This window comes from Nonlabens marinus S1-08 (genome assembly GCF_000831385.1).
Taxonomy (GTDB): Bacteria; Bacteroidota; Bacteroidia; order Flavobacteriales; family Flavobacteriaceae; genus Nonlabens; species Nonlabens marinus.
Map to the genome: position 1 here is coordinate 1,324,242 of NZ_AP014548.1, position 57,671 is coordinate 1,381,912.

The window sequence follows — 57,671 nt, forward strand, 5'->3', positions numbered from 1 at the left end:
TATTACCTATCCTATTAGAGTGATGCATGGTTTAGGAATCAAAAACTTATTGGTTTCTAATGCTGCAGGCGCTATTAATCTCGAAATGAAAAAAGGCGAGCTGATGCTGCTGGAAGATCATATCAATTTGCAAGGGGGCAGTCCATTAGCTCTTAAAAACATCTCTGAATTTGGCGACCGATTCGTGGATATGAGTGCTCCTTATGACAAGACGATGAATGATAGTCTCAAACAAATTGCAGCAGATCAAGGAATTACATTACATGAAGGTGTTTATGCCAGTGTGGTAGGTCCACAGCTGGAAACTAGAGCAGAATACCGCATGCTTAGGATGATGGGCGCTGATGCTGTAGGAATGAGTACTGTGCCTGAGATCATTGTTGCAAATCACTTGAATTTACCTGTAAGCGCCGTTTCAGTGCTAACTGATGAATGCGATCCTGATAATTTACAACCGGTCAACGTGCCTGATATTATTGAAACAGCGGGCAAAGCAGAGCCTAAGATGGTAGCCTTGTTCACCGGTTTGATTCAAAATCTTTAATGTTATTCTGTTGTTAAGTGGGGTAGGTGTTTTCTTGCTTTCCAGTACTTTTAATTGAATAATGAAAGTGAAAATTATTTCGCTTTCGCGAAAGCGAACACCCATGAAAAAGATTGCATACTTATTATTAATTCTCTGTCTTGGAATTTCCTGCGTCGGATCTGGAGGACTGCATTACGACCAATTAACTAATGGAGAGAAAATTGAAGCCACTCGATCGCAGCTGGATCATTCCAACTATGAAGCGTTGCTTAAGAAGTACGTCAATGAAAAAGGATTCGTCAATTATGAAGGACTTGCCGAAGAACAGGCAAAACTCAAATCGTATTTGACCTACCTAAGTGTAAATCCACCTAGAAAAGATTGGGAAACTGGTGAGCAGTTTGCTTATTACATCAACTTGTATAACGCTTCCACACTTGATTTGATCATAGATAACAACATGCCAGCCAGTATCAAGGATATCGACGGTCCATTAGGTCAAGTATGGTTGAAGGATTTTATCGTGGTGGATGGGAATAAATATTCACTAGCAGATATAGAGAAAGGTGTTCTTCAAAAAATGGGGGATCCTAGAATACACTTTGCGATCAATTGTGCTAGTTATTCTTGTCCTAAATTATTGAAAACGGCTTATACAGGCAAGAACGTGGATGAACTTATGGACCGGGCTGCTAACGAATTTGTCAATTCTGATAAAAACGATTTGAGCGATCCCAACAATCCTAAACTGAGCAGTATTTTTAAGTTCTACACCTCAGACTTTACAGCTGTTGAGCCTACACTGATAGATTATGTCAACAGGTATGCAAATAAGAAAATTAATGTATCTGCTACAGTGGAATACAAGGATTACGATTGGTCCTTGAACAAACAATAGTGATTTTGAAAACTATACTACATTGCTCATCGTATATTTAACCCTATGATGAGCATTGTTATTCCTGTTCTTAATGAAGAAGCAGGAATTTATAATTTATTAGAACTCCTGGTGGATCGTGCTAACGACCCTAAACAGCTAGAATTAATTGTGGTCGATGGCGGTAGCATTGATGATACGATCAATGAGATCAATAAATTTGCTAGAGATCATTCCCATATACATGTCAAAGCTGTAGACTCTGAAAAAGGCCGTGGCGTTCAATTACACAACGGTGCGCTTGTTGCTTCACAGGATTTGCTTTATTTCTTGCACGCAGATTCCCATCCACCTTCAAATTACGATGAGCATATTTATAAGGCAATAGCTACTGGAAACCCTGCTGGATGTTTCCGTATGAGGTTCAGGAGTTGGCACTGGTGGTTGATCATCATAGGGTGGTTTTCAAGATTCAGCTGGAAGGCAAGTCGTGGCGGTGATCAAAGTCAATATATTACTAGGCAATTGTACGACCAGATAGGTGGTTATAATACCACTGTGCCTATTTATGAAGATTATTTATTGATCAATAAACTGTACGAGATGGACACCTATCATGTGATCCAAAAATGGCTAACTACAAGCGCAAGGCGCTATGAAGAAGTAGGAGTGCTTAAGCTTCAATGGTTTTACCTCACGATTTATTGGAAAAAACGTCAAGGCGAAAGTATTGAAGAGATTTACACCTATTATTTAAAATGGTGCGGCGTTACTAAAGATGCAGTAGAGCAAGTATCTGAGTAGGCTTATTGTTCACCATTCCATTCTGCATAGAATTGTTTTAAGTAAGTTTCCATAAAATCATGACGTTGTCGTGCTATCTTTTTACCAGTTGCTGTATTCATACGATCCTTAAGTAGAAGTAGCTTTTCATAAAAATGATTGAGCGTTGGCGATGCACTTTTTTTGTAAGTTTCTTTATCCATGTTGAGGTTTGGAGCAACTGCGGGATCATAGATCGCTCGATTTTTAAAACCACCATAATTGAATGTTCTTGCAATACCAATAGCGCCTATCGCATCCAGACGGTCAGCATCTTGTACAATATCTAACTCAAGACTCTCAAAACGCTGAGTCACATGACCACCCTTAAAAGAAATGTTTTCAATGATTTTGATCACATGGTCAATGACTGCTTGACTTACTTTTTCTTTTTCTAAAAACTCACGAGCGACTCGAGGTCCTATGGTTTCATCGCCGTTGTGAAATTTTGAATCGGCTATATCGTGCAGTAGTGCGCCTAGCTCTACAATCAATAAATCAGCCTCAGATTCACTACGAGCAATCAGTTTTGCATTTTTCCACACACGTTCCATATGAAACCAATCATGACCACCTTCGGCATTTTGAAGCTGTTCTTTAACAAAATTGATCGTTTTAGGAATGATAGGAAGTTGCATAAATGAGTTTTTGTTCGCTTTCGCGAAAGCGAAAATAAAATATATGCACAGTGATTTTTGAATGCTAGGTTGGATTTAAAACCTATGAAGGATAGCCTAACCGATTTAATTTAAGTAATCACTAAACTTGCTCTCGATATAATAGTTTTCGTCGACTACAACAGTAGATGTTGCTGTTGGAAGTTTTAGGCGTTGAGTGCTAGTAGATGGTTCGATCCTGCGGGAATCTCCATCTATGGTGATTTCCACTGGCATGTCAAATCCATCTACTACATTGACCCATCGATAGGACAAAGTCTCTTTGTCTAGGCTATACTCTAAAACTGGAATGCGCACATCTCTTAAATATTGGTCAAACACCTTGCTTAAATCGATACCACTTTGCTCAGATATATAATTTTCAACCTGTCCAGTCGTCACCGTTTGATGATAAAATTCTTTATTCAGTCCTCGTAGAATCTGACGCCACTTTTCATCATCTGTTACCAGTTGTCTTATGGTATGCAGCATATTAGCACCTTTATAATACATGTCTCCAGAGCCGCCGCTATTTACATCGTAGGTTCCAATGATTGGACGATTATTTGATATGCTACCGCGTGTTCCTATTACATATTCTGCACTGGCATCTGTGCCATAATAGTAATCGAGAAACAGGTTTTCTGAATAAGCGGTGAAGCTCTCGTGTATCCACATATCTGCAATGTCCTTGTTGGTAATGTTGTTTGCAAACCATTCATGTCCAGCCTCGTGAATAATAATAAAATCAAATTTCAAACCCCAACCTGTTCCAGAAAGGTCCCTTCCTAAATACCCGTTTGCAAACTTGTTTCCATAGGTTACGGAGCTTTGGTGCTCCATTCCTAAGTAAGGAACTTCTACTAGTTTAAAGCTGTCCTCATAAAATGGATACGGCCCGAACCAGTGCTCGAAGGCCTCCATCATTTTAGGAGCGTCCCTAAATTGCTTTTTGGCTTTATCTAGATTGTAGGATAATACATAATAATCCATATCTAACTTTCCCTTTTCGCCCTCATACACTTCAGAGAAATTGACGTAGTCACCTATGTTGATATTGACGCCATAATTGTTAATGGGATTGCTGACAAACCAGTGGTAGGTGGTAGTTTCATCTTCTTTAGGTTCGATCTTTCTTAATCGACCATTAGAAACATTCATCAATCCATCTGGGACATTGACACTGATAGCCATGCTGTCCACTTCTTGATACATATGATCTTTGTTAGGCCACCAGACGCTGGCGCCTAGACCTTGATTAGAAGTTGCGATAAAATGATTGCCGTTTTCATCCTTTTTCCATGAGAATCCACCATCCCAAGGGGCGTTCTTTGCTTCTCTAGGTTTTCCTTCATAGAAGACCTCCACGCTATTGAATTCGCCTGTTTTTTGTTCCTCTAGCAGCGTTACAAAATGGGCATTACCATCATTTCTTACTTTCAACTCCCTATCGTTTTGTACCACTTTAAGAATGGTTAAAGGTTCTTGTAGATCGACTTGCAACACCTGGTAAGGCTCTAAGACCTGGTAATGAATCACGTTAGAACCTGAGATAAACTTCTCGTCTGGTTGCACTTTTACATTGAGGTCGTAATAGGTTATGTCCCACCAGGCACGCTCTGGCGTGATGGAACCACGTAGTGTATCCTGATGTGTGAATTGATCTCTGTCGGCTAGAATCTGGGCATTGATACCGCTGATAGTGGCAATTGTAAAGATTAGGGATGCAAATAATTTTCTCATTTCAATAGGTATAACACAATCAACTAAATAATAACTTTTATGAATCTTTTCTTCTTTATAGTTGCTGACTAAGCTCGAAGCTTTATTTCTACTAACTACTCAAAACCTGGAATACGCCTCTGAAACAGTAGTTGCTCCTATTTTACCTTGTGGAGTAAAGAGTTTATCAAATCCTCGTCGGCCTTGTTCTGCATGATGTTTCCATAAAAAGCCGCCAGCAAACCACTCCTGATTCCAGATCGTGTCATATTGTGCTTGTAACAACTGCTGTTGGGCCTGCTCGTTACTTTCCTGTGTCTCGTCAGCGCTCTTCCAGGGCTCTTTTCCGGCATAATCGGCACTGGTGTAGCCATATTCTGCAAAGAGAATTTTTTTATTATGCTTTCGCGAAAGCGAACTCAATTCATCCATCCAGGAACTCCAACCTGCTTTTGCGGTGGCCACATCTGGTGTTTTTTGATCGCTTACGGGAAAGTAGGCGTCGATGCCTATGTAATCCATTTGATCCCAAAAAGGCACGTGTTTATAGCTGTCCCAATTCCCGGCATACGTGAGTTTTCCTTTATAAACCGAACGAATCTTTTTGACAAGATCGTTCCAGTACTCAGGCCTAGCAGTGACGAAAGATTCCAGTTCAGTTCCTATGCAGAATATCTCTGTATTGGTTTGCTCAGCTACTTGAGCGTGATCCATTATGAATCGCTCGTAGGTGGCAGCAAGTGTGTCCCAGCGGCTTTCATCTGGCATTTCTATCGTTCCTGTGTATACTCCACGTCCTATCCAGATTTGTGGTTTGAGCATCACCCTTAAACCTTTAGAATGGAATATGTCAATAGTAGATTTAGTACCGGCTAATCGCTCGCCCCACCATTGCCGACTGCTATTGTAGTTCACTGCTGGGTTTTCCATGTCGCGCATAAAGCCGTAAGGATGAACGGACACATAGTTAGCATTGTAATTTTTAATGGGCTGGACTACAGCGTCATTGATGGTATCGCGGGTTGCGACAAAGGAGATTCCTTTAATTAACTCTGGTGGTGTAGGCTTTTGAGCGTCGCAAGAGGAAAGAATAACCGCTGCAAAACATATAGAAATAAATAGCTTCATAAATTTCAACAGCATATGGAAAGGTTTAGTGCAGCAAACAATTGTATGATTTCATTCATAAAAATTGCTTTTCAAATATAGCTTTCACAGATGAATCTGGCTTGACTTATTTTCCATTAAGACTCCAATCATAATCCATGTATTCAACCTTAAAACCATCAGGAATGGCATTTTCACGGTAGGTGTTTATATAAGCGGTCAGCGTTTGTTTTTTAGTAAAATCTGCATTGTACCAGTCAAAGATCTTTGAAACGATTGCCTTCTTTTCATGCATGTCTAGCTTAACAATCGCTGGATTGTTGATCGCCGCTTTAGTTTGTTTTTTTAATAGAAACTCCACATTTTCTGCGGTAAATGGTTTTTCTTGTAATGGCGGGCAACTTACAGCACCACAAACCAAAACAAAATGTAAGCGAGCATCTGAGAATTCTTTGAAAAGCATCTCTTTCTCTAGTTCATTCAGGGACACTTTCTTCTTTCCTAGCTCGTAATTTTTAGCGTCAAAAAAGTTATTGATGTCCATTACTGATGCCGTAGGATAGGCATCCACAATTCCCTTGATGGTGAAAACATTGTAGGCATTGATGAATAATGCCTTGCGTTCATTGGCGTTAAGGCTAGCTAGATCTATATTCATTAAGGCGTTCAGAGCCGTGTTCAAGGTTTTAGAGTCTTTCTTGATGGCCGCGTAATCTACCTTACCGTTCATAACCCGTGCTTGAAACAATTCCTTAGTAGCTGTATTAAATGTTGATAATTGCGCTTTCGCGAAAGCGAAACTCCCCAACATCACTACCATAAGCATTATATTCTTTAATTTCATAAATTGATTTTCTAGATTATTCACCATTCTCTAAATTACAATTATCAAGCCACTTCTTTGAATACTAGTTGGATGAAACGCTAGAATTAAAGCGTAGACCTTCCAAAAATCAATATGAGGTCATGCTACCCCATTCTTTTGATTTGTTGTTGTAGCTTTAAGGTCGCTAGGTCAATCATCAAAAAACCCGATAATTAATATGGAACACATCGTTATCCTGGGTAACGGCATCGCAGGAATTACGGCCGCCCGACACATACGTAAATTGTCGGACAAGCGTATTACCGTGATCAGTGCAGAGACCGATTATTTCTTCTCCCGCACCGCACTGATGTATGTTTACATGGGACATATGAAGTTTGAAAACACCCAGCCTTATGAGAACTGGTTTTGGGAAAAGAATCGGATTGATCTAAAACGTGGCTATGTCAAGCATGTTTATACAGATTCCAAAACCCTGTCTTTGGAAACCGGTGAGCAGTTCAAGTACGATAAACTGGTGCTGGCTACAGGTAGCATACCCAGCAAATATGGCTGGCCGGGAGAAAATATTCAAGGTGTCCAGGGTCTGGTTTCTAAACAGGATCTGGAAATGCTGGAAATCAATGCGCCCAATAATGAAGTTTGTAAACGAGCGGTACTGATAGGTGGGGGTTTGATAGGAGTGGAGCTGTCAGAAATGTTACACACCCGAAAGATACCGGTCACTTTTCTGGTAAGGGAAGAAGGATTCTGGAGAGGAGTTTTACCTAAAGCTGACGCGAGTATGATCTCTGACCATATCATCTCTCATGGAATTGACCTGCGGCATGGAGAAGAACTGGAAGAAATTATAGGCGATGAAAATGGCCGGGTAAAAGCAATAAAAACAAAAAATGGTGAAACCATTGAGTGCAACCTCGTTGGGATTTGCACAGGTGTGCGACCACAAATAGGCTTTCTTGCCGGTAGCGGTATAGAAACAGATAAGGGAATTCTTGTAGATCGATATTTACAAACTAACATTGAAGGTGTATACGCTATAGGTGATTGTGCCCAGCAACGCGAGCCGGTAGGGGAGCGCAAGGCAGTGGAAGCAGTCTGGTACACCAGTCGCATGATGGGAGAAACCCTGGCCCAGACTTTATGTGGTAATCCCATGAAGTGGATTCCGGGACCCTGGTTTAACAGCGCCAAGTTTATGGACATTGAATACCAGACTTATGGATGGGTGTGGAATGAACCTAAAGAAGGTCACGAACATTACCACTGGCAGGACGACAAGAATGAGCGTGCCATTACCATTGAATATGATGTAGCTTCCAGGACCTTTATAGGAATCAACACCTTTGGCATTCGTATGAAGCATGATGTGTTTGATAAATGGTTGCGGGATGGAGCGACTGTTGATGTCGTGATATCGCGTTTAAATGAATCTGCCTTTGATCCTGAATTTTATAAAAGCTGTTTTAAGACCATCAAAAAAGATTTCCAAGAACAAAAAACCACGTCCTAACTTATAGGATTTTAATCATTACATAAAGACCCAATTTTATGTCCGACTTCCAGCGTAATATGTCACTCACCGGTGAACCACCCAAATCTCTGACTCCTGGTCAAAAGATCTCTACCGCAGTAGGTTTTTTCGGTTTGGCGGTTCTGATACTGGCTAACTTCAATGTGAATTTTCCTAATAAAACCTTATGGTTAACCATCGCGTTAAGCAGCATCCTTTTAGGGGTGATAGGTTTCTCTTGGGCTTCTTATGCAGGAAAAAATGCCGGTATCAAAAATGACGGCGTGATGTTCAAATCCTTTACCAGTCGTGGATTATTGGCATGGATTGGAATATTGACACTCAGCGGTTTTTATGTGATCCTTTATTTTTACCCTGAATATTTGGGTCTTGTACAAGATGGCGAGAATACTGGTGTTATCGCACTGTTTGATCCCTTATCCCAACTATTGAGTGGCCAACCTGCGAGCCAGTGGTTTGTTTACGGTGTTTTTTATACACTCGCCATAGTTTCTTTCGGGATAAAATTCATCTGGAAATACCGTCATAATAGGTATGAGATCATTCGTACCATAAGCGTGATGTTCTTTCAGACATCATTTGCTTTTATGATACCGCAAATAATGATAAGCCTTAACCAACCTTATTATGATTTTAAGAACGTATGGCCTCTTAATTATGACCTGTTTGCCGGTTACCGACTGGATCAGTTTTTAAGTGCAGGAAACTTTGGGGTGGCCATGTTGATTTTTGGGGTGGCTTCTATATTAATTATCACACCTATTTTGACATTCAAATATGGAAAGCGCTGGTATTGCAGTTGGGTTTGTGGATGCGGTGGACTGGCCGAAACTGCCGGTGACCCATTCCGTCATTTGTCCAATAAAAAACTTTATGCCTGGAATATAGAGCGCTGGGTCGTTCACAGTGTGGTGGTATTTGTGGTGGTCATGACAACCGCAGTGGTTTATTCCTATTTAAAAGGAAACGAATCAGCTTCAAGTATAGGCTCCTGGAATGACTTTAGTGACAAAGTGGTTTTTATAGGTGCTCAGGATCAAAAACCCATACACGAGGTAGTCCTTGCCGCACAGGAAGCAGGTGCCTCCAGAGTGGTTTACGTAGATCGTTCAGAATCTGAAAGTCCCATAGAATTAGCATCTAAAGAAGATATCAACATTCCTTTTCATGTCGTTAATGAAGAGAATAATGCTGGGAGTATTCAAAAAATTAAAGAACAGAAACAAGCGACCCTAGTTCCCGTGGATGAAAGCAAGTCTGCTTTTACTATTGTAGAAGGCACCCAAAGCGCCTTTTTTGACAATGTCTGGCTCAGTAAAGAAGCCTTTGTTTGGGGAGTTATTGGTTTATTGACCCTCATATTTGGCCTGGTTTTTATCTTTCGCAGGGACCGGTTGGCTAAAGACGCTAAAATTGGCGCTATAGGCTATTTCGTCATCGTCATTGGGCTGCTGTTATTCACTTATTTTGACCCTTCGACTAACTTGTTTTTGTTTGAGTCCTGGAAACTCAATCAATTTTATGGCTTCCTCATTGGTGCCATTTTCTCTGGAGTGATTGGCACCGGCTTTTATCCCATTTTTGGAAATCGGGTATGGTGCAGGTTTGGTTGTCCCATGGCAGCGATACTTGGCTTTCAGCAGCGTATGTTTTCGAGATTCCGCATTACTACTAATGGCGGGCAGTGCATTTCCTGCGGGAATTGCTCAGTGTACTGTGAGATGGGAATTGATGTGCGGGCCTATGCTCAAAAGGGTGAAAATATCATACGTTCCAGCTGCGTGGGCTGTGGTATTTGTAGTGCGGTTTGCCCGCGTGGAGTTTTAAAGTTGGAAAACGGCCCTTTAGAAGGTCGCATCAACAGCGATGCGGTATTGCAGGGTCAGGATCCAGATTTGATGGCCTTGTTGAGCAATAATAAAAATTCCTAATTTCTGATTATTGATTTGCTGTCACAAATCGTGATTGCCGATTTCACAAAAATCATATAATTCTAATTGCTCGTCACGCAGTTGGAGTTTTGATAACTTTACTATACCTGGTCTTCGAGTGCCTCAGATCTCTCGTTTTAAACTAAATCGAGCATTGAGGCTTTCTAAACGCGGCTTTAGTTACTACATAATTGTCAACTGCGACTGTAAGCTGAATACTTATTACGCTTTCGCGCCCGCCTGCCGGCGGGCAGGAAAGCGAACTAATCCACCAACATTAAAAAAGTAGGAAAACAGCTCATTTTTTCTAACTTCCTTAACTGCAAGGCTTTGATTTAGTTCCTAAATTAGAAATAAAAATCATGAAAAAGACAGTCATAGTTACAGGAGCCGCGAGCGGATTGGGAAAAGCGATCGCGATGAGATTCGGCAAAGAAGGTTACAATGTCGTGGTTTCCGATATCGATAAAGACGATTCTGAAGAAGTGGTAAAAGCCATTAAAGAGGCTGGTGGATCATCCCATTTTATTAAAGCAGACGTTTCTAAAAAGTCGGAATGTGAAACTTTGGTCGCTAAAACCGTAGAGAAATTTGGCGCGCTGCACGCAGCGGTCAACAATGCTGGAGTTAGTGGAGAAATGGCGCTGACGGCAGACTATCCTCAAGAAAATTACGAAAAGGTCATTGCCATCAATCAAAACGGAGTCTTATATGGTTGCCAAGCGCAAATTCCAGCCATGTTAGAAGCTGGTGGTGGGGCGATCGTCAATATGTCTAGCATGCTAGGATCTGTTGGTTCTGCACAATCAGTAGCTTATGTTATGGCTAAACATGCGGTAGTTGGATTGACTAAAACTGCTGGGATCGAATATGCCAAAAAAGGAATACGTATCAATGCCGTAGGTCCAGGATATATCGAGACGCCATTATTAGAAGTGTTGGATGAAGAGCAAAGAGAACAACTCGTTGAAGCGCATCCTATAGGCCGATTTGGAAAACCTGATGAGGTGGCAAACTTAGTCTACTGGCTCGCCAGCGATGAGGCAAGTTTCGTGAGCGGATCCTATCATGTTATTGATGGAGGTTATACGGCGAAATAGTAGCTGACGCTACAAATTTCAAATTCCAAATTTTCAACCGAGGAATTGGATTTTTTTAATTTTGATAATTGTCTATGCTTTCGCGAAAGCGAACTGTATAATAGTTTATATTGATTGCAATGAAATTCGTGATACTACTGTTTTTATTTTTTGGGATGGTTTGTTCTGCTCAAAAGGCAGATTATAGATCTACTCTAAAAAAGATGGATAGTTTGAATCAGGTTAAACTGGATACAGGTATTGACATGATGAGCACGGAACGGAGCTACTTTTTAGAACTTCACCAATTAATGAATGAAGTTTACCATGATCTTTTAAAACATAAAACCTCCCAAGATTTTGAAAAGGAGCAAATGGAATGGTTGCAATTCTTTGAAGAAAAATCTATAAAAATATGGAAACCTATAAATGAGTCTGTGGAGAAAAATGAATGGTTAGGACTTGACGCACAATTGATAGTTTATGGACAACAGGCAGACCTTGTACATGAAAGAATCATAGTGTTGATCAATCAATTTTAAGATTTTAATTTAAATAGTAGTTTTTCGTTTTCCTATCATATCATCGATAATCATAGTAGCATGCACACGGCTGTTTTCAATAAACCATTTGTGGGTTTCCATACCTCCACAAATAACGCCAGCTAGATAAACACCTTCTACATTGGTTTCCATGGTCTCAGGATCATAATCCGGGATTTGTTTACTTCCTTGTAAATCTATTCCCATCATGTAGAGGAAATCAAAATTGGGTTGATACCCGGTTAAAGCCACTACAAAATCGTTTTCCAGTTCGATGGTCTTGCCGTCATGGTCGATGGTGATTTGATTCTGTTGGATTTCTGTGATTTTTGAATTGAAATAGGCTTTGATCGCGCCTTCTTTGATGCGGTTTTCGATGTCTGGCTTTACCCAATATTTAACGCGATCACCAATCGCCTGCCCGCGCACGATCATGGTAACATCACCACCTTTACGGTAAATCTCGAGAGCTGCATCCACAGCGCTATTGCTAGCACCAACTATCGCGACCTTTTGAAAGGCATACAAATGCGGGTCATTGTAGTAATGAGTGACCTTTTCAAGATCTTCACCTGGCACTTTTAGTTTGTTAGGAGTATCGTAAAACCCGGAGGCAATAATGATATGTTCAGCGGAATAAGAACTTTTGTTTGTGATGACTTCATAATGCCCTTTTTTCTGGACTTTCTCCACTTTCTCAAAAAGGCGGATGTTCAGTTTATTGGAAGTGGCGATACGGCGGTAATATTCCAGTGCTTCTTGCTTGCTGGGTTTAGCTTCTTTAGAAATAAATGGAATCCCATCGATCTCCAGTTTCTCACTGGTGGAGAAAAAGCGCATGTTTGCAGGGTAATTATAAAGCGAATTTACAAGAGGACCCTTTTCAATGACCACATAATCTAACCCTGCTTTTTGAGCCTCCAATGCACAGGCAATTCCAATAGGTCCTGCACCTATGATCAATACATCAAAAACGTTCTCCATAAAAACAAAGGTAGGTGCTGCTCAAAACTTAAGTCAAAATTTAAACATAAACTGAAAATCTATATAGTAGAGAACAGGACTTAAGATTCATTTTTTCTCTTCATCTCTGCCTGCCTTATAGACATACCATCAATGATAGAAAATAACTCTTCGGTTTCCATTATGGTTGATTGCTCTTTTTTGATACTGCCATCCAGGCCTATGAGTACAAATTTGAAGGAATCTTTTGATCTCATGAATTCCTTATAGAGATCAGAAGAGTTGGGTGATGGTTTTTTGTCTGCAGCTTCAAAATGGTGCAACGTGACCTGATTAGGTAGAACTTGATACAGCACCAGTTTAAGTTCTGCACAGCCAGCGCTCGCAGCTTTCAGACTTTCAATCTGTGTCTTGAAATTCTTGTTTGTTTCATCATCACTCAAGACTAAAACAATTCTATTTTGCCATTGATATTTTTTAAGGTCTTGAGAGTCCATAGTCATTGCGATTAAGATTAAAATAAGAAAAACAAGTTTTTTCATTATCCTAAAGTTAATGGAACTATGACAATAAGAACAGACGCTTAACTAAGAATTAGCGAGCTCACGCAATTCCTTGATCGTTTTTATGGGATCGCTAGATTTGAAGACATAACTACCAGCAACAAGAACGTCTGCGCCAGCATCAATCAATTGCTTTGCATTTTTATCTGTCACGCCACCATCGATTTCAATAAGAGTGGATGCGCCTTTACTTTTAATAAGCTCTTTAAGTTCCTTAACCTTGTCGTACGTATTTTCAATGAAGCTCTGCCCACCAAATCCAGGATTCACACTCATGATGCATACGAGATCAATATCCTTAATGGTATCTTTCAAATGATCCACACTGGTATGTGGATTCAACGCCACGCCAGCTTTCATTCCGTTAGCTTTGATGTTCTGTAGCGTGCGATGTAAATGCGTGCAGGCTTCAAAGTGTACGGTAAGAATATCACAGCCTAAATCTGCAAAAGTTTTCACATAACGATCTGGATCAACGATCATCAGGTGACAGTCAATGGTTTTAGTGGCGTGTTTTGCAATGTCTCTTAACACCGGCATCCCAAAAGAAATGTTGGGAACAAAAACACCATCCATGATGTCAATATGAAACCAGTCTGCATCACTGCGATTGAGCATTTCACAATCGCGTTGAAGGTTAGCAAAGTCGGCAGCAAGTACAGATGGAGCAATAAGTTTTGACATGATCAAGTGTGTTTAGGCAAAGATAAAATTTCCAATAACCGTAGACCGAATTCTAACCGTCGAATTTTTCAATTAAATTTATCCCATGACTTCAAGACCCGATTCCCGTTCTTACATCAATAAGTTGAACATCGCCTCGATGGCTGTTTTATTGTTGATACTAGTTTTCTTTTTCCTCAAGGACACATTTCCGTTTTCTACTCAAAAATGGATCTATCTACTGTTAGGAGGTGTTCTAATCTTGGTTGACGTTCTCAGGATTCGTGAGGTATACCGTTTGGGACAGCGTAAACTTTTAGTGGTGCGTATCGTTACTTTAGCTATGGTTATTGGCTTTGTAGGTTACTGGTGGTACTTGCATTTTTAGAATATGTTGTTAAGTTCGCTTTCGCGAAAACGAAATATCAATCATCATTTCAAAAGAAAAGGGAGTATTGCTACTCGACTGATCTCTTTTTCATTTATAAACCAACCTTCTAATGAGTAGTGTCCATATCAATAGAACTATTTTATTCATCTTCATAACGGGAATGCTTATCTCTTGTGCTAGGAAGATTGAGGTGTCAGCGGTAGAGGCAACTTTCAACGTTTACAGCTCAGCTCAGCTCATTTAGATAAAACAAAGGCAAATTTCCCAAAGTCTCAAAACGCTTTTACCACTCATTTATCCGGTGTCCCGTCTAATGACGATATCCGGGAATTTCTAGGTCATTCTTATGCAAGCAGAATGTTTATCTATGACCAAAAAAATCAGTTGATAGGCCCAAACGGAGCTATAGATTATTTCTTCAGCTCATTTGAGTACCCTCTATACCTTGATCTAAGTACTGATTTTAGGCGTTGTGATTCAGACTCTATGGCTCAATACCGTTTCCCTTATGGCAGTATGGATTATATTATATCAAAGATTGAGGTTCCCAATCCTCAAATGCTAGAGGCTTATACGTATAAAGTCTTTACATTCTGGAACTCAGATCTACCGACTCAAAGTGAAAACCTAGATAGATCTTGGATGAAGATGGTGGGTAATTTTAAACCTAATGAGAGTGTATTGTTTGTCAATATCTTCACTGACTTGCAAGAGGACTGGGGATTGCGACCTGATGGTAAAGTTTTCTATATATTGACTAAAATGGAAGGTTCTGACGACTTGTACGTGGGTAAACTAAGTGAAACACCGTACAAATAATCGCTTTCGCAAAAGCGAACTCATCAAAAGCATTATTGCTAGCTACTCCAGTTGAGATAAGAGGTGTTCCAAACGATTTCAGCCGATTAGTCTTAATTAGAAACCGCTTCTACTGCGGTGAGGCTAGTGTCAAATTCAAAGATTTCGAGATCAAAATAGCGAACCGCTGCCAGCGCGTGGTCAAAGATATCTGCCATGATATATTCATAATTTGCCCAACGTTTATCACTGCTAAAAGCATAAATCTCTAGTGGCATCCCCTGGGATGTAGGAGGTAACTGTCGGATCATGATGGTCATTTCTTTATTGATGGCAGAATGTCCTTGTACATATTCCTGTAAGTACTTTCTAAAAACTCCAATGTTTGTGAGATTACGTCCATTGATCAAGACGCTTTTATCCACTTCATTCTGCTCATTATATTTATGTATTTCTTCTTGCCTAGATTTCAGGTAATCTTCAATCAAACTTATTTTTTGGAGTTGCTCAATGTCATTCTTTTCTAGGTAACGTATACTCTTAGACTTTATAATTATTGCGCGCTTGATACGCCTACCACCAGAGTCGGTCATACCACGCCAGTTTTTATAGGCATCAGAAATTAGTGCATATGTAGGTAAATTGGTAATCGTATTATCAAAGTTCTGTACCATGACGGTAGAAAGATTGATCTGCAAAACCTCGCCATCTGCACCGTATTTCTCCATGGTGATCCAGTCGCCTATACGTACCGTATCATTGATAGAAACCTGAATACTGGCCACAAAACCTAAAATAGTATCCTTAAAGATCAAGAGTAATATCGCCGAGGCAGCGCCTAGCGTAGTAAAGAACTTAATAAACTCAATATTAGCTACAATCGCAAGAATCGATGCAAAAGCCAGTACCCACAATACCAGCATGATGACCTGTATATAACTATCGATGGGCTTGTCTCTAAATCTTACCGTAAGTTTTAAAAACTCGTTGATGGTGCGTAATACACTTCTAAAAATGAATACGATCAGGAAAACAAAAAGGACCCATAAAAAAGTTTCAAGGCCACTTTCTAAAATTGGATAATCAAAAAAAATGTAAGGAACAGCTTTATTCAATAACACTAACGGAATCACCAGTGAAACCAGTCTAGGTGCACCATGTTTGACCAATAGATCGTCAAATTGAGTCTCCGTTCTTTGAGAAAAAGCTTTGAAAGCTGTAATAATGGCACGGCGTGTAACCCAGTAGACGACAAATAAAATAACAGTAAATACCAATCCTACACCTAGGATGTTTACCAATTCTGCCACGTCGTTCTCCCAACCTAGACCGTCTGTGAGCCAGTTGTAAATCGCTCTTCTATACTCATTCATTTGATTCAGAATTTAAGTCCATATTAGCAAGGTACAATTACTAAAGTGTTGTGGTGGTTTATACGCTGTAAAATGGAGTATGCAAATTTCTTGAAAAAAACAACCACAAAAAAACCGCCTCTAGAATCTCTAGCGGCGGTTTTGAATTTAACGATATCGAGCATTGAGGCGCTCGAAATGCGATTTCTCTAATCCTCAGACTTATTGTCATCGTTGTTACGACGAGGACGATCATCAGATCTACGGTCATCGCGTCTTCCACCACTGCGACGGTCATCACGACCACGACCACGATCGTTGCGATCATTGTCACGACGTGGTGGACGTTCTGTCCAGCCTTCTGGTTTCGGCATAGTTTCCTTACGAGAAACTTTTTGCTTCTTGGTTCTTGGGTCAACACCCATGTATTTAACGTCTAGAGTATCACCAACGCTCAATACGGTAGAAGGGTCTTCAATACGCTTGTAATCAAACTCACTTACGTGTAGCAAAGTTTCCTTACCAGGCTTAAATTCTACCACGGCACCAAAGTCTAACATCTTCACCACCTTCACATGGTAGGTCTCACCAACTGTTGGTTCAAAAATGATGTTCTGGATACGCTCTAGAGCTGCCTCGATCTTAGCACGGTCTGTACCTGCGATCTCGATAATTCCCATCTCGTTTTCTTCCTTGATGTTGATCACCGTATCGGTTTCTTTCTGTAATTCTTGAATTACTTTTCCACCAGGTCCTATCACAGCACCAATGTACTTGCCTTCAATCTCCATAGATTCCATCTTAGGAGCGTGTGGCTTCACATCTGCAGCAGGAGCCGCAATCGTGTCAGTTAGTTTTCCTAGAATGTGCATGCGGCCTTCTTTGGCTTGCATTAATGCATTGGTAAGTATCTCATAAGAAAGACCTTTTACCTTGATGTCCATTTGACAAGCAGTAATACCGTCTGCAGTACCAGTTACTTTAAAGTCCATGTCACCCAAGTGATCTTCATCACCTAAGATATCAGACAATACAGCATATTTATCACCTTCAGTAATCAATCCCATGGCGATACCAGAAACTGGTTTCTTCATAGGCAGACCCGCATCCATCAATGCCATAGTGCCAGCACAAACAGTTGCCATGGAAGAAGAACCATTGGATTCCAATACCTCAGATACAACTCTTACTGTATAAGGAAGGTCATTAGGAAGCATTCTTTTCAAAGCACGTTGAGCCAGGTTTCCGTGACCTATCTCACGACGGGAAGTTCCACGTAGTGGACGGGCTTCTCCAGTTGAGAATGGTGGGAAGTTATAGTGTAGGTAGAAACGCTCTTCACCTTCTTGTGACGCCATATCAATGATGTTGGCATCTCTTGAAGTTCCTAGTGTTACCGTTGCAAGTGCTTGAGTTTCTCCACGAGAGAAAATGGCACTACCGTGAGTTGATGGAAGATAATCTACCTCACACCAGATGTCACGTATGTCTGTAGTCTTACGACCATCCAGACGAATTCCCTCATTTAGCAATACATCACGTACTGCTTTCTTGTGGGTTTTGTTGAAATACTTAGAGATCAAATCACCATTTTCCTCTTGATCTTCTTCAGAAAACTGTGCTTTTACATCTTCTTTGACCTCGCTAAAGGCTGCGCTACGCTCATGCTTAGCACTTCCTTGTTTTGCAACATCGTAAACTTTTTGGTAAGCCAATTCTGCAACTTTAGCTTCGATATCAGCATCTTCACGCTCACCTTCGTACTCGCGTACTTCTTTTTTACCTACTGCTTCAGCAAGTGCTACTTGAGCAGCACACTGATCTTTGATTGCTTCATGGGCAGCTTTAATGGCGGCGATCATATCCTCTTCAGAGATCTCTTCCATTTCACCTTCTACCATCATCACGCTATCTGCGCTCGCACCTATCATCATTTCTAGGTCAGCTTCTGCTAGTTGGGAATAGCTAGGATTGATGACAAACTCGCCATCCACACGCGCTACACGTACTTCAGAAATAGGACATTCAAACGGAAGGTCAGAAAGTTGGATGGCTGCAGATGCTGCAAGTCCTGCCATAGCATCTGGCATCACCTCATCATCGTGAGACATCAATTGGATCATTACCTGAACCTCTGCATGGTAATCCTTAGGGAAAAGTGGACGTAGCACACGGTCTACAAGACGCATGGTAAGAACCTCACCATCGTTAGGACGAGCTTCACGCTTGAAGAATCCGCCTGGATATTTACCGGCAGCGGCAAATTTCTCACGGTAGTCTACAGTAAGTGGAAGGAAATCTAGTCCAGTAGATTTGTAGCTGGACACTACAGTTCCTAGAAGCATTGCTTTACCACATGTGATCACGACAGATCCATGTGCTTGTTTTGCAAGCGCTCCAGTTTCAATAGTGATATCAGGCCCATTGGCCATCTTGATCACTTGTTTAAAAACTTGTGGTTTCATTTGTTTGTATTAAACGTTAATCTCAAGTTGTGTGTGGTGAGAAGGCGTTTACTTACTGAGAAACCAGCTTTTGTTGTTGCGATGTTTATTTTGATTACGCTTTCGCGAAAGCGTAAACAGCATCAACTGCTGCGGTATAAAACTAAAAAAGGGGACACGAAGTCCCCAATTTTTTACTTTCTAATTCCTAATTCTTTAATCAACTCACGGTAAGCAACAATGTCTTTCTTCATCTTGTAATCAAGAAGGGAACGACGCTTTCCTACAAGCTTCACAAGGCTGCGCTCTGTGTTGTAGTCGTGACGATTTCTCTTAAGGTGTTCTGTCAAGTGGTTGATACGGTAGGTGAACAACGCGATTTGAGAATCGGTATTCCCTGTGTCATTTGCCGATTTCCCGTACTTTGCGAAAACCTCAGCTTTTTTTTCTGGTGCTAAATACATGCCAAAATTATTTATATAATGAATATTATGTATGTCAGATTTTCTGACGGTGCCTTCGGGATTCATTCCCTAAGCGGCTGCAAAGATACAGTTTAAAATAAAAACAACATGAAAAACAAAATCAAACTTTAAAGCTACAAGTTTCAATATGGTCTATTGATGATTGCCTAATTGCTTAGGTTAGATAGATTATTCAAAATTGAGTTTTTCATAGACAACGTCTATGTCGAGTGCTAGCCATTGGGCCGTGCTGTAATCGTAATATTCCTGCGAAATCGATATTCTGAGTTGATCATTGTCTAAGACGGTAATTACATCGTCAGTTCTTAGATTAGTTATTCTGTTTTCACTATCAACGTAATCATAAACCTCAAAAGAATTGTTCTCTAGTATTATTTGATCATTGGAAAAAACATAAATGGTCGAGAATATACTGCTGGTGAAGTTCGTGTTGCCATCAGGATAAGCAGGGTTTTGAAACCGTAAATTTGTTGCTGGGAATATAAAACTAACTAGTTGTAGCCTTACCTGTCCTTCAATATTTGGTCTTAGATCTAAATCATAATAGTCAAAATCATTTATCTCGCTTTTTAGATCTGTCGAAGTAATTCCATCTCCATTAAGGTCAACAGCTTGATCAGATTCAAATGATTTTATAGCATAAAACCCAACTACTTTTTTAAGTTCAGGATCGATCAAATTATCATCATCGCTAACGCACGATGTCAATACTAAACAGGTGAAGAAAAAATATAGAAATTTCAAAGATCTTGTTTTGGTAGCTCTATGCTGTTTCCATCTCTCGATTCAATATCAAATCAAGATATTGATTCACTTTCTTCTTTAACTGTGGTCTAGGCACTATAAAGTCTAGGAATCCTTTTTCTAACAAGAACTCTGCGGTTTGGAAACCTTCTGGTAATTCTTTACCAGTTGTATCGCGCACTACACGTGGTCCAGCGAAAGCAATCAATGCTCCTGGCTCACCCATGTTGATGTCTCCTAACATTGCAAATGATGCAGTGGTACCACCTGTGGTAGGATCGGTACATAAAGAGAGGTAAGGAATTCCAGCATCAGCTAGTTGCGCCAATTTTGCACTTGTTTTCGCTAATTGCATTAATGACAAAGCAGCTTCCATCATGCGGGCACCTCCAGATTTAGAGATGATCATGAACGGGATTTTGTTTTTCAATGAATGATCTGCCGCACGAGCAATCTTTTCACCTACTACACTACCCATGGAACCACCTATAAAAGAGAAGTCCATACAAGCAACAACAAGATCGTGACCATTGGATTTACCTACTGCTGTGCGTATTGCGTCTTTCAAACCAGTTTTTGCCTGCGCTGCTTCTAGTCGATCAGTATATTTTTTGGTATCCGTAAATTTCAGTGGATCTTTTGAGGTGATATTTGGGTTCAATTCCTCAAACTCATTATTGTCAAATAAGATTTCAAAATATTCTTTGCTACCTATTTTTACATGGTATCCATTTTCTGGACTCACATAAAAGTTATTCTTAAGTTGCTCAGAATCTATTATTTTTCCTGTAGGGGATTTATACCACAATCCTTTAGGCGTGTCCTTCTTAGCCTCAGTAGGTGTTGTGATTCCTTTTTTTTCTCTTTTAAACCAAGCCATGTTTCTAGTTATGAGTTAGGAGTTATAACCTCAGAGTTTATCATCTCTTCAGTTCAGCTCTCTTGTTTCTTGAATCTATTTTCTTGATCCTTATTTAAAGTGTTCCAACATTATTCAAATCTTCAAATGCCTGCTTCAAGCGTGCTTTGAATGATTCTTCACCCACACGCAACCATTTGCGTGGGTCGTAGTATTTCTTGTTAGGAATGTCAGCACCCGTTGAATTCCCTATTTGGGTCTTCATAAAATCGTCGTTGCTGTCCATATATTTTTTAACGCCATCAGCAAATGCCCATTGTAAATCAGTATCAATATTCATTTTTACAACACCGTAACCTATAGCCTCACGTATTTCTTCTAATGTTGAGCCAGATCCACCATGAAATACAAAGTCAATATGGTTGTGCTCTACACCATATTTTTTAGTCACATACTCTTGTGAATTCTTCAAAATCTTTGGAGTCAACTTTACATTTCCTGGTTTGTACACTCCATGAACGTTTCCAAAAGCAGCTGCAATGGTAAATTGATCACTTACTTTTTTGAGTTCTTCATAAGCATAAGCAACTTCTTCTGGTTGTGTGTATAATTTTGATTCGTCTACATCACTATTATCTACACCATCTTCTTCACCGCCTGTAATTCCAAGTTCAATTTCTAGGGTCATGTCCATTTTTGACATGCGCTCTAGATATCTTTTACAAATCTCAATGTTCTCTTCTAATGGCTCTTCACTCAAGTCAATCATGTGCGAGGAGTAGAGGCTTTTTCCGCTTTCGCGAAAGCGTGCTTCACTAGCACCTAATAAACCATCGATCCAGGGCAGTAATGGCTTAGCACAGTGATCTGTATGAAGAATAACTGTTGCGCCATAAGCCTCAGCGAGTCGGTGGATATGCTCTGCACCAGCGATACCGCCTAAAATAGCCGCCCGTTGATTCTCGTTGCTCAAGCCTTTACCTGCGTTAAATATAGATCCACCGTTAGAGTACTGAATAATGACTGGCGAATTAAGTTCTGCCGCTGTTTCCATCACCGCATTGACTGAACTGGAACCTATTACATTTACCGCTGGTAACGCATAGCCGTTAGTCTTAGCATGGTTGAATATTTCTTGAACATGTTTGCCTGTAGCAACTCCTGGTTTGATATGGTGACTCATTTGTTTCAGATCTTGACTAACAAAAGTAAGCAAAATCTAAGAGGTGTAAATCTCATTTCCTAGAAAGGATAATTGATCCCCACGTTAAAAACTGATTGAGAGAAATTATATTGAGTGAACCAGCGTTTGCTCTTTTCCAGTGCTGGATTGTAGGTCTTGAAACCTATATCAAAACGCAAGACAAAAAAACCAAAATCATAACGTATTCCAAAGCCAGTTCCAACAGCTAAATTCTCTAAATCTTGAAGCTCATTAAACACTGCTCTAGGGTCTTCCTCGCTGTCTAAGGCATTCCAAATATTACCAATATCCGCAAACAATGCCCCTTTGAAGGCACCTATTACTGGGAATCGATACTCTGCGTTGAAAGCTAACTTCATATTAGCTATATTAAAATCGTTAAGTCCACCAGTGCTTCCGGGACCTAATTCATATGCTTGCCACGCTCTATTATCATTAGGACCACCGGCAAAGAAGGATCGTATAAATGGAATATTGTCTGAGTTGCCATAGGGAATAGCGATACCACCGGAAGCTTTCAAGGCAAGCACGTGTGTATTATCGTACTGCCAGTGTTTGATGTATTCAATTTCTGGTTTTACATATTGGGAAAACTCTACTCCGAATACCCTACGGTTTCCATTTGCATTCTGGGATGTATTTACTAAGCTAGATATTCCAGAGACTAGATTACCAGCACTTTCTAATCGTATGCTGAATCGTGAAAAATCTTCATCATAAATACCTTGGCGGTTGTTTCTTACCCAATTGTAACTACTGGCGATAATTAGGTTATCCTGTACTAGTCGATCTCTACGTTCCCTAATGTTACGGATGCTTTCTAACTGGTCAGCGTTGGCATTTAACCTGCCAGCAGTGGCGTCAGTGATAAAATTATTAGTCCCGTTAGGCACGGTAAGATTGCTGTTTTGATCTACATATATAGGATCATTTAAATTCAAATCTGCCGCTATATCATTCAAACTGGTGTAACTGCTGCGGTAAACATTGAAAAAATCTTGGGGGTCTAGATTGCGCACATACTGTGCATTGATCAAATCAAGCCTGGTGTTTTTAATAGCGGTTTGTTGCCATCGATAGCTCAGCGCGCCATTGACGCTTTGACGATCGAGCCCAATATTCGTTTGACTCACAAAACCCAAGGACATATTAGTAGCAGGAGACATATATTTAGGAATGATTGCATCTGTCTTTAAGGGGAAGAACAGCCTAGGAAAAATCAAACTAGCGTCCGCTCCTAATTCTTGTAGATCGAAAAAGCGAGAGTCTCCAGTAGCATTGTTAGAACTTGCTCCTATATTTCCTCTAAAAGTCAAACTAAATAGTTCGCTACCATGGAAGATATTGCGAACTAGGAAGGAAGTATTCAATCCTATCCCAAAACTTTGAATATTACTGTGTGAGGCCTCAGTTCCAAAAACCAAATTGTATTTTTTCTTTGAGGTCAATAGCACGTTTGCTATCAAATTAGTACCTGTTGAGTCTGCTGGATCTTCTGTATAGGTGATGCTAGGGTATAAGAAGCTGTTGAGTTCCGTAATGCGTTTATAGGTGCGATCGCGATCTAAATCTCGATAAACAAATCCAGGCTCAAAAAATACCGCATCTGTCAATACCTTCTCATTATACCGGGACTTTTGAGAACGAATGATGTTATAATTTTTAAAAACGGTAGTATCTGCCTTTACAACAGTGCCATCTGTTTGAAAGTCTGGAATGATATTGACTTCGCTAATTTTATGCAGCTTGAAGGGCTCCCGTATAGAGGAATCTGCCACTTGAATTTCTCTATCTCTAATGATGAGTGTCAAGTTGGCTTTATGGTCTGTGTTTACCGTATCGCCCTCAAACTTAATGAACTCTTTTTCCATATGAATCACACCACTGTTGCGGAAGAGTTTGTACAGTCGGTCTCTTTCAAGGTTGATGTCCCTGGTGTAATACTGTTCACCACTTTGTAATAAGCTATTGTCTTTTGTCGCTGTGTAGAGCGAGTCGATCACAGGCGTGCTGATTCTTGTATTGATGCTATCAACAACATAGGGCTGGTGCCTGTTTACGTAATACTGAACTCTGGCTCTTTTAGGGCGTTTAGCATCCACAATTTCTTCATCTACCTCTGTGTTGAACCAGCCTTGATTCCAGTACCATTGACGCAGGCGTTCTGATGATTTTTTGGCTAGGTCTTCATTGACTAAAACTGGAGCCTCACCAGTTCTTTTAAGCCATTGATTGAAAGCTACCAGACCTTCCCCTAACTCTATGGTTTGTTTTTCAGACAAAATCGCATTCCTCCTTTTTAAGGCCTTTGGATTTTCTTGCATCCATTTCAAATAGATAGAATCTCGATGTGGTCTTGCAAGATTGTAAACATGTAATCGAAGTGGGTATGTGAGTAGTTTTTGATTTGGTTTTTGAATAGGCAGGTTATAAACGCGATCGCTAACGACATTCAGACTGTCGACAATGATTTCGTTTTCTATCAAAAGCTTTTGTCCGTCTGGTACTCGCTTGATGGTGCTACAAGACATGGAAATTATAACCAGCGTTATAAATAAACCTATTTTTGCGTGAAGTTTTCGTTCCATACGTAGAGGCTCAAAAATACGATTATATGATCACCAAAAACAAAATAAAATTAATCAAAAGCCTTGCTAGAAAGAAGAATAGGCAACAGTCTCATCTATTTGTGGTGGAGGGATATAAGTCTATAAGAGAACTCAAAAATGCGGGTCTTGGTATACAGGAAATCTATGTCACTCAAGATGCGAAGGAACTAGATGACCTTGAAGTCATTCACATTTCAAATAAGGAAATGCAAACGATTTCAAACCAGACGACAGCGCCTGGCTATCTTGCCGTTGTCGAGACTGTGACCACGAGCGAGCTGCCTGTTGAAGGACTGGTTATAGCGCTAGATGGTATTCAGGATCCTGGTAATTTAGGAACAATTATAAGGCTGGCAGACTGGTTTAATGTGAAGCATCTCATTTGTAACCATGGCACAGTAGATCTTTACAATCCTAAATGCGTACAAGCCACTATGGGCTCCATAGCAAGAGTGCAAGTGCATTATATGGATTTGAAAGAATTTTTTAGTAGAACAAAATTGCCGGTACTGGTTACTGAAATGGAAGCTCCTAGTTTGTACGATGCCCAACTTCCTAAAAATGGAATTTTACTACTAGGTAATGAGTCTAATGGAGTATCTGCAGAATTGTTGAAATCAGGTAGTAGGATTTCCATACCCAGTTATGGAGAGGAGCAGGAAGCAACTGAAAGTTTAAACGTAGCAACAGCCACGGCGATCATTCTTGCAGAATGGCGACGGTCTATTGGAAAGTAAAGTTGAGAAAAACCCCTCTAGACAGCATGCTATCCACATTACCAGTGTAAGGGCTGTCTGGGTCAGCATCTCTGACTAGTTCATCATTGATGGCAAAAACGCCTCGTATCGATGGAGTGAACTTAAAATAAAATAAGTAAATATCAACACCTACACCCAACTCATAATTAAATACACCAGTTTTTTGACGAAATTGTCCAGCGCTATTGTCGTCAGGATTGTCTTCATTGCTGGATAAGTTGTAGGAGTAGCTCGCACCGCCTATTACAAATGGTTTCCAGTTGTTCAGACGTTTTGTAGATACCTTAAGCAGCAACGGCAGTTGGATATTTGTCCCACTCACCTCACGTACTCGTTCATTTTCTTCAGTGAAAGATGGGTCGGTAAAAAAGAGGTCTCGTCTTGAAAAAGCTACGCCTGGTTCAAATCTCAAATTGAGATATTCGTTAAGTCGCAGGTCACTAACAACTCCCACGTTGAAACCAACAGACCTTTGAGTAGCGATCTCATCTGGTGTCAAATCGTTGTAATCAAACTTATAATCATAGACATTCAACCCCATGTAGAAACCAAAGGTCAATAGTTGCTTGTCAAAATTCTCTCGGTTTAAAATCCGCTCCTTAGTAAATAACTGGGCATTACATAGTTGACCTACTAAAAGAACTGTAAGAAACAAGAAAATACGCAAGGCAGGATTATTTAATGGCTCTGTAGATCGTGGATGCTCCATGAAATTGTAGGTAGTTTTCTATGTCTTTAAACCCTACTTTTATCAAAATATTGTTGAAACGCTCGCCATAAGGGAATTTTGAAGCACTTTCTGAAAGATAGCTGTACGCTGACCTGTCCTTAGAAAATAATTTACCTAAAGTGGGCACCACAAGATTGCTGTACACATAATAACCTTGCTTAAAAGGGAACTTTTGTGGTACACTGGTTTCTAAAACTACAAGAATACCACCAGGTTTGAGAACGCGCAGGATTTCAGAAAGTCCTTTTTCTAGGTCTTCAAAATTACGTACACCATAAGAAACGGTGATGGCGTCAAAAGTATCATTGTCAAACTGTAAATTTTCAGAATCACCCAAGACCATCTCGATACGCTTGTTCAATTCCTCTTGTTTCACTTTAATTTTGCCTACTTCCAACATACCGCTAGAAATATCTAGACCCACAAGTCTGGAAGCCTTGGTTTTATGAGCCATTTTAATGACCAGGTCTCCAGTTCCAGTAGCGATGTCCATGATGGAATCTGGATTTGTAGCGGCTACCATTTCTACCACGTTATCCCGCCATTTTTGATCAAGCCCTAGTGATATCATGCGGTTTAAACCGTCATATTCACCACTAATGGTATCAAACATTTGCGTGACCTGCTGTTTTTTACCAGCAGCATTTTTTTGGTTCGGTTTAACTTGTTCAGACACAGTTGTAGATTCTAGCTGTAAAGATACAATGGAGCGGCGGTCTTTGGGGTATTTCGCTTTCGCGAAAGCGAAATTATCCATCAACTCCGCTTTAAATCAGAAAGGGCGTCAGAAATTATTGATGTATTGGTATATTTGAGGTCTACAATCGATTTTTATGAAAATCATCATCGCGGGAGCTGGCGAGGTGGGATTTCACCTAGCCAAACTGCTCTCCTACGAGTCCCAGGACATCACCCTGATTGATCCAGAAAAGGAACACCTGATCTATGCAGACACCCATCTAGATATCAGAACGATGCGAGGGGATGCCACCTCTATAAAAGTGTTGAAAAACAGTAACGTATCGCAGGCGGACTTATTAATTTCTGTAACCAGTAGTGAAACAACTAACATTACTGTTTGTGTGCTGGCGAAACAACTGGGAGCTAAACGAACGATTGCTCGTATTTCCAATACAGAATTTTTAGATGATCAGGAGGAAATAGGTTTTAAAGGATTTGGTATTGATGAGTTGATATCGCCAGAGTCTCTAGCCAGTAAAGAGATCGAGCTACTGCTCAATCAAAGTGCCTTCAATGATAGTTATGAATTTGAACAAGGAGCACTCACCATGGTGGGGGTAAACTTGACCCGTACGGCGCAGTTTGTGGGTAAAACTGTTCAACAAGCGGGCGAGATATTTCCTGAGGTTCACTTTATGCCTATCGCGATACAGCGTTTTGGTACTCAATATACCTTAATTCCACGTGGAGACACCCAGTTTAAGGAAGGCGACCAAGTGTACTTCATAACTACTACCGGTGGAGTGGATGAATTGTATAAACTGACTGGTAAAACCAGACGAGCGATGAGAAACGTCATGATCTTAGGCGGTAGTGCTATAGGCGAGCAAAGTGCTAGACAATTAACTAAATCTGGGATCAATGTAAAATTAGTAGAATTAGATCCAGATAAAGCTTTTGACCTTGCGGAGCGACTCCCAGAAACCCTAGTCATAAGCGGTGATGGTAGAAATGTGGAATTATTGCAAGAGGAAAGTATTCATGAAATGGACGCCTTTATCGCGGTAACAGGAAATAGTGAGACTAATATCATTTCTTGCTTAATGGCAAAAAGTAAAAGCGTCGGAAAGACAATATCCCTGGTAGAAAACATGGATTACTTCCAGCTTTCTCACAGTATAGGTATTGACACCTTGATCAATAAAAAACTGTTAGCTGCTAACAATATATTTAGATACATACGTAAGGGTGAGGTAGTTGCAATGACCAAGCTCAACAATATGAATGCAGAGCTTTTAGAATTTATAGTCAAGCCACAAAGCGATGTGTGCAACAAGCGCATCATGAATATCAAAGTTCCTCGTAGTGCAATTATAGGCGGCGTGATAAGAGAAGGAAAAGGTAACATTGTTTTAGGTGATTTCACCATCAAAGAAGGCGACAGAGTAGTGGTGTGCTGTTTGCCAAGATCCATTTCTAAAGTGGAAAAATTATTCCAATAATGCCTAGACTTAATTATAGGATTATCATGTACATTATGGGGCTGCTGTTGGTTTTCAACGGTGGTTTTATGTCCATAAGTGCTCTGGTAAGCGCTATCTATAGAGAAGATGAGGCTAGTGATTTGCTGGGCGCTAGTCTTGTAGCAATTGGGTTAGGTGCCGTATTAATGATACTTACAAGAGATCATGTTAAGGAACTGGCTAAAAAAGAAGGGTACTTAATTGTCACCTTGGGCTGGTTGATTATGGCCTTTGCGGGTACCATGCCGTATCTTTTTACGGGAGCCATTACTAATTATACAGATGCTTTTTTTGAAACCATGAGTGGCTTTACAACCACAGGCGCTAGCATCATGAACGACATTGAAATTATGCCCAAAGGTGTTCTGTTCTGGCGCAGTATGACACACTGGATAGGTGGAATGGGGATTATTGTCTTAGCTGTAGCTATTTTACCTTTATTGGGAATTGGGGGCATGCAGTTATTTGCCGCAGAAGCTCCAGGTCCCAGTGCTGACAAACTCCACCCTAGAATAACAGACACTGCTAAGAGATTATGGCTTATTTATGTAGGCTTTACAGGTGTGCAAACGATACTTTTAAAAGTCGCAGGAATGGGCTGGTTTGACGCTGTAAATCATGCCATGAGCACCTTGTCTACAGGTGGTTTTTCCACCAAAAACGCGAGTATCGCCTACTGGAACGACAATCCATACATTCAATGGATTATTGTCTTTTTCATGTTTGTTGCCGGGATGAATTTTGTCTTGAGTTATTTCGGTTTTAAAGGGCAGTTCCGGAAGATATTTATGGATACGGAATTCAAGTGGTACACTAGCTTTGTAGTAGGTTTTTCTATTATTGGTGCCATACTTATATACCTGCAAGCAGACGTATCTGTTTCTAGTATTCCTCACCCAATGGTATGGGGAGAGGCTGAAAGCGCGGTGCGTCATTCTTTTTTTCAGGTCCTTGCAGTGATTACCACCACAGGATTTGTATCTGCTGACTATACCATGTGGACTCCTTTTTTAACGATTATGTTTTTTGGTTTGTTCTTTTTAGGGGGTAGTGCAGGATCGACCTCTGGAGGTATCAAAGTGATGCGGCATATCATATTGATACGTAACGGTATTTTGGAATTTAAACGAACCTTGCACCCTAATGCTATATTGCCTGTGCGCTATAATAGCCGAGCATTACCCAATGGGATTGTATTTAATATCCTAGGGTTTTTCATCCTTTACATGCTCGCCTTTATTATAGGTTCTGTAGGTCTTGCTGCATTAGGATTGGATTTTGATACCGCTATTGGTGGAGCCTTGAGTAGTCTTGGGAATGTAGGACCAGCCTTTGGTGATTTGTCTCCGGTCAATAATTTCGCTGGATTGCCAGATTTAGGTAAGTGGTGGTGCGCCTTTCTAATGCTGATAGGCAGACTAGAATTGTTTACAGTCTTAATCTTGCTAACTCCATTCTTTTGGAGAAATAGATAGTAAAGGAAAATCAAAATCAACGCTGTCGATATTTTTTTGATTTTAATATCATCAAACACCCATCTCTTATCTTCCCTGAAGGAAAGACGGTACATCAGCGAGTTCTTCATATAAAGGCTAGCTTTTCAAAATCAATGTTCAAATGATCCTATATCTTGTTTCCCTTGAGGCGTTGTATTGAGCGCAGTCGAAATAAAAATGCAAAAGGCAATGGGTGTTAGGGCATGAATAGAACTTAAAAAAAAACCACCTACCATTACAAGAGAATGATAGGTGGTTTCAAGTTGTTGTGAATTCCGCTTTCGCGAAAGCGAAATCAACTATTAGGACAGTGCTATATGAATGCGTTCCATCGCTTCTTTGATCTGCTCTGTACTCGCTGCATAGGAAATCCGGATGCAGTTAGGTGCTCCAAAAGATTCTCCAGAGACTGTTGCCACTAGGGCTTGTTCTAGTAAGAATAAAGAGAAATCCTCTGCCGTATAAATTTTATGTCCTTTGATCTCACGACCAAAAAACGCCGAAACATCTGGAAACACATAAAATGCTCCTTCTGGCTCGTCAGTCACAAAACCGTCTATTTGGTTTAACAGGTCAAGAATCAATTTACGACGCTCTGCAAACGCATCGATCATGTATTGGATTTTAGAAACCGGTGCTTCTAGCGCTGTGATGCATGCACGCTGAGCGATACAGTTGGTACCACTCGTGATTTGACCTTGCATCTTATTACAAGCGCGAGCGATCCAGGCAGGCGCGCCTATGTAACCTACTCTCCAGCCGGTCATGGCAAATGCCTTACTTACCCCATTTATAGTAACGGTACGATCGTACATTCCATCGATTTCAGCCATACTGGTATGACCAGAACCGTAATTGATGTGCTCATAGATTTCATCGCTTACCACGATGATATCTGGATGATCCTTTAGAACCTCCGCAAAGGCTTCTAATTCTTCCCTTGAAAAAACAGAACCGCTGGGGTTGTTAGGGGAAGAGTAAAGAATCATTTTAGTTCTAGGCGTGATCGCTGCACGCAATTGATCTGCAGTGATTTTAAAATTTTGCTCTACACCAGCAGCGACTTCAACAGGGACACCGTCGGCCAGCTCAACGATGGCGCTGTAACTTACCCAATAAGGGGCTGGCAGGATGCACTCGTCGCCTTTATTTAAAAGAACCATCGCAACATTAGCAATGGATTGCTTGGCTCCAGTAGAAACCACAATCTGGCTGCGGTCATAGGTCAGGTTGTTGTCTCGTTTGAACTTATGAATAATGGCATCCTTCAATTCTACATATCCATCCACTGGCGTGTAAGCGTTGTAATTGTCATTAATAGCTTGAATGGCAGCCTCCTTCACAAAATCAGGCGTATTGAAATCAGGTTCACCTAAACTGAGCCCAATGATATCCTTACCTTGCTCGCGCAGTTCACGGGCTTTGGCGGCCATTGCAAGCGTGGCGCTGGTAGGAAGGTTATTGATACGGTCAGATAATTGCTGATTCATAATGAAGTCGTTTCTACAAAAATATCATAACCGTCATTCCTAATTGCTGCGCAGGGTCTTAATATTCTATTATTTTTGCACAAACTATCTACAGTGTCAGACATCATCAAAGCTCATTTCCCGAATATTACCGAACACCAGCAAAACCAGTTTGCACAACTGGAAGGACTTTATCGCGAATGGAACGCCCAGATCAACGTGATCTCTCGTAAAGATATTGACGAGCTCTATACCCGCCATGTATTGCACTCGCTGGGAATCGTTAGTGTAGTTCGCTTTCGCGAAAGCTTACCCAACACCTCAGGCGGTACACGAGTACTGGATGTAGGAACAGGCGGCGGCTTTCCTGGAATCCCACTGGCGATCATGTTTCCCAAAACTCATTTTCACCTGGTAGATTCCATTGCTAAAAAGCTGAAAGTCGTTGACGCCGTAGTAGAAGCCCTAGGTTTGACAAACGTCACCACAGAACATGGCCGTGCAGAGAAGGTAAAAGGAAGGTTTGACTTTATCGTAAGCAGAGCGGTGACTAACATGACCGACTTCGTTAGCTGGACCCGCAACAAAGTGCGCAAGGATAGCTACCACGAGATTGAAAACGGAATTCTTTACCTAAAAGGTGGTGACTTGAGAGAAGAACTGAAGCCCTTCAAACATGCCGATGTTTACGAACTAGAGGATGTATTCGAAGATCCCTTTTTTGAGACTAAGAAAGTGGTGCATTTGCCGTTGTAGGTAGGTTATATTATTGAGAACGATTTCGGTTATGAACGAGTATTGATAATAATGATGCGGACTTGTCGTTTTAACCATTTGTTTCTTGGGTTTCAAATTACAATTTTGTGACAAAACTCGATATTTGTAATAACCTATATTAGCTGTAGTTTTTTAGTAGAATATCTAGTTCATTATTGAAAAGGGCAGAAAATGTCTCTGAGTCATTTATCGAATTAGAAATTTTCTCTGCAAATTTAGCTTTTAAAATTCCTTGTTTGCTTTTACTATTTTCTTCTATCTCTTTTTTTGCTGTTGCAGCGAGTTCTTCATCTAAATTAGAATAATAGTCTTCTAATGTTGGTAATTCGAGTTCGATGAACCGACTTTCAAGTTTTCTCCGAATCGATTCAATTCTTTTTTGGAGATTTTCATCAACAATGTCATCTGCATTATCAATTATTAATAAATACTTGTCAAAATAATAGGGATTGCATTTTATAAGAGTATTTAATTTTTCTAATTCATAGATCGTTTCTGATAAGTCTACACTTTTTGAAACTCCCGAGGCAGACACAAATTGTATATTCTTTATAATTCCCTTTTTTCGAGCGCTATCTAATATTATTTGTAAAGAATACTCTTCTAAGACACAATAATTTTCTGGATAACCTATATCGGTTATATCAGCTCCGAGCATTTGGCTAACCACAGCTGCACATTCAGATCCAGCATAACCCTCGCTATAATTTGTTTCTTCCCAACTTTGAGTACTGAAATCTATTTTTAAAGGTTTGCCATTTTTTAATGGAAAAACTTTTTGATTAATATAATTAGCAGAAGAACTAATTATAAAGGGACTATGTGTTGATATGAAAAAATAAACTTTATTAGAAACTTCTTCATTTAATCCTACAAAGAAATCATTTAATAGAATTGGAATTGTCTTTTGAAATTTAGGGTGAAGATTATTTTCTGGCTCTTCAATTATTATAAATGAAATTGAATTACTTGAATTAATTTGTTCTTGCCACTTGTAAAGTGTTTTTCTAAGATTAAAGAAAACGGTTAGTCCATCGGCTATCATTTCTGGACTTATATTTCCTTCTGGACTTTCAAATATTAATCTTCCATTATCTTGATTAAAAGGATCACTTTGGTCTATAAATTTCTTCGCAGTAACCTCGTTTAAACCCATTTCTTGCATATAAGAATTAAATTCATCTAAGGACTGAGCATTCCCAACTCCTAATCTGGTATCAAACCTTGATTTACCACTCAAACCATTGGCTCCTTTTTCCTGTTCTTGATTGGAGAGTAGTAAATATATATTTGGATTTAAATCACCTCGATCTTCTGTTTTATTAGGATTATCATTATTCCAATATAGATATTGTTTTTTTTCATCTACCTGAAAATTCACCACACTTTCCGGGCTAAGAAAATGTCTTGAATTACCTCCATCTCTTAAGTAAGAAATGGCATTTAATATGCTCGTTTTGCCACTTCCATTTTCTCCTACAAAATAATTGATGAAATCAAAATTCTTTAATGTAATTGGTTCATATACTCTTTTGAACTTTTCAATCTTTAATTCTGTACTCATAATATTCAAAAAAAATTACAGCCACCTTTGTTATATACTCATAAAACTACAACTTATCTAGTTCATAGCTCCTGATAAACGCATATTCGCATCGCACTTATCAAATCAGCTTACCAGTATCTAAAAGCCAATTCTTGCAAACAAAAAACGCCTTTTCACAAAAATGAAAAGGCGTTTTAATATTGAATAAATTAAAGAATTACTCCCCCATAAAAGGATAACGGTAATCCGTTGGAGTTACAAAAGTTTCTTTGATCATACGTGGAGAAACCCAGCGTAGCAAGTTCAATTTGGAACCCGCCTTGTCATTGGTTCCTGATGCTCGCGCACCACCAAAAGGTTGTTGGCCTACCACAGCACCCGTACATTTATCATTCAGGTAGAAGTTACCCGCACAATTTTGCAATAGGGTAGTCGCTTGTGACAAGGCATAACGGTCTTGAGCTAGAACAGCTCCTGTTAACGCATAGATGCTTGTTTCATCTACTAGCTTTAAGGTATCTTCCCATTTACTGTCTTTATACACATAAATAGTAATCACAGGACCGAACAATTCGGTTTCCATGGTCTCATAGTTAGGATCTGTGGTGACAATAACGGTAGGTTCTACAAACCATCCTTCACTCTTATCATAACCACCACCAAAAACGATTTCTGCCTTCTTGCTTTTCTTCGCTTTGTCAATGTAGGATGCGAGCTTATCAAAAGAACCCTCATGAATCACGGCAGTCATAAAGTTGGTCATGTCTGCAGGAGACCCCATTTTGATGCTCTCGATGTCTTTTCCAATCAATTCCTTAACCTCTGGCCAGATACTTTCTGAGATATAGGCTCTAGAAGCCGCACTACATTTTTGACCTTGGAACTCAAAAGCTCCACGAACTATGGCGGTAGCCACTTGTGCAGGAACCGCTGTTTTATGACCTACGATAAAGTCCTTACCTCCAGTTTCACCTACAATACGAGGATAGGTTTTATAGGTATTGATGTTTTGTCCTATTTGTGCCCAGATTCCTTTGAATACTGATGTAGATCCTGTAAAGTGTACTCCAGCAAAATCGGCATGCGATAGAATTTCTTCTGTCATCATTTGCGGTTCTGCATTCACCATATTAATAACACCATCAGGAACTCCTGCTTCTTTAAACACTTCCATGATCACATTAGCACTTAGCATCTGGTGGTCACTAGGTTTCCATACACACACATTACCCATCAATGCCGCACTTGCTGGTAAATTTCCAGCGATGGCAGTAAAGTTAAATGGGCTGATGCAGTAGATGAATCCTTCTAATGGACGGTATTCCAGTCGATTCCATGCTCCAGAAGTAGACTCTGGCTGCTCTGCATAAATCTCAGTCATGTACTCTACGTTGAAACGTAAAAAGTCGACCAATTCACAGGCAGAGTCAATTTCTGCTTGATAAATAGTTTTGGATTGGTTGACCATTGTAGCTGCATTGATGCGAGCACGGTAAGGTCCTGCAATAAGTTCGGCTGCTTTTAGAAATATTCCAGCACGTTGTTCCCATGGCAATAGTGACCACTCTTTACGAGCTTCTAGTGCGGTGTCAATTGCTTTTTGAACCTCTTTTTTACTACCGCGGTGGTAGGTTCCCACCACTTTTTTATGATCGTGAGGTGGTCTTATATCGCCGGTGTCTCCCGTTTTTATTTCTTCGCCGCCTATGTATACAGGCACTTCCGTTTGTGTATTGTAAAATTCTTGGTAGGCTTTAAGCACTTCCTCGCGTTCAGGAGTTCCTGGTGCGTAGGATAAGATAGGCTCATTAATAGCTACCGGTACGTTGAAAAATCCTTTTCCCATGATGTATTTTCTTGCTTTTAAATTCGGTCGTGAAAATACGAAATCAAGTTTGTAATGCCACTCTTAGAGCATCGAGATCTTCAATTATGGTATGTGGTGGTGGGATTTTTTCGCTTTCGCGAAAGCGAACTCACTACTAATTCAGTGCAAACGGCGCACTCAACTTAAAAGTAGGTATGCTAACGCCAAAGTGACGGGCTGATCTAAAGTTGACCATCGTATAAGAGCCGCTCATGCTGCCAAAAGGTGAAGCCAACAAGCAACCGCTATTATAGGTATGGGATTCTCCAGGTTTAAGTACGGGTTTTTGACCTATAACACCCTCGCCATCTACAAACTCTGTACGGTTCAAGCTGTCTTTGATCTTCCAGTGGCGCGAGGTGAGTTGTACACTGTCTTTACTTTGGTTCTCAATGGTGATTTGATAGCCAAAGGCAAAATGCATGGTATAGTTCTTATAGAACGTACCTTGAAATGACGTGCGCACCGTAATCTTGATGCCTCTGGTAATTTGTTGTAACATAATTCAAGCACTCAAAAACACACTCCCGATAACAAACACAGCGCTGCTGATCGAAAAGAGGATTAAAAATACAAAATTAATAAATACAAACTTCAATAGGGTCTTCCACCTGTTCTGCTGGTAAAAGGTACGCATGGCCTTGTAGAGGTAATAAGGTCCCACTAATGCAGCGAAGGGTAAAGTTAAATTTACCCAACCATAGGTCACGGCTTTGAGACCTAAAATGAGGAACATGGATAGGAAAATGAAGGTGAATAAATGAAAGGTAAAAACCATATGTTCCATAAAGTTGTAACTACTCCTAGCATAAGCTAACCATAGAAAAAGACTTAATATGGGGGCAAAAAAGAATAGGAACAAGGGGACTTTTGGGATGACCATCGTGAGCATCAAGTCTGGATTTTTATTAATTCCTTGATACCTGATGGCTTTTAAGTATCGCAATCGATTGGTTTTGTCATTGCGATGGTTCAGGTCTTCTAAGGCTTCCTCTACGGTCATATTTTTGTTTGCCTCATAATGGTCCATGTAAGCGCCGGTTTGTGAGAAGTATTCTATGATAAAGTTTTCTTCATCCAGCTTCTCTTGGGAGATAAAACGGGTAGGTCCCACCCGCCGGACAGATGTGGTGTCTTGTTGTTCAATAATTTTAGTGAGTAAGCTACTACTCAATTGATCACCATTATTTCTTAATGAATCTCTGGTTTTAGTAAGTTGCAGGGCCACTTCTTTGCCAGTTAAAGAATCATTTTCCATCTGGAAAAAAGAGGAGTTGTTGTTCCTTATCTTACTGTCTTCAATCGAGCCGTTCCAATTCATTACCAACTGGATCAACAAGAAAAAAACAATGCTCACCGTCAAGAAGAAGCGAAATGGGTTTGCATAATGCACTCTCTTACCAGCACAATACTCTCTTGTTATGACACCAGGTCTAAAAAGAATACCACTGATGGTGCGCCATATGCGGCTGTCGTAAGAAATGAAGCTGGCAAGGAACTCTTGAAAGAAATCAGAAAGTGCTAGTTTTTTTGTGCTGTTGATTTGACCACAATGATGGCAAAATCGGTCAGCAATCTCTAACGGAGTGTCGCAATTCAAGCATTTATGACCACGAAACTGTGGCAGCAAACGTATAGGGGTACTCATGATGGGCGGTTGGTCCATCAAATATAATTAATTCGTGATTTTTGCACTATTTCCTTCGCCTATTCCTATCAGGCGGTCATACCTGCCGCCAGGCTCTCTGTAATAAGCGAGAATGGTGTATGCATTTTCAGTTTGCCAGTTATTGCCTGTAATCGCTCCAGGAATTTCAATACCATTTGCATCTATCAAGGTATATCTGTAATTATAGAAACCTTGCTTCAATAAGATGGTAGCTTCATAGAGCTTTGTAACGGGATTGAAACGCATCAGATTTTCATCTTGGTACTGAAAGCCATTGTAATTACCCGTGATGAAAACGCTAGAGTTTTTAGGCAAATCCACCACTGGATCTAGTTTGAAGTGCACATTCAAGTATTCTGCTTGCACGGCATTATCTTCATTAGTAGTAGTGGTCACTAAAAAGTTTCCGTTGATGTCTGGATTATACGTGTATTCTCTAAAAGCTCTGGATTGATCTACAAATAGGTAGGAATTATAGAGTTCATCCAGTCGTACATAATCAATATTTACATTAGGAGCTCTAAAGTCTCTGTTCTCAAAATTCAAATACTCATTTCCTGCCCAGAAGGAAGTCGGTCCGTCATATTTATAGACTTGGTTATTGCCTATGTTGAACTGTGGCTTGATCCCATAAATCCCAGAGTTCAAATCTGAATTTTGGAAGATCGCCACTTTCAAGTTAGCGTTCGGGTTGATAAAATTGATGTTTTGGGAGTCTATGTTGAACTCCACACGCTGTTGCGTTTGAACAAATTTGAGGTCTCTTGCCCGCTTTACGGCAACTCCTACGGTAGCTTGATTGTCCAGCAACATAAATTTACGAGAGAACACGAGCTCACGATCGTTATTGTAGATATGTATCATGTAGTTCCCGCTTACAGTTAATCCAGTGGTGAACTGATTAGGGATAGCTATCTCATAATGAGAATAGGATTGGAGTGTTGTAAAAGAGTTGCGGTAATTTAGAATTCTGCGATCATCAACACCTTCTAAAAACTCATTTTTAAACAGTGCACTCGAGGTCCAGTCGTAATCGTAGTGTTCTATCTGGTAGTAATAGTTTGCTTCATCTCCTATCACATCATCAAAACTCATCACAATGCGATCTCCTAAATTATAAATAGGGAGCATGTTTTGAGGCGGCTTGTTGAAAGTGACTGTTTTGATATAGTCCGGATCATTCACCAGGTCTGCTAATTCTTGCGCTTTCGCAAAAAAATAGCCAGATAAAATTGTAATCAAAACAAGAAAATACGACTTCATAAAGGTGAGTTCTCAATAGTAAAGGTACTAGAAAATCTAATTCTTTAACTGAAGAGCGAAAGCAATGCCAAAGCAACTTTCTACTACTATTTAGAAAAATTCTAAATAAAAAGTGTCATATCAATTGAGGTCATTATTACGTAAATTTGCGGACTCAAAAAAGGACTAAATCCACTTATCCTATGTCAAAGGACATTAGAGTTAAAAAAGGGCTTAACCTCAAGCTCAAGGGCGATGCAGACAAGTCGATTGTTGATGCGCCTAGATCTAGCGTTTACGCTATCAAACCAGCAGATTTTCATGCAGTTGTACCTAAAATGGTTCTCAAAGAAGGCGCACGCGTCAAGGCGGGAGAAACCATTTTCTATTCTAAGTACGATGAGCCTGTGAAGTTTGCTTCACCAGTAAGCGGTACGCTTACTGAAATCGTGAGAGGTGCAAAACGCCGTATCATGGAGGTTCGTATTACTGCAGATGCTGTTGATGAATTTGTTGACTATGGAGTTTTAGATCCTGGTACAGCAGATGCTGCAGCTATTAAAACTCGGTTATTGGAATCAGGTTGCTGGCCATTCATTATACAGCGCCCATACGATATTGTGGCAAGTGCAGAGGATACGCCTAAGTCGATTTTTGTGTCGGCTTACACGACAGCTCCATTAGCAGGTGATGCAGATTATATCGTTGCTCAGAAAAAAGAAGCTTTTCAAGCCGGTATTACTGCTTTAAGCCGATTGACTTCAGGAAAAGTTCATGTGGGTATTGGCAAGGATTCCGCAATTGGATCAGTTTCACATGCTGAGGTTCATACCGTCAAAGGTCCACATCCTGCTGGGAATGTAGGTGTGCAAATACATAAAATTGATCCGATCAATTTCGGTGAGAAGGTGTGGGTTGTTGGGGCTGAGGATGTTGCGACTATTGGAAATTTATTTTTAACAGGTCGTTTTCATGCGGAACGTACGGTAGCGCTGGTTGGTACTGAGGTGCCAGATGCTGACAGGAAATATTACAGAACGACTATAGGTGCAAATGTGTCTACGCTTGTAAGTAATGTAAATACTATTGAGACTAGGATTATCTCTGGAGATGTGTTGACTGGTGATAAGTTGAGTAACGATCAGTTTCTTAATTTTTATCACAACACAGTAACCTTAATTCCAGAAGGTAATGAATACGCTTTGCTAGGATGGTTGCCATTTACTCGCAATAATATTCCGAGTAATTCTGGAACTTCTCTTTCTTGGTTAACTGGAGGGAAAAGTAAAGTAGATACTAACTTGAATGGTGAGGAGAGAGCACTAGTGGTTACTGGTGAGATGGAAGAAGTACTGCCTATGGATATTTATCCTATGCAATTGATAAAAGCATGTATGGCAGGTGATATTGAAAAAATGGAAAATCTTGGGATTTATGAAGTAGCTCCAGAAGATTTTGCTTTAGTAGATTATATAAATACATCAAAGCTAGAGGCGCAAGAAGTGATTCGCCTAGGTCTTGATTTAATGATTACAGAAGTAGGATAAACTATGAAATGGGTTAGAAACAAATTAGACCAGGTTAGAAAGCCTTTTGAGCCTGGTGAGAAGTATGAGAAGTTTGCTCCGGCAATTAATGCTTTTGATACCTTCCTATTTACTCCAAATCACACTACTAAAAAAGGAGCGCACATACGCGACGTGGTGGATTTAAAGCGTACAATGATTACCGTTGTATTAGCTTTAGTTCCAGCTTTACTTTTTGGTATGTGGAATACAGGAGCGCAATATTTGTATCAGGAAAGAGGTCTGGCAAGTGTGCTAGACGTTCCTTTTTGGGATGCATTTATTGAAGGTGCAATTTTAGTATTGCCTTTGATTATCGTGTCTTATGTAGTAGGATTAACGATAGAGTTCATTTTTGCCATTTATAGAGGTCACGAGGTGAATGAGGGTTACTTGGTAACTGGATTGTTGATCCCTATGATTTTCCCAGTTGATATCCCATTATGGATGCTAGCGCTATCTGTTGCTTTTGCGGTATTGATAGGTAAAGAAGCATTTGGTGGTACAGGAATGAATATCTTGAATCCGGCCTTAACGGCTAGAGCATTTGCATTCTTTGCTTATCCTTTATATATGTCTGGTAATGAGGTTTGGGTAGCTAATGGTAATACAGATGCAGTTTCAGGAGAGACAATTTTAGGTACACTTGCAAGCGGTAGTTATGATGGTGAGATAAGCGGTGCAGCAAGTAATGCTGTTGCTTTTTCAAATACAAGTGCAGCCTCTGAACCTACAGTACTTGCTGGTGTTGATTTCTATGATATGTTCATGGGCTTCATTCCTGGTTCAGTAGCAGAAACTTCTGCGCTTATGATCATCATTGGTGCGATCATCTTGATAGCAACTAAGGTAGGTAGCTGGAGAATCATACTAGGCGGTCTTATAGGTGGTGTGGCAATGGGATTGATCTTTAACTTCTTTGGAGGCTTAGGGGAAGATTTTGTCAACCAACTGGTGGCTGGTGGTCAAATTACCATGGACGAAGTGCTGAATGATGCCGGAGCGGTGGCAGCATTAGATCTAGGTGGTTGGGATGCAACATTATTAGAAATGGGAACCAATCAATTGTTCAACTTCCCGTTCTATCAGCACCTTGTTGTAGGTAGTATATTATTTGGTATTGTGTTTATGGCGACCGACCCTGTAAGTGCGGCACAGACATTGAAAGGAAAGTGGATATATGGGATCTTGATTGGATTCTTTGGTTTGTTGATTCGTATTTTCAACCCAGCATATCCAGAAGGAATTATGCTTGCTATATTACTGTTGAACGTATTTGCGCCAACTATTGATCACTATGTGATTCAAGGCAATATCAACAAGCGTAAGAAACGATTGAAAAAAGCTAAAGTTCAACTTCAAGCAGCTTAAGAAATGGATAGAAATTCAAATGCATACACATTCCTATTTGCTATCATCATGGTAGCGGTAGTAGCTAGTGCACTGGCCTTTGCAGCAACAAACCTGCAGCCGGCACAAGCTAAAAATGTGAAAGAAGAAAAAATGCAGAACATCCTTACTACCGTGGGTATCGAGACGACAAGAGATTCTGCTGAAGCATTGTTCAACGAGTATATCGTTGAACAAGTAGCACTTAATAATCAAGGTGAAGAACGCACAGATGTTGATGCTTTTACCGTCGATCTTAAAAAAGAGTTGAAGCGTCCTGTGGAGGAGCAAGCATTCCCACTTTATGTGGCAGATGTTGAAGGTGCTAAATACTACATCGTACCCTTGAGAGGTAAAGGTCTTTGGGATGCCATCTGGGGTTATGTAGCCTTAAAAGACGATGTCAACACTATAAAAGGTGCTGTATTTGATCACAAGGGAGAAACTCCTGGATTAGGTGCTGAGATCACACAAGGATGGTTCAAGAAACGTTTTGATGATGAAAAAATCATGGACGAGTCTGGAAACTTCATAGGTGTGTCGGTAGCTAAAGGTTACCAAGGCGGCGATAACAAGGATGATAACGCAGTAGATGCTATTGCTGGAGCTACCATCACAGGTGATGGAGTGACAGACATGATTTCAGAGCGTCTTAAAAATTACCTTCCTTACTTCAAACAAAAGACTAACGTAAAAGTAGCAATGCAGTAAATCTGCGGTTGTAATTACGCTTTCGCGAAAGCGAACTAAAATCAACATTTATGGCTCACAATAAAGAATCTAAAAAACAGGGATTGATCCTTTTCCTCTCGGATACCGACGAGCGTGAAGGTCTGTTGGGTAAAAAGAATCGCAAACTCTTATCTGACCCGTTAACTGATAATAACCCGATTACCGTACAAGTATTGGGTATTTGTTCAGCACTTGCAATCACCGTACAGCTTAAACCAGCGATTGTAATGAGTATAGCTGTAATGGCGGTAATGGCATTTAGTAACATGATCATTTCTGCCTTACGTAACTTGATTCCATCACGTATACGTATCATCGTGCAGTTAGTAGTTGTAGCGGCTCTTGTAATTCTTGTAGATCAAGTGTTGAGAGCTTACGCTTATGATGTTTCTAAAGAACTGTCGGTATTTGTCGGGCTGATTATTACCAACTGTATTGTAATGGGACGTCTTGAAGCGTTTGCTTTAGGTCATGGTGTTTACAAATCTTTCCTTGATGGGATTGGGAACGCTGCAGGTTATGCATTCATCTTGATTCTTGTAGCTTTCTTCAGAGAGTTATTAGGGGCAGGTAAATTATTAGGTTACGAGGTCATCCCACAATCATTCTACGAGTTTGGGTATGAGAACAACGGTTTGATGTTGTTGTCGCCTATGGCATTAATCACGGTAGGTATCATCATCTGGGTACAACGCAGCCGTAACAGAACATTAATCGAACAGAACTAATAATACTAAGAATTAGAAAATGGATTTAATAAATCTCGCTGTAAGAAGTATTTTCATTGAGAACATGGTATTCGCCTATTTCCTAGGTATGTGTTCTTATCTAGCCGTTTCAAAATCGGTTAAAACTGCGGTAGGTCTAGGAGCTGCTGTAGTATTTGTATTAGGAATCACGGTGCCTATCAACTGGTTGTTGGATACTTATTTGTTGAAGCCAGGCGCATTGAGCACTTGGTTAGGAGCTGAATATGCTGATATCGACTTAAGTTTCTTGAGTTTTATCATGTTTATCGCGGTTATCGCGAGTATGGTACAACTAGTAGAAATGATAGTGGAGCGTTTTGCTCCAGCACTTTATGGTGCACTAGGTATATTCCTTCCATTGATCGCAGTAAACTGTGCGATCCTAGGTGGATCGCTATTCATGCAACAAAAGGACTTTTCAAATATAGGTGAGTCTGCCGTTTACGGTATAGGATCTGGTTTCGGATTCTTCCTTGCCATTTTAGCGATTGCAGCAATCCGTGAGAAAATATCTTATTCAAATGTGCCTGCACCATTAAGAGGTCTAGGAATCACATTTATCATCACAGGACTTATGGCGCTAGGCTTCATGAGTTTTATGGGAATCGAAATTTAAATATCTAAGAAGAAGAACCAATGGATTCTAACTTAATTACCATACTCGCAAGTGTAGCTATATTTTTGACACTGATTCTATTATTAGTAGTCTTATTGCTAACTGCAAAATCAAAATTACTTCCTTCTGGACCGGTCACGATCAATGTGAACGGCGAGAAGGACATCACTACAGGTTCTGGAGGCACGCTTTTAGGAACTTTAGGAGATAACAAACTATTCTTACCATCTGCCTGTGGTGGTGGTGGAACTTGTGTACAGTGTAAATGTGTTGTTACAGAAGGTGGAGGATCTATCTTACCAACTGAGGTTCCTCACTTTACACGTAAAGAAATAGCTGCCGGATGGAGACTGGGTTGCCAGGTTAAGGTGAAGCAGGACATGAAAATCGAGATTCCAGAAGAAGTATTCGGGATCAAGAAGTGGGAAGCGACTGTGGTACGTAATTACAACGTAGCATCTTTTATTAAGGAGTTTGTAGTAAAACTTCCTGAGGATATGGATTATGAAGCTGGAGGTTACATCCAGATTGAAATTCCTAAATGTGAAGTAAAGTATCAAGATATTGATATTACTGCGCATCCAGAAGAACACGAGACTCCAGATAAGTTTAAAGCAGAGTGGGACAAGTTCAACTTGTGGCCACTAGTAATGAAGAATCCTGAAACAGTAGAGAGAGCATATTCTATGGCTTCTTTCCCTGCGGAGGGTCGTGAGATCATGTTGAACGTACGTATCGCTACGCCACCATGGGATCGCGCTAAGAATGGCTGGATGGATGTAAACCCTGGTATCGCTAGTTCGTATATCTTCAACCAAAAAGAAGGAGACAAAGTAGTTGTTTCAGGTCCTTATGGTGAGTTCTTTATCAATCACTCTGATGCAGAAATGTTATATGTAGGTGGTGGAGCAGGGATGGCGCCTATGCGTTCCCACTTATACGAGCTTTTCAAGACCTTGAAAACAGATCGTAAAGTGACGTATTGGTACGGTGGACGTTCTAAGCGTGAATTGTTCTATATCGAGCACTTCCGTTCTTTAGAGCGTGAATTCCCTAACTTCAAGTTCTACTTAGCACTTTCTGAGCCTATGGAAGAAGACAATTGGAAAGTAAAGGATAGCATCGAGGATGAATCAGGAGACGGATTCGTTGGCTTTATTCACCAAGTGGTGATAGATCAATACCTAAGCAAGCACGAGGCTCCTGAAGATATCGAGGTATACTTCTGTGGACCGCCATTGATGAACAACGCTGTTGGTAAAATGGCTGAGGACTTTGGTGTGCCGCCAGAGAATATACGTTTTGATGACTTTGGAGGATAATATAATATCTAGTTCGCTTTCGCGAAAGCGTAAAAATCAAAAATCCCGACTGTTTTCAGTTGGGATTTTTTGTTAGTGGCAGTTTCTGATGTAAATACATTCTCATTAAAAGAACTGCGGGAAATGTCGGAATTTTACAAAACCTGATCATTTGGGACTGTTAAATTTGTACCAGTTCAGCTCCTATGAAATTTATAAGTGACCCTAATTTTTCACATTCCTTATTTAAGGATGTGGTGCGCATCGATTATCAATCGGATATGCCACCTTATCTCATAAATGATTACGGGTACACTTACTTGATGTTTTGCTACGGTGATTTTGAGGCGGTCGACCATAAAGGAAATCTAGTTCCAGTACCGCAAAAACTGGTAAAAGGAACTGGAGATTACTTCTCTATAACGGCTCATAAGGACAACATCTGGATCACCCTGGAGATGCCTAACCATGTTCTTTATAATATTACTGGTATCCCATCAAATCGCAGTAGGAATGTTTTATATGATTTAGAATCGTACGTGGACCCAACGGTACTCGATTCCTTATATGATGCGTTAAGAAATAAAGAAAGTATTTCAGGAATCATTGAAACGGTTGATGAGCACCTGTCTCATTACTATTCAAAATGGGGTCGACCTTTAAAGTCGACACCTATCGTAGAATATATCTACCAGGAAAAGGGACTGATCACTCTAGCAGACTTACAGGTTCAATTTCCATATTCAGAACGAACGCTGGAACGCATGTTCAATAAAGAAGTAGGCTGCTCGCCTTATCGCTTCATTTGCTTGGTGCGTTTCAACTATGTGATCAGAGAAATCGAGAACAACCCAGAGGTTTTGATCAGCGACTTGACTGCCCAATACAACTACTACGACCATTCACACTTTGAGAAAGATTTTCAGAAATTTCTAGGACAATCGGTTTCCAACTATAAGAACGAATTCAATCCACTGCTTACTCAGGCACTGGCGCGCAAATTTGTAAAAGCTGATGATGCTTGATTTATAATATTGGATCGCTTGGGGACGATCCTTGGTTCAATTACTAGGGATAATTGAGCAACAAATCCGGTATGATTTCATACCGGATTTTGTTTTTTGGGAAAATAGCAAACACTGTAAAGGAGCCCTGATTGAATTTAGCTTGCTACTGCAGCTGTTGGGTTGTTGATCTTACGACCTTTATAAAACGCAAAGAACATGATATACGCATAGCAAGCCATGGGTAGTAGGAAAGCCAGAGCAAAACCTAAAGAATCAGCTAGCGCGCCGAAACTTATTGGGACAATGGCTCCACCAACGATGGCCATGCACAGCAAACCAGAAGCTTGAGGTTTCAAGTCACCTAGACCGTTTAAGGTTAATGTAAATATCGTAGGAAACATGATCGAGTTAAACAACCCTACCGCAAGGATGGACCACATAGCCATCAATCCAGGTGAAGAAACACTGATCATAATCATCAGTATCGCCAGAGCGGTAAAGGTCATCAACACCTTAAACGGAGCAATGAATCGCATTAATGCAGATCCTATAAATCGACCTACCATCGCACCGGTCCAGTAGAAAAACAAAAAAGCTCCTACCACGGCTTTCGCGTCGATGTCATTAATATCAGCGTTCAAGAAAAAGGAAGCAATGCCGCCCATGGTTTCGTTATTTCTGATGGTTTCTTCTAGATTCAAATCAATGAAGTAGTTGACTAAGTAACTTCCTATCGCGACCTCAGCACCTACGTACACAAAGATCCCGGCCGCGCCCATCCAAACTGATGTTTTCTTAAGAAGTGCTGAATAACCACTTTTGGCTGTTTTTTGTAGCTGTGGTAACTTGATGAAAATAAAGGCTACAGCCAGCAATGCAATTAATCCCGCAAAAAACAAAAAAGGCGTCTGTACAGCACCAGCTTCAGAAATGTAATAACTTTCACGTTCTACTTCAGTCAAAACCGTGATCTCCTGAGAGGTCAATATCTTGTCACTCAACAAGAACGCAGCTCCGGCAATGGGTGCAATAGCAGTTCCTAATGAATTGAATGCTTGCGCCAGATTCAAGCGGCTGCCTGCGCCGTCTTCTGATCCCAAAACTGCAACATAAGGGTTTGCAGCTACTTGCAGGATCGTGATGCCCGCAGCGAGTGTGAAATAAGCCAGAAGAAAAACTCCAAAAATACGCTCAGATGATGCTGGGTAAAATAATAGACAACCAATTGCCATGGTAGAAAGGCCTATGATGATTCCTTTTTTATAACCTACTTTGGATAACAACACTCCAGCCGGAATGGAAAAAACAAAATAGGCGAGAAAAAAGGCAAATTGTACCAATCCAGCCTGAAAGTAGGTAAGCTCGAAGACCTCTCTTAATCTAGGTACGAGGCTGTCTACCAGCACGGTGATGAATCCCCATAAAAAGAAAAGCACGGTAATAATGATGAAGGGTACAGTATAATTGGTTTTAGTGGAATTCATACGGGATAAAGATGTAGTTTGTTTTGAGCCAGTGTTGATGGAAGTTCGCTTTCGCGAAAGCGAACTTTTAATCCATTTAATCCTCTAAATAAGAAGCTGAGTTGACCCTGGAATTGGTGCCATTTTTAAATTCCATCATGGCAAAACCTTTGTGGATGCAATAGCTTCCCGTTTCACCCGCTTTATTCATGGCGATATAGGCTACTTGAAAATCTTTGTGATCGGGATTTTTTCTAATAGTGCGCATCACCGCTTCTTCACATGCCGCTTGTGGAGACATGCCGTTACGCATTAATTCTACAATAAGAAAACTACCTACAGATTTCATAATTTCTTCACCCATTCCTGTGGCCGCAGCGCCGCCCACTTCATTATCTATAAACAATCCGGCGCCTATAATAGGGGAATCGCCTACACGACCTTTCATCTTATAAGACAATCCTGAGGTAGTACATGCTCCTGAGATATCACCATTTGCATCCATACACACCATGCCGACGGTGTCGTGATTTTCTATATTAATTATAGGTTTGTATTCGCTAGTGGTAAGCCATTCTCTATAAGCTTTTTCAGAGGATTCGGTCAATAAGGTTTCTTTTTGAAAACCTTGTTTTTCTGCAAATTCTTCTGCTCCTTCTCCAGCTAGCATGACGTGAGGCGTTTCTAACATCACTTTTTTAGCCAAGGCTGCTACATTGGTATAATCCTCTACACAAACAACTGCACCGCAATTCCCATTGTGATCCATAACGCAAGCATCTAGAGTCACGTTTCCCTCGCGGTCTGGTGCGCCACCTTTTCCAACGGTGGTGTTTCGTATATCTTCTTCTTCAACGGCTACTCCAGCAATGGCGGCGTCCAGCGCATTCATGCCAGATTCTAAGGCTTTTCCTGCAGTAGCGTTTGCATTTACAAAGCCCCAAGTACATATGGCAATAGGTGATTTTTTCATAGATGTTTTAGGTATTGATTTACAGGCAAGCAGATTCATGCCCAATGTGAGTGCAATGCTGCCTTTAGTTGTTGTAGATATGAATTTTCTTCTATCCAATTTATTGAATGCTTATCTCGTCTACAAATATCCATGCGGTACCATTCATAGGATAGCCTAAATGCCATTCTGGAAGGGCTCCGTAATTTGTAGCAATGACTTTGATATAACGAGCCTCTGTATTTCCAATTTCAAGACTTACCGTATGGATTTCACTGACTTCTTCTTTACCCGTGGCCGGAATATTTCTTGATAGCTGCTTGATAGCACGCTTATTCTCGTCAAGTAATTCTATTTCTAGATCTGTAGGATAAAAAATCCAGCTGCGTTGATCTTTTAGAAAGTTGATCTTCATTTCTTGTATTGATTTCGTGGAACCTAGATCAATTACAACGTCTAGATCTTGATTCTTTATTCCTTGCCAGGCTCCAGATCTAAAGTCACGAGTTCCTTCAATACCGTTAATAAGGGCATCCTTACCGCCAGCACTGTATTCATTAGCATATTCATAATTGAGCGTGATCGACCGATTCGCATCATACTTATAAAATTGAGTCTGAATGGTGTCGCTATGCACACCTTCTGCCACAGCGTAGGTTTCCATAAAGGTGGACTCGTTGATAGAAATTGGTTCTCGATACTTTTGATATTTCTGTCCTTTTAAACGATAGAAGATTTCTGAATTGGAAATCGTACCTAGAGCAACTTCAGTAGTAGTAGGAAATGAAATAGCTCCAGTTTCTATAAATGGAGGAGTAACTATATCGTGTCCAACAATTTGAGTAGTAGGTCGATATTGAATGGCGCTTCCCCATAAACTAGGCGTAGTTTTCATTTCAAATATCCATTGACCACCAGCCATTAATTCCTCATGAGAGACGAAGGTATTGTTATTGGGTCGCTTATTCCCGTTGTTTGTTCTCTCTCTATCAATCGACATTCCTTGTACATAAATGCCTTCGCCTTCCTTTTTAATCGTTAGTGATTTTCCATTTTCAAAATGTAGCGTTGCTTTTTTGAATAATGGAGCCCCTATAATGTATTCATTGCTTGCTGGCGTTACTGGGTAGAAACCTAAAGAACTCAAAACATACCAAGCGCTCATTTGACCACAGTCTTCATTTCCTGAAATACCATCAGGAGCATTTGCATAAAGTGTTGTCAGTATCTCATGAACCCGCTCTTGGGTTTTATGTGGCTTGCCTACAAAGTTATACAGGTAGGCCATGTGGTGACTGGGTTCATTACCATGAGCATATTGACCAATTAACCCAGTGATATCTGCTTGATCTCGTCCTGAGGTTTCAGCTTCTGCAGTAAAAAGTTGATCCAGATGTTTTTCATAATTTTCTTTTCCGCCCATCAATTTGATGTGCCCACTAATATCTTGAGGGGCATATAGGGAATACTGCCAGGCGTTGGCTTCCGTATAATTGAAGTTCACTTCAAATGGGTCAAATGGCGAAAACCATGTATTCCTAAACCTTCCTTGAAAGAATCCTGTTTCTGGATTGTATAGATTTTTATAATTCTGTGCTCTCTTTATAAATTCATCGTGATCTTCAGTTTTGTCTAATTTCTTTGCCATTTGAGCAATGGTCCAGTCGTCATAAGCATACTCTAACGTCTTGGAAACCGATTCGCTTTCCTCTTCCACAGGTATAAAGCCATATTTTTTATAGGACTCAAGTCCTAATTTGTCTTGCATAGCGCTGTGCTTCATAGCCTCAAAAGCTTTCTCTACATTATATCCGTCAATTCCTTTCAAGTACGCATCTGCAATTATGGGTACGGCATGATAGCCTATCATGCAGCCTGTGTAATTTCCACTCAAATCCCAGATGGGTAAAATTCCACCCTCGTCGTATTTAGCTGTGAACGTATTGATAAAGTCGTTGGTCCGCTTTTGATCAATGATAGTATACAAAGGATGGGCTGCTCTATAGGTATCCCATAGGGAAAATACGGTGTAGTAGTCAAAATCTGTTGTTTGATGGATTTTTAGGTCCATGCCGCGGTAGCGTCCATCAACATCTTGATATAAATTAGGAGCCAGCATGGTGTGGTATAGTGCGGTATAAAAAGTGATGACTTTATCTTCATCGTCATCTTCTACCACAATTTTTGAAAGTTCTTTTTCCCATACAGCATTTGCCTCTTTACGCACTTCCTCAAAGCTTTTAGATCCAATTTCTTCTTCTAGGTTTTTTCTAGCACCTGCGACATCAACGGCTGATATCCCGATTTTAATAACCACGGATTCGTTATTGGGATTGTCAAACTCGATGGCTTTTTTAGTGACGGTGCTGTCCATCTTTTTATCCCAGTTTTTTATGGGATGCGAGGTACTGATCGCATAATAGAGCATTTGTTTGCTAGCCCAGGCGCTGGAAAAGCGTTTGCCCGATATCTCGTTAGCCGATTCAATCTTGATTTGATGCTCCAGCAGTTTATCTCTATGTTCTAAATCCAAAATAACAAACTGGTTCAAGCTATCTGGAAACTGGTATTTGTGCATGCCGCTGCGCTTAGAAACCGTTAGCTCTACGTCAATATCTGTATCCTCTAAATGAACACTATAGTATCCAGGACTGGCAGTTTCGTTATCATGTGAAAACGAAGAACTATAACCGGCCTCACCATCTGCTCCGTTATTGAGTATGGCCTTATTTGTAGGCATCAATAATACATCGCCGTAATCACTGACACCAGTACCGCTCAGATGTGTGTGTGAAAATCCATAAATAACATCGTCACTGTAGTGGTAGCCACTGCAACCATCCCAGCCTTCCAGCCGAGTGTCGGGACTCAACTGCATCATCCCAAAAGGCATGCTGGCGCCAGGATATGTATGTCCATGGCCACCAGTGCCTATAAAAGGATTGACATATTCAGTGAGTGGTCTATCGGCCTTAGCCTCCACAATAGGTTCAGACTCAAAGTCACAGGAATATAAACTGAGAAATAATATGGATAAAAGTGCAAGACTTGCGTTGCGCATGAGATCGTGTTAAAAAATTAAAGATAAGGAAATGCATTGATGCGTTTAAGGCTTTCCATGTAGTTCGCTTTCGCGAAAGCGAACCAGCCATAAGCAGCTGAATTTGGTAAAGAACTATCAATACTATGGTAGATGCTGCTACAGGATATATCTTTGTTCTATGACACCATTATCTGAACAGGAATTACACCAGCTTGCGATGAATATTGTGGGCAAGGAATTGGAAGAGCAAGGCTTTGAGTTTTTAGCTGTGAATTCTAAACCTAAAAAGGACCCCCAATTTGTAGCGCTGAAAAATAAAAAACTTCATTTTGTGGTCGTCCGCGCCATCACCTATCCAGTAAATCCAGTAGAATACGATCAGAAACTCATGAAAACAGTTTATGATCATGCGGTAAAATACAAAGCGCGCACCTATTTTGCCGGCGTTGGTCTTGCCAATTCTAGAGATTATGACATGCCGGTGCACCATGAAGATGATTATGTGGTCAATTATGCCGGCTTGATAGAGGTCAAAGAATAAGTTAGCTCCACAAATCGCAGGAATTCAATAACAATACTTATGTCTAGAATACTCTTATTAATCGTAGCGTTTAGCCTATTTTCTTGTAAAGAGAGCCCTTCAGAACTAGATTTCACCACACAGGAGCTCTATGGTCAAGCCATTGGAACTACCTATTCCATCAAATATTTTGCGGATTCTGAAATAGATATCGAACCTCAAGTCGATAGCCTTATTTCTTTATTTAATGAAAGTATGTCCACCTGGGTTCCTAATTCAAAGATCAATCAGATCAATGCGGGTGTTGATAGCGTTATGGTCCGGAAGGAGTTCAAAGAAGTATTTGATTATGCTCAAGAAATTTACAGAAAGACAGATGGTTATTTTGATCCAACGGTTGGGAACTTAGTAAACGCTTACGGTTTTGGAGCTGATGGACAAAAGGAGAAAATCCCGAGTCCGGCAACCGTTGATAGTTTACTGCAGTTTGTAGGCTTTAACAAAATGGATATCACTCCAGCAAATCAGCCAGAAAGTTATTTAGTAAGCTCGCAGCAACCAGGGATGTACTTAGAATTTAATGCGATTGCAAAAGGGACTCTAGTGGATTATATCGCTAGAATGCTAGAGAATAAAGGAGTGATGGACTATCTGGTAGAAGTAGGAGGTGAGGTGATAGCCTCAGGAGAAAACTTAGAAAAACAGCAGCCCTGGAATGTGGGTATAGATGATCCTACCCAGCAACCTGGGGATCGCAAATTGCTTACCGTCGTGCAATTAAAGGATAAGGCGCTTGCTGGTAGCGGGAACTTCCGCAAGTTTAAGATTGATGATGCCTCTGGTCAGGAGTATGTACATACAGTGAATCCGTTAACAGGAAAAGCTGTTCCTAGTGAGGTGTTAGGGGTAAATGTTATTGCTGATAATTGCACGCTGGCAGATGGTTATGCTACTGCTTTTATGGCGATGCCTTTAGAAAAGTCCAGAAGGTTGCTGCCTAACCTTAAAGAGATTGAGGTGTTGATCATTTATATGGGCACTGACGGTGCGCTTAAATTTGAAACCACTCCTGGCTTTAAAAGCTATCTCAAAAATCAGGCTTTGTAAGCACAGGAATCAATTCGCCGGTCGCGAGTCGGTAATAGTCTACTTCTTGTGAGGATAATTGGTTGGTGTAATCTACCGCTTCTACTTCAAAACCTACAGACCTTAAACGGTCAAAATAATCCATACCATAAATACGTACATGGTCGTACTGACCAAAAATGCGAGCGCGTTCCTTACGATCAGTGATGGAATCATCCTCAAACGTGTGCTTTCTATCGTTTTCTAAAGGCACTTGGAAAATGGCGGTACCACCAGGTTTCATTACCCTGTACATTTCCTTCATCGCGGTTAAGTCATCTGGAATATGTTCAAGAACATGGTTGCACAGGATCATGTCAAATTCATTATCAGCAAATGGAAGGTCGCATATGTCTGCCTTAACATCTGCCAGCGGTGAGTTGAGATCTGTAGTGGTGTATTGGATTGTTCCGCTTTCGCGAAAGCGTTGATAAAAACATTGTTCTGGTGCAAAGTGAAGTAGTTTGGTAGGTTGAGAAAAAAGCGTCGTTTCGTTTTGCAAATACAACCAAAGCAATCGGTGGCGTTCTAGAGACAGCGTAGAAGGCGATAGTACATTCTCACGAACATTTCCATAACCATAAGGCAAAAAGCTCTTGAAACGCTTACCGTCAATAGGGTCTTCATAGCGATCGCCGTGATACCACCATGCCATCATCGGGCTCACCCAGTAACTAATGCTGATCAACCACGGACGTGGAATGAGGTTTAAAAAAAATTTAAAGAGTTTTTTCAAGACTTAGGGGTTACATAATGAATCCAGCAGATGGCGTTGAATTCACAAAAGTACAAGTGATTGTTTGATCTATACAGCATAGTTTCATCTATTATTCATTTGGATAGTATGGAGTCATCTCGCAGCAACGACAAGGCGACATTGAAACACCTTTTATAGATTAGGGACCCTTAAAATAGAGCCTATTCTAGAACATTATAGATTATCGTAATAATTGATATAAGTAATTTTATTTAAGAATTTGATAATTAAAAGGTTAATAAAATTGGAAAAAAGTTTAATCAGGTGTAGATTTCCAGCAAATTAAAAAACCTTAAATGAAAAACTTTTATTTTGTTGCTGCCTTTTTATTGATATTTAATATGGCTGCAGGTCAGGATTATTTTGACGTTTTAAAATATTCCTATAACTCTGCAACCCTAGGTAATATTGATGATTCTGATGAGACAGACGTTAGTAATACTAACATTGAGTTTTATTTTCCATTACCGGTAACCGCTACAACTACGATCATTGGTGGTTTTACATATGAGAATACGCGGTTGGGACTTAATTTTTCTGACAACCGATCTAACCTTATTATGACACGTCTTAATGTTGGTATCAAACAAGATCACGGGAATGGCTGGAGTGGAACCTATGTAGCCTTGCCTAAATTTGCCTCTGATTTTGTAGAAAATCTGGGTGATAATGATTTCCAATTCGGCGGTTTAGCACTTTTTGAAAAGAGGTATACCAGTCGATATACCTTAAAATTTGGATCTTACGTTTCTTCAGAGCTTTTTGGAACCACCATTACGCCTTTGATAGGAGTTTGGTATAAGAGTGAAAATGATAAATTCTCCATCAATGCAACCCTACCTATTCGTACTGATGTGAACTACACACTTACCGATGAATTTAGTTTAGGTGCAAATCTTATCACTTCTATAAAGGCTTACAATATTACAGAAGACAATGCAGACCAATACGTTCAGGAAGAGTCGATTAGGTTTGCGTTATTTGCCGCTTATGGTTTTTTAGACAATACCCTTATTGCAAGAGCAAAAATAGGATTAGACACAACAGATTATGGTTTGTATAATCAAGGCGATACCGTGGGAGCTCAAATCCTAACCTTTCAAGTATCTGGCGATGATCGAGTGAGGTTGAACCAAGAATTTGATAGCTCCTTATTTTATGGGCTGGATCTAATTTATAGATTCGAATTGTAGTTTTAAGTCAAGTTTTTAAACCAAAGCCCCACTGCAAACAAGTGTTTGCAGTGGGGCTTTATGTATATTGAGAGTTTAATAAAATCTATTCTTTCCAGCGATAGGGATCTTCCTCAGAAGAAGTAATACCTAAAACCTCGTGCACATAATCAAAAGTGCTGAGCAATCTAGGTTCTCCATCTACTATTGCCGCATTGTGTTCAAAATGCGCGCTAGGTTTCCCGTCGCGAGTTTTGATGGTCCAGCCATCAGGAAAATGCTTGATGTTTTTAGTTCCTAAATTGATCATGGGCTCGATAGCAACCGTCATACCCTCTACAAATTTTTTGCCGCGACCACGTTTGCCATAGTTAGGCATTTGAGGATCCTCATGCATGACACGACCTAAACCGTGACCTACCAATTCCCGAACCACACCATATCCAAAACCTTCACAATATTCCTGTATCGCATAACCTACATCACCTACACGATTGTTGATGCGAAATTGTTCTATGCCTAAATACAAAGATTTTTTAGTACGCTCCAGTAACAACCTTGTTTCTTCTGGAACTTCACCTACTGTAAAAGTATAGGCATGATCCCCATAAAAACCCTCTACAATTGCTCCGCAGTCGATAGAAAGAACATCACCATCCTTAATCTCCATGTCTTTAGGTAGTCCGTGAACTACCTCTTCATTAGGACTTATTAATAAGGTGCTAGGACAATCGTACAATCCTTTAAATCCCGGAATCGCGCCGTTGTCTCTTATATATTGCTCGGCTAGATCGTCTAGACGCTGAGAGGTGACTCCAGGTTTGATTTCTGCTGCGATCATACCTAGCGTTTTACTTACCATCAACGCAGCGCGGCGCATGATCTCTAATTCTTCTTTACTCTTAGTTACTATCATGGGTCTCTTTAGAAGCTGCAAAAATAGGGATAAGTAAGAAGATATAATGATTACTATAGGGTCGTTCCCTAAGCAAAGCCTAGGGCGGGCTTTTCACTACAACCTGCCTGCCGGCAGGCAGGTATTTTAAAGCAAAAAAACCTTCAAAAGGATTTCCGCTGCAATCCCTAACGCGGGTTCACAAATTGACTTTATTTATGAGGCAAATAGAGCCTTGAATTAAATCCACTCTAATTTTTCCTTAGTTAATTCATGCTGGACATCTCCAGTATGTTTAATAGCGGCCGGCTCAATCAACATCACATGAACTTCTTCATGTGCGATAGGTTTGTGGTCTACACCAGCAGGCACCACAATCATTTCTCCAGCATTGAGTTCAACCACCTTATCCCGAAATTCAATAATCAAGGTTCCTTGAATAATGTAGAACAGCTCATCTTCAGCAGCATGATTATGCCAAACAAACTCGCCATGGAGTTTTGCTAATTTAACGTGCTGGCCGTTGATTTCGCTAATGATTTTAGGGGTCCAGGTTTCTTTGAACAAGCCTAACTTCTTCTCCAGATTTATTTTCTCCATTCTATATGAATCAAAAAAGGAGCGCACTAGGCACTCCTTTAAATTAATTAGTTGTCGTAAGCATGCTTATACGGCTGTCCGCTCACAATTTTTAAAATGTCCTGCTCAAGAGATTCTCTAGGGCGCTCTACAAAGCGACCTATTTCTTTTCCATCCCGGTAGAAAATAAAAGTAGGTACACGCTGTACATCAAAACCGTCTACTAATTTTACTGGTTGTCTCTTGCTTCTATCCACAGCAACTAAGGTTAAATTACTCTGGTCGTAATCGGCTTGATCTAAAAGTTTAAAAAATTTAGGAGTCTCTCTCTTGGAATCACCACACCAAGTACCCATAAAAGCTCTGATTTCAACATCTTGAATTTGCTCTGAAAGCTCGTCAAGGATCATTACATCAGGATCGTAAGCCTCATAATTTGGGACAAACCAACTGGCGAATGGCTCTCGTTCGAATGCCTGTTCACCATGAATTCCCATGAGGTTTCCATTTTCTATAGTGCTAATGGGTTGAGGAGCCTCTTCTTCCATGGTTACGGTGGCAACTGTTTTTGCTTGTGCAGCAGATTCTTTTTTAGATCCACAAGAAGCTAAAACAGCTATGGTGGCGATTGCAAATAATATCTTTTTCATTTTTCTGTTTATTTTTTATTGTTCTAATTGTCAAGAATCGAGTCTTTGATCTTGCCTCTGTATTCTTAAGTCGGTTTTTAGATGAGTGAACTTTGTGTCATTTCTGCTGGCTGTTCAACGCCTATCAATTTCAAAATAGTAGGTGCAATATCGCCTAAAACTCCAGACCTTATCTCTTTGATATCTCGGTCTACCAAAATTAAAGGTACTGGATTTGTCGTGTGTGCGGTATTAACGCTTCCATCTGGATTGAGCATCACTTCACAATTTCCATGATCTGCGATGACTAGTATCGTGTAATTGTTTTCTAAGGCGGCGTCAATGACTTGTTGCGCCGCGTGATCTACGGCTTCACATGCCGCCACTGCTGCTTCCATGCTTCCAGTATGGCCTACCATATCTGGATTAGCAAAGTTAAGGCAGACAAAGTCGGCTTCTTGTTTATGGAGCTCTGGTATGATCTTTCCTGAAACACAATCAATAGACATTTCTGGTTGTAAATCATAGGTCGCCACTTTAGGAGAATTGCACATCAAACGTTCTTCACCTTCAGATGCAACTTCCTCGCCACCATTAAAGAAAAAGGTGACATGTGGATATTTCTCCGTTTCTGCGATGCGTATTTGTTTTTTGCCAGCTTTAGAGAGAACTTCTCCTAGTGTATTTTTTAGATTGGGTTTCTCAAAAATGACATTGATGTT

53 protein-coding genes (2 of these 53 cut by a window edge) are annotated in these 57,671 nt (G+C 40.3%); 23 read left to right on the forward strand and 30 right to left on the reverse strand.

Going from position 1 to position 57,671, the window contains the following annotated elements:
- The 3 genes from NMS_RS06140 to NMS_RS06150 all read left to right on the forward strand — a co-directional run.
- Positions 1 to 544, forward strand: partial view of a purine-nucleoside phosphorylase gene (locus NMS_RS06140; RefSeq protein ID WP_041495920.1) — the 3' portion only. The gene continues 275 nt to the left of window position 1, outside the view; 544 of the gene's 819 nt are visible here — the last part of the coding sequence; its start codon lies beyond the left edge, outside the window; its stop codon occupies positions 542 to 544.
- A gap of 103 nt (positions 545 to 647) precedes the next feature.
- A complete protein-coding gene (locus tag NMS_RS06145; protein ID WP_041497524.1) occupies positions 648 to 1,424 on the forward strand; it encodes a DUF547 domain-containing protein in 777 nt (258 codons plus the stop codon).
- 45 nt (positions 1,425 to 1,469) lie between these two features.
- Complete coding sequence (locus NMS_RS06150) at positions 1,470 to 2,207, forward strand: TIGR04283 family arsenosugar biosynthesis glycosyltransferase (protein ID WP_041495921.1); 738 nt, start codon at positions 1,470 to 1,472, stop codon at positions 2,205 to 2,207.
- A gap of 2 nt (positions 2,208 to 2,209) precedes the next feature.
- Here NMS_RS06150 and NMS_RS06155 read toward each other — a convergent pair whose 3' ends face one another.
- The 4 genes from NMS_RS06155 to NMS_RS06170 all read right to left on the reverse strand — a co-directional run bounded on the left by NMS_RS06155 (position 2,210) and on the right by NMS_RS06170 (position 6,554).
- Positions 2,210 to 2,863: an HD domain-containing protein gene (locus NMS_RS06155; protein ID WP_041495922.1), complete on the reverse strand. Its 654-nt coding sequence runs from the start codon at positions 2,861 to 2,863 to the stop codon at positions 2,210 to 2,212.
- A gap of 105 nt (positions 2,864 to 2,968) precedes the next feature.
- Positions 2,969 to 4,624 (reverse strand): M1 family metallopeptidase, encoded by a 1,656-nt coding sequence (locus tag NMS_RS06160; RefSeq protein WP_041495923.1) that lies wholly within the window; start codon positions 4,622 to 4,624, stop codon positions 2,969 to 2,971.
- Positions 4,625 to 4,723: 99 nt separating this feature from the next.
- On the reverse strand, positions 4,724 to 5,731 hold the full coding sequence (locus NMS_RS06165) for a glycoside hydrolase family 113 (protein WP_041497525.1): 1,008 nt from the start codon (positions 5,729 to 5,731) through the stop codon (positions 4,724 to 4,726).
- Between the two features lie 106 nt (positions 5,732 to 5,837).
- A complete protein-coding gene (locus NMS_RS06170) occupies positions 5,838 to 6,554 on the reverse strand; it encodes a DUF547 domain-containing protein (protein WP_041497526.1) in 717 nt (238 codons plus the stop codon).
- A gap of 199 nt (positions 6,555 to 6,753) precedes the next feature.
- Here NMS_RS06170 and NMS_RS06175 point away from each other — a divergent pair, with 199 nt between their 5' ends.
- The 4 genes from NMS_RS06175 to NMS_RS06190 all read left to right on the forward strand — a co-directional run bounded on the left by NMS_RS06175 (position 6,754) and on the right by NMS_RS06190 (position 11,622).
- On the forward strand, positions 6,754 to 8,049 hold the full coding sequence (locus NMS_RS06175) for an NAD(P)/FAD-dependent oxidoreductase (RefSeq protein ID WP_041495924.1): 1,296 nt from the start codon (positions 6,754 to 6,756) through the stop codon (positions 8,047 to 8,049).
- Positions 8,050 to 8,087: 38 nt separating this feature from the next.
- Positions 8,088 to 10,001: a 4Fe-4S binding protein gene (locus NMS_RS06180; protein WP_041495925.1), complete on the forward strand. Its 1,914-nt coding sequence runs from the start codon at positions 8,088 to 8,090 to the stop codon at positions 9,999 to 10,001.
- 362 nt (positions 10,002 to 10,363) lie between these two features.
- Positions 10,364 to 11,101 (forward strand): SDR family NAD(P)-dependent oxidoreductase, encoded by a 738-nt coding sequence (locus NMS_RS06185; RefSeq protein ID WP_041495926.1) that lies wholly within the window; start codon positions 10,364 to 10,366, stop codon positions 11,099 to 11,101.
- Between the two features lie 119 nt (positions 11,102 to 11,220).
- A complete protein-coding gene (locus NMS_RS06190) occupies positions 11,221 to 11,622 on the forward strand; it encodes a hypothetical protein (protein WP_041495927.1) in 402 nt (133 codons plus the stop codon).
- A 9-nt stretch (positions 11,623 to 11,631) separates the two neighbouring features.
- On the opposite strand, the gene NMS_RS06195 is transcribed toward NMS_RS06190, so the two are convergent.
- From NMS_RS06195 to rpe, 3 genes are all read right to left on the reverse strand, one after another.
- Positions 11,632 to 12,606 (reverse strand): YpdA family putative bacillithiol disulfide reductase, encoded by a 975-nt coding sequence (locus tag NMS_RS06195; protein WP_041495928.1) that lies wholly within the window; start codon positions 12,604 to 12,606, stop codon positions 11,632 to 11,634.
- Between the two features lie 80 nt (positions 12,607 to 12,686).
- Positions 12,687 to 13,127: a DUF4174 domain-containing protein gene (locus NMS_RS06200; protein WP_041495929.1), complete on the reverse strand. Its 441-nt coding sequence runs from the start codon at positions 13,125 to 13,127 to the stop codon at positions 12,687 to 12,689.
- A gap of 45 nt (positions 13,128 to 13,172) precedes the next feature.
- Positions 13,173 to 13,835, reverse strand: coding sequence for a ribulose-phosphate 3-epimerase (gene rpe, locus NMS_RS06205; protein ID WP_041497528.1), 663 nt, complete (start codon positions 13,833 to 13,835; stop codon positions 13,173 to 13,175).
- Positions 13,836 to 13,917: 82 nt separating this feature from the next.
- Between rpe and NMS_RS06210 the strand changes: the two genes are divergently transcribed.
- A complete protein-coding gene (locus NMS_RS06210; RefSeq protein WP_041495930.1) occupies positions 13,918 to 14,199 on the forward strand; it encodes a hypothetical protein in 282 nt (93 codons plus the stop codon).
- A gap of 360 nt (positions 14,200 to 14,559) precedes the next feature.
- Entirely contained in the window at positions 14,560 to 15,021 is a 462-nt protein-coding gene (locus tag NMS_RS06215) for a hypothetical protein (RefSeq protein ID WP_041495931.1), read from the forward strand.
- 92 nt (positions 15,022 to 15,113) lie between these two features.
- On the opposite strand, the gene NMS_RS06220 is transcribed toward NMS_RS06215, so the two are convergent.
- The 7 genes from NMS_RS06220 to tamL all read right to left on the reverse strand — a co-directional run bounded on the left by NMS_RS06220 (position 15,114) and on the right by tamL (position 24,676).
- The gene (locus tag NMS_RS06220; RefSeq protein ID WP_041495932.1) at positions 15,114 to 16,373 is read right to left on the reverse strand and encodes a mechanosensitive ion channel family protein; all 1,260 of its coding nucleotides are present in this window, start codon (positions 16,371 to 16,373) and stop codon (positions 15,114 to 15,116) included.
- A gap of 188 nt (positions 16,374 to 16,561) precedes the next feature.
- Complete coding sequence (locus NMS_RS06225) at positions 16,562 to 18,817, reverse strand: polyribonucleotide nucleotidyltransferase (protein ID WP_041495933.1); 2,256 nt, start codon at positions 18,815 to 18,817, stop codon at positions 16,562 to 16,564.
- Positions 18,818 to 18,990: 173 nt separating this feature from the next.
- Positions 18,991 to 19,260 (reverse strand): 30S ribosomal protein S15, encoded by a 270-nt coding sequence (gene rpsO / locus NMS_RS06230; protein WP_041497529.1) that lies wholly within the window; start codon positions 19,258 to 19,260, stop codon positions 18,991 to 18,993.
- Positions 19,261 to 19,449: 189 nt separating this feature from the next.
- The gene (locus NMS_RS06235) at positions 19,450 to 20,025 is read right to left on the reverse strand and encodes a hypothetical protein (RefSeq protein WP_148311340.1); all 576 of its coding nucleotides are present in this window, start codon (positions 20,023 to 20,025) and stop codon (positions 19,450 to 19,452) included.
- Between the two features lie 19 nt (positions 20,026 to 20,044).
- Entirely contained in the window at positions 20,045 to 20,905 is an 861-nt protein-coding gene (gene accD, locus NMS_RS06240; RefSeq protein WP_041495935.1) for an acetyl-CoA carboxylase, carboxyltransferase subunit beta, read from the reverse strand.
- Positions 20,906 to 20,999: 94 nt separating this feature from the next.
- The gene (fbaA, locus tag NMS_RS06245) at positions 21,000 to 22,067 is read right to left on the reverse strand and encodes a class II fructose-bisphosphate aldolase (protein WP_041495937.1); all 1,068 of its coding nucleotides are present in this window, start codon (positions 22,065 to 22,067) and stop codon (positions 21,000 to 21,002) included.
- Between the two features lie 59 nt (positions 22,068 to 22,126).
- Entirely contained in the window at positions 22,127 to 24,676 is a 2,550-nt protein-coding gene (gene tamL / locus NMS_RS06250) for a translocation and assembly module lipoprotein TamL (RefSeq protein WP_041495938.1), read from the reverse strand.
- Positions 24,677 to 24,702: 26 nt separating this feature from the next.
- On the opposite strand from tamL, the gene NMS_RS06255 reads away from it, so the two are divergent.
- Positions 24,703 to 25,434, forward strand: coding sequence for a TrmH family RNA methyltransferase (locus NMS_RS06255; RefSeq protein WP_041495939.1), 732 nt, complete (start codon positions 24,703 to 24,705; stop codon positions 25,432 to 25,434).
- Here the strand turns inward: NMS_RS06255 and porT are convergent.
- A complete protein-coding gene (porT, locus tag NMS_RS06260) occupies positions 25,421 to 26,164 on the reverse strand; it encodes a type IX secretion/gliding motility protein PorT/SprT (RefSeq protein ID WP_148311341.1) in 744 nt (247 codons plus the stop codon). The two genes, NMS_RS06255 and porT, sit on opposite strands and share 14 nt — an antisense overlap.
- A complete protein-coding gene (gene ubiE / locus NMS_RS06265; RefSeq protein ID WP_041497532.1) occupies positions 26,130 to 26,861 on the reverse strand; it encodes a bifunctional demethylmenaquinone methyltransferase/2-methoxy-6-polyprenyl-1,4-benzoquinol methylase UbiE in 732 nt (243 codons plus the stop codon). Before ubiE ends, porT begins: the two co-directional genes overlap by 35 nt.
- Before the next feature lie 157 nt (positions 26,862 to 27,018).
- Here ubiE and trkA point away from each other — a divergent pair, with 157 nt between their 5' ends.
- Both trkA and NMS_RS06275 read left to right on the forward strand, forming a co-directional pair.
- Positions 27,019 to 28,368 carry a Trk system potassium transporter TrkA gene (trkA, locus tag NMS_RS06270; RefSeq protein WP_041495940.1) on the forward strand — a complete coding sequence of 450 codons (1,350 nt, stop codon included), beginning with the start codon at positions 27,019 to 27,021 and terminating at the stop codon, positions 28,366 to 28,368.
- On the forward strand, positions 28,368 to 29,864 hold the full coding sequence (locus NMS_RS06275; protein ID WP_041495941.1) for a TrkH family potassium uptake protein: 1,497 nt from the start codon (positions 28,368 to 28,370) through the stop codon (positions 29,862 to 29,864). Before trkA ends, NMS_RS06275 begins: the two co-directional genes overlap by 1 nt.
- A gap of 323 nt (positions 29,865 to 30,187) precedes the next feature.
- On the opposite strand, the gene NMS_RS06280 is transcribed toward NMS_RS06275, so the two are convergent.
- On the reverse strand, positions 30,188 to 31,375 hold the full coding sequence (locus tag NMS_RS06280; RefSeq protein ID WP_041495942.1) for a pyridoxal phosphate-dependent aminotransferase: 1,188 nt from the start codon (positions 31,373 to 31,375) through the stop codon (positions 30,188 to 30,190).
- Positions 31,376 to 31,468: 93 nt separating this feature from the next.
- Between NMS_RS06280 and rsmG the strand changes: the two genes are divergently transcribed.
- A complete protein-coding gene (gene rsmG, locus NMS_RS06285) occupies positions 31,469 to 32,110 on the forward strand; it encodes a 16S rRNA (guanine(527)-N(7))-methyltransferase RsmG (RefSeq protein WP_041495943.1) in 642 nt (213 codons plus the stop codon).
- A 139-nt stretch (positions 32,111 to 32,249) separates the two neighbouring features.
- On the opposite strand, the gene NMS_RS06290 is transcribed toward rsmG, so the two are convergent.
- From NMS_RS06290 to NMS_RS06310, 5 genes are all read right to left on the reverse strand, one after another.
- On the reverse strand, positions 32,250 to 33,695 hold the full coding sequence (locus tag NMS_RS06290; protein WP_041495944.1) for an AAA family ATPase: 1,446 nt from the start codon (positions 33,693 to 33,695) through the stop codon (positions 32,250 to 32,252).
- A 199-nt stretch (positions 33,696 to 33,894) separates the two neighbouring features.
- Positions 33,895 to 35,523: an L-glutamate gamma-semialdehyde dehydrogenase gene (pruA, locus tag NMS_RS06295; protein ID WP_041495945.1), complete on the reverse strand. Its 1,629-nt coding sequence runs from the start codon at positions 35,521 to 35,523 to the stop codon at positions 33,895 to 33,897.
- 136 nt (positions 35,524 to 35,659) lie between these two features.
- The gene (apaG, locus tag NMS_RS06300) at positions 35,660 to 36,046 is read right to left on the reverse strand and encodes a Co2+/Mg2+ efflux protein ApaG (RefSeq protein WP_041495946.1); all 387 of its coding nucleotides are present in this window, start codon (positions 36,044 to 36,046) and stop codon (positions 35,660 to 35,662) included.
- A gap of 3 nt (positions 36,047 to 36,049) precedes the next feature.
- The gene (locus tag NMS_RS06305) at positions 36,050 to 37,192 is read right to left on the reverse strand and encodes a DUF3667 domain-containing protein (RefSeq protein ID WP_041495947.1); all 1,143 of its coding nucleotides are present in this window, start codon (positions 37,190 to 37,192) and stop codon (positions 36,050 to 36,052) included.
- Positions 37,193 to 37,219: 27 nt separating this feature from the next.
- Positions 37,220 to 38,476, reverse strand: a complete 1,257-nt coding sequence (locus NMS_RS06310; RefSeq protein WP_041495948.1) for a type IX secretion system plug protein — start codon at positions 38,474 to 38,476, stop codon at positions 37,220 to 37,222.
- A 182-nt stretch (positions 38,477 to 38,658) separates the two neighbouring features.
- Between NMS_RS06310 and NMS_RS06315 the strand changes: the two genes are divergently transcribed.
- The 7 genes from NMS_RS06315 to NMS_RS06345 all read left to right on the forward strand — a co-directional run bounded on the left by NMS_RS06315 (position 38,659) and on the right by NMS_RS06345 (position 45,832).
- Positions 38,659 to 40,002 (forward strand): Na(+)-translocating NADH-quinone reductase subunit A, encoded by a 1,344-nt coding sequence (locus tag NMS_RS06315; protein WP_041495949.1) that lies wholly within the window; start codon positions 38,659 to 38,661, stop codon positions 40,000 to 40,002.
- Positions 40,003 to 40,005: 3 nt separating this feature from the next.
- Positions 40,006 to 41,391: an NADH:ubiquinone reductase (Na(+)-transporting) subunit B gene (gene nqrB, locus NMS_RS06320; RefSeq protein WP_041495950.1), complete on the forward strand. Its 1,386-nt coding sequence runs from the start codon at positions 40,006 to 40,008 to the stop codon at positions 41,389 to 41,391.
- Positions 41,392 to 41,394: 3 nt separating this feature from the next.
- On the forward strand, positions 41,395 to 42,120 hold the full coding sequence (locus NMS_RS06325; RefSeq protein ID WP_041495951.1) for a Na(+)-translocating NADH-quinone reductase subunit C: 726 nt from the start codon (positions 41,395 to 41,397) through the stop codon (positions 42,118 to 42,120).
- 50 nt (positions 42,121 to 42,170) lie between these two features.
- Entirely contained in the window at positions 42,171 to 42,869 is a 699-nt protein-coding gene (locus NMS_RS06330) for an NADH:ubiquinone reductase (Na(+)-transporting) subunit D (RefSeq protein WP_041495953.1), read from the forward strand.
- Positions 42,870 to 42,888: 19 nt separating this feature from the next.
- Entirely contained in the window at positions 42,889 to 43,506 is a 618-nt protein-coding gene (gene nqrE, locus NMS_RS06335) for an NADH:ubiquinone reductase (Na(+)-transporting) subunit E (protein WP_041495954.1), read from the forward strand.
- A gap of 20 nt (positions 43,507 to 43,526) precedes the next feature.
- Positions 43,527 to 44,828 carry an NADH:ubiquinone reductase (Na(+)-transporting) subunit F gene (gene nqrF, locus NMS_RS06340; protein ID WP_041495956.1) on the forward strand — a complete coding sequence of 434 codons (1,302 nt, stop codon included), beginning with the start codon at positions 43,527 to 43,529 and terminating at the stop codon, positions 44,826 to 44,828.
- A gap of 185 nt (positions 44,829 to 45,013) precedes the next feature.
- Entirely contained in the window at positions 45,014 to 45,832 is an 819-nt protein-coding gene (locus NMS_RS06345) for a helix-turn-helix domain-containing protein (RefSeq protein ID WP_041495957.1), read from the forward strand.
- Positions 45,833 to 45,969: 137 nt separating this feature from the next.
- On the opposite strand, the gene NMS_RS06350 is transcribed toward NMS_RS06345, so the two are convergent.
- The 3 genes from NMS_RS06350 to NMS_RS06360 all read right to left on the reverse strand — a co-directional run bounded on the left by NMS_RS06350 (position 45,970) and on the right by NMS_RS06360 (position 51,290).
- The gene (locus NMS_RS06350) at positions 45,970 to 47,298 is read right to left on the reverse strand and encodes a sugar MFS transporter (RefSeq protein ID WP_041495958.1); all 1,329 of its coding nucleotides are present in this window, start codon (positions 47,296 to 47,298) and stop codon (positions 45,970 to 45,972) included.
- 76 nt (positions 47,299 to 47,374) lie between these two features.
- The gene (locus NMS_RS06355) at positions 47,375 to 48,349 is read right to left on the reverse strand and encodes an isoaspartyl peptidase/L-asparaginase family protein (protein WP_041495959.1); all 975 of its coding nucleotides are present in this window, start codon (positions 48,347 to 48,349) and stop codon (positions 47,375 to 47,377) included.
- A 1-nt stretch (position 48,350) separates the two neighbouring features.
- The gene (locus NMS_RS06360) at positions 48,351 to 51,290 is read right to left on the reverse strand and encodes a GH92 family glycosyl hydrolase (protein ID WP_041495960.1); all 2,940 of its coding nucleotides are present in this window, start codon (positions 51,288 to 51,290) and stop codon (positions 48,351 to 48,353) included.
- 160 nt (positions 51,291 to 51,450) lie between these two features.
- Here NMS_RS06360 and NMS_RS06365 point away from each other — a divergent pair, with 160 nt between their 5' ends.
- Complete coding sequence (locus NMS_RS06365) at positions 51,451 to 51,813, forward strand: hypothetical protein (RefSeq protein WP_041495961.1); 363 nt, start codon at positions 51,451 to 51,453, stop codon at positions 51,811 to 51,813.
- Positions 51,814 to 51,852: 39 nt separating this feature from the next.
- A complete protein-coding gene (locus NMS_RS06370) occupies positions 51,853 to 52,899 on the forward strand; it encodes an FAD:protein FMN transferase (protein ID WP_041495962.1) in 1,047 nt (348 codons plus the stop codon).
- Here NMS_RS06370 and NMS_RS06375 read toward each other — a convergent pair.
- Positions 52,880 to 53,653: a class I SAM-dependent methyltransferase gene (locus NMS_RS06375; RefSeq protein ID WP_041495963.1), complete on the reverse strand. Its 774-nt coding sequence runs from the start codon at positions 53,651 to 53,653 to the stop codon at positions 52,880 to 52,882. The genes NMS_RS06370 and NMS_RS06375 overlap by 20 nt on opposite strands.
- A gap of 317 nt (positions 53,654 to 53,970) precedes the next feature.
- On the opposite strand from NMS_RS06375, the gene NMS_RS06380 reads away from it, so the two are divergent.
- Positions 53,971 to 54,867, forward strand: coding sequence for a DUF6268 family outer membrane beta-barrel protein (locus NMS_RS06380; protein WP_052476779.1), 897 nt, complete (start codon positions 53,971 to 53,973; stop codon positions 54,865 to 54,867).
- A gap of 85 nt (positions 54,868 to 54,952) precedes the next feature.
- Here NMS_RS06380 and map read toward each other — a convergent pair whose 3' ends face one another.
- From map to gpmI, 4 genes are all read right to left on the reverse strand, one after another.
- Positions 54,953 to 55,762 carry a type I methionyl aminopeptidase gene (map, locus tag NMS_RS06385; RefSeq protein WP_041495964.1) on the reverse strand — a complete coding sequence of 270 codons (810 nt, stop codon included), beginning with the start codon at positions 55,760 to 55,762 and terminating at the stop codon, positions 54,953 to 54,955.
- A 219-nt stretch (positions 55,763 to 55,981) separates the two neighbouring features.
- The gene (locus NMS_RS06390; RefSeq protein ID WP_041495965.1) at positions 55,982 to 56,341 is read right to left on the reverse strand and encodes a cupin domain-containing protein; all 360 of its coding nucleotides are present in this window, start codon (positions 56,339 to 56,341) and stop codon (positions 55,982 to 55,984) included.
- Positions 56,342 to 56,388: 47 nt separating this feature from the next.
- Positions 56,389 to 56,970, reverse strand: a complete 582-nt coding sequence (locus NMS_RS06395; RefSeq protein ID WP_041495966.1) for a thioredoxin family protein — start codon at positions 56,968 to 56,970, stop codon at positions 56,389 to 56,391.
- A 77-nt stretch (positions 56,971 to 57,047) separates the two neighbouring features.
- Positions 57,048 to 57,671, reverse strand: partial view of a 2,3-bisphosphoglycerate-independent phosphoglycerate mutase gene (gpmI, locus tag NMS_RS06400; RefSeq protein WP_041497534.1) — the 3' portion only. 891 nt of this gene lie beyond the right edge of the window; only the last 624 of its 1,515 coding nucleotides appear in the window; the start codon falls outside the window, past its right edge; its stop codon occupies positions 57,048 to 57,050.

Bases quoted from the DNA above. Each gene is read 5' to 3' on its own strand.
- NMS_RS06145 (WP_041497524.1), top strand. From the start codon at position 648: ATGAAAAAGATTGCATACTTATTATTAATTCTCTGTCTTGGAATTTCC.
- NMS_RS06150 (WP_041495921.1), top strand. From the start codon at position 1,470: ATGATGAGCATTGTTATTCCTGTTCTTAATGAAGAAGCAGGAATTTAT.
- NMS_RS06155 (WP_041495922.1), bottom strand. From the start codon at position 2,863: ATGCAACTTCCTATCATTCCTAAAACGATCAATTTTGTTAAAGAACAG.
- NMS_RS06160 (WP_041495923.1), bottom strand. From the start codon at position 4,624: ATGAGAAAATTATTTGCATCCCTAATCTTTACAATTGCCACTATCAGC.
- NMS_RS06165 (WP_041497525.1), bottom strand. From the start codon at position 5,731: ATGAAGCTATTTATTTCTATATGTTTTGCAGCGGTTATTCTTTCCTCT.
- NMS_RS06170 (WP_041497526.1), bottom strand. From the start codon at position 6,554: ATGAAATTAAAGAATATAATGCTTATGGTAGTGATGTTGGGGAGTTTC.
- NMS_RS06175 (WP_041495924.1), top strand. From the start codon at position 6,754: ATGGAACACATCGTTATCCTGGGTAACGGCATCGCAGGAATTACGGCC.
- NMS_RS06180 (WP_041495925.1), top strand. From the start codon at position 8,088: ATGTCCGACTTCCAGCGTAATATGTCACTCACCGGTGAACCACCCAAA.
- NMS_RS06185 (WP_041495926.1), top strand. From the start codon at position 10,364: ATGAAAAAGACAGTCATAGTTACAGGAGCCGCGAGCGGATTGGGAAAA.
- NMS_RS06190 (WP_041495927.1), top strand. From the start codon at position 11,221: ATGAAATTCGTGATACTACTGTTTTTATTTTTTGGGATGGTTTGTTCT.
- NMS_RS06195 (WP_041495928.1), bottom strand. From the start codon at position 12,606: ATGGAGAACGTTTTTGATGTATTGATCATAGGTGCAGGACCTATTGGA.
- NMS_RS06200 (WP_041495929.1), bottom strand. From the start codon at position 13,127: ATGAAAAAACTTGTTTTTCTTATTTTAATCTTAATCGCAATGACTATG.
- NMS_RS06210 (WP_041495930.1), top strand. From the start codon at position 13,918: ATGACTTCAAGACCCGATTCCCGTTCTTACATCAATAAGTTGAACATC.
- NMS_RS06215 (WP_041495931.1), top strand. From the start codon at position 14,560: ATGTTTATCTATGACCAAAAAAATCAGTTGATAGGCCCAAACGGAGCT.
- NMS_RS06220 (WP_041495932.1), bottom strand. From the start codon at position 16,373: ATGAATGAGTATAGAAGAGCGATTTACAACTGGCTCACAGACGGTCTA.
- NMS_RS06225 (WP_041495933.1), bottom strand. From the start codon at position 18,817: ATGAAACCACAAGTTTTTAAACAAGTGATCAAGATGGCCAATGGGCCT.
- rpsO (WP_041497529.1), bottom strand. From the start codon at position 19,260: ATGTATTTAGCACCAGAAAAAAAAGCTGAGGTTTTCGCAAAGTACGGG.
- accD (WP_041495935.1), bottom strand. From the start codon at position 20,905: ATGGCTTGGTTTAAAAGAGAAAAAAAAGGAATCACAACACCTACTGAG.
- fbaA (WP_041495937.1), bottom strand. From the start codon at position 22,067: ATGAGTCACCATATCAAACCAGGAGTTGCTACAGGCAAACATGTTCAA.
- tamL (WP_041495938.1), bottom strand. From the start codon at position 24,676: ATGGAACGAAAACTTCACGCAAAAATAGGTTTATTTATAACGCTGGTT.
- NMS_RS06255 (WP_041495939.1), top strand. From the start codon at position 24,703: ATGATCACCAAAAACAAAATAAAATTAATCAAAAGCCTTGCTAGAAAG.
- porT (WP_148311341.1), bottom strand. From the start codon at position 26,164: ATGGAGCATCCACGATCTACAGAGCCATTAAATAATCCTGCCTTGCGT.
- trkA (WP_041495940.1), top strand. From the start codon at position 27,019: ATGAAAATCATCATCGCGGGAGCTGGCGAGGTGGGATTTCACCTAGCC.
- NMS_RS06275 (WP_041495941.1), top strand. From the start codon at position 28,368: ATGCCTAGACTTAATTATAGGATTATCATGTACATTATGGGGCTGCTG.
- NMS_RS06280 (WP_041495942.1), bottom strand. From the start codon at position 31,375: ATGAATCAGCAATTATCTGACCGTATCAATAACCTTCCTACCAGCGCC.
- NMS_RS06290 (WP_041495944.1), bottom strand. From the start codon at position 33,695: ATGAGTACAGAATTAAAGATTGAAAAGTTCAAAAGAGTATATGAACCA.
- pruA (WP_041495945.1), bottom strand. From the start codon at position 35,523: ATGGGAAAAGGATTTTTCAACGTACCGGTAGCTATTAATGAGCCTATC.
- apaG (WP_041495946.1), bottom strand. From the start codon at position 36,046: ATGTTACAACAAATTACCAGAGGCATCAAGATTACGGTGCGCACGTCA.
- NMS_RS06305 (WP_041495947.1), bottom strand. From the start codon at position 37,192: ATGAGTACCCCTATACGTTTGCTGCCACAGTTTCGTGGTCATAAATGC.
- NMS_RS06310 (WP_041495948.1), bottom strand. From the start codon at position 38,476: ATGAAGTCGTATTTTCTTGTTTTGATTACAATTTTATCTGGCTATTTT.
- NMS_RS06315 (WP_041495949.1), top strand. From the start codon at position 38,659: ATGTCAAAGGACATTAGAGTTAAAAAAGGGCTTAACCTCAAGCTCAAG.
- nqrB (WP_041495950.1), top strand. From the start codon at position 40,006: ATGAAATGGGTTAGAAACAAATTAGACCAGGTTAGAAAGCCTTTTGAG.
- NMS_RS06325 (WP_041495951.1), top strand. From the start codon at position 41,395: ATGGATAGAAATTCAAATGCATACACATTCCTATTTGCTATCATCATG.
- NMS_RS06330 (WP_041495953.1), top strand. From the start codon at position 42,171: ATGGCTCACAATAAAGAATCTAAAAAACAGGGATTGATCCTTTTCCTC.
- nqrE (WP_041495954.1), top strand. From the start codon at position 42,889: ATGGATTTAATAAATCTCGCTGTAAGAAGTATTTTCATTGAGAACATG.
- nqrF (WP_041495956.1), top strand. From the start codon at position 43,527: ATGGATTCTAACTTAATTACCATACTCGCAAGTGTAGCTATATTTTTG.
- NMS_RS06345 (WP_041495957.1), top strand. From the start codon at position 45,014: ATGAAATTTATAAGTGACCCTAATTTTTCACATTCCTTATTTAAGGAT.
- NMS_RS06350 (WP_041495958.1), bottom strand. From the start codon at position 47,298: ATGAATTCCACTAAAACCAATTATACTGTACCCTTCATCATTATTACC.
- NMS_RS06360 (WP_041495960.1), bottom strand. From the start codon at position 51,290: ATGCGCAACGCAAGTCTTGCACTTTTATCCATATTATTTCTCAGTTTA.
- NMS_RS06365 (WP_041495961.1), top strand. From the start codon at position 51,451: ATGACACCATTATCTGAACAGGAATTACACCAGCTTGCGATGAATATT.
- NMS_RS06370 (WP_041495962.1), top strand. From the start codon at position 51,853: ATGTCTAGAATACTCTTATTAATCGTAGCGTTTAGCCTATTTTCTTGT.
- NMS_RS06380 (WP_052476779.1), top strand. From the start codon at position 53,971: ATGAAAAACTTTTATTTTGTTGCTGCCTTTTTATTGATATTTAATATG.
- map (WP_041495964.1), bottom strand. From the start codon at position 55,762: ATGATAGTAACTAAGAGTAAAGAAGAATTAGAGATCATGCGCCGCGCT.
- NMS_RS06390 (WP_041495965.1), bottom strand. From the start codon at position 56,341: ATGGAGAAAATAAATCTGGAGAAGAAGTTAGGCTTGTTCAAAGAAACC.
- NMS_RS06395 (WP_041495966.1), bottom strand. From the start codon at position 56,970: ATGAAAAAGATATTATTTGCAATCGCCACCATAGCTGTTTTAGCTTCT.